The 56308-nt window shown below is 74.1% G+C and carries 51 protein-coding genes (1 of these 51 only partly in view); 29 read left to right on the top strand and 22 right to left on the bottom strand.

Annotation, left to right across the window (positions count from 1 at the left end):
• Positions 1-1186: the 5' portion of a glycoside hydrolase family 3 protein gene (locus tag GA0070564_RS01330; protein WP_091601342.1), read on the bottom strand. 260 nt of this gene lie to the left of the window's left edge; the window shows 1186 of its 1446 coding nt (coding positions 1-1186); the start codon lies at positions 1184-1186; the stop codon falls past the left edge of the window.
• A gap of 166 nt (positions 1187-1352) precedes the next feature.
• On the opposite strand from GA0070564_RS01330, the gene GA0070564_RS01325 reads away from it, so the two are divergent.
• Entirely contained in the window at positions 1353-2528 is a 1176-nt protein-coding gene (locus GA0070564_RS01325; protein WP_091601340.1) for an ROK family transcriptional regulator, read from the top strand.
• Between the two features lie 36 nt (positions 2529-2564).
• Here GA0070564_RS01325 and GA0070564_RS01320 read toward each other — a convergent pair whose 3' ends face one another.
• Positions 2565-3569: an ABC transporter permease subunit gene (locus GA0070564_RS01320; RefSeq protein WP_091601338.1), complete on the bottom strand. Its 1005-nt coding sequence runs from the start codon at positions 3567-3569 to the stop codon at positions 2565-2567.
• Complete coding sequence (locus GA0070564_RS01315) at positions 3566-4591, bottom strand: ATP-binding cassette domain-containing protein (RefSeq protein ID WP_091601336.1); 1026 nt, start codon at positions 4589-4591, stop codon at positions 3566-3568. The genes GA0070564_RS01320 and GA0070564_RS01315 overlap by 4 nt, the downstream gene beginning before the upstream one ends.
• A 130-nt stretch (positions 4592-4721) precedes the next feature.
• Between GA0070564_RS01315 and GA0070564_RS01310 the strand changes: the two genes are divergently transcribed.
• Together GA0070564_RS01310 and GA0070564_RS01305 are read left to right on the top strand one after the other, a co-directional pair.
• A complete protein-coding gene (locus tag GA0070564_RS01310) occupies positions 4722-5516 on the top strand; it encodes an ABC transporter ATP-binding protein (RefSeq protein WP_245669777.1) in 795 nt (264 codons plus the stop codon).
• A gap of 37 nt (positions 5517-5553) precedes the next feature.
• Positions 5554-6450 (top strand): ribokinase, encoded by an 897-nt coding sequence (locus tag GA0070564_RS01305; protein ID WP_091601332.1) that lies wholly within the window; start codon positions 5554-5556, stop codon positions 6448-6450.
• Positions 6451-6475: 25 nt separating this feature from the next.
• Here GA0070564_RS01305 and GA0070564_RS01300 read toward each other — a convergent pair whose 3' ends face one another.
• Entirely contained in the window at positions 6476-7234 is a 759-nt protein-coding gene (locus tag GA0070564_RS01300; RefSeq protein WP_091601330.1) for a hypothetical protein, read from the bottom strand.
• Between the two features lie 90 nt (positions 7235-7324).
• Here GA0070564_RS01300 and GA0070564_RS01295 point away from each other — a divergent pair, with 90 nt between their 5' ends.
• A complete protein-coding gene (locus GA0070564_RS01295) occupies positions 7325-8818 on the top strand; it encodes an alpha/beta fold hydrolase (RefSeq protein ID WP_091601328.1) in 1494 nt (497 codons plus the stop codon).
• Position 8819: 1 nt separating this feature from the next.
• On the opposite strand, the gene GA0070564_RS01290 is transcribed toward GA0070564_RS01295, so the two are convergent.
• Entirely contained in the window at positions 8820-9200 is a 381-nt protein-coding gene (locus tag GA0070564_RS01290) for a DoxX family protein (RefSeq protein ID WP_091601326.1), read from the bottom strand.
• Positions 9197-9679: a DUF6232 family protein gene (locus tag GA0070564_RS01285; protein WP_091601324.1), complete on the bottom strand. Its 483-nt coding sequence runs from the start codon at positions 9677-9679 to the stop codon at positions 9197-9199. Before GA0070564_RS01285 ends, GA0070564_RS01290 begins: the two co-directional genes overlap by 4 nt.
• A gap of 435 nt (positions 9680-10114) precedes the next feature.
• Here GA0070564_RS01285 and GA0070564_RS01275 point away from each other — a divergent pair, with 435 nt between their 5' ends.
• The gene (locus GA0070564_RS01275; protein ID WP_091601320.1) at positions 10115-10522 is read left to right on the top strand and encodes a nuclear transport factor 2 family protein; all 408 of its coding nucleotides are present in this window, start codon (positions 10115-10117) and stop codon (positions 10520-10522) included.
• Here the strand turns inward: GA0070564_RS01275 and GA0070564_RS01270 are convergent.
• On the bottom strand, positions 10468-11007 hold the full coding sequence (locus GA0070564_RS01270) for a DUF6232 family protein (RefSeq protein WP_091601318.1): 540 nt from the start codon (positions 11005-11007) through the stop codon (positions 10468-10470). The genes GA0070564_RS01275 and GA0070564_RS01270 overlap by 55 nt on opposite strands.
• Positions 11008-11105: 98 nt before the next feature.
• On the opposite strand from GA0070564_RS01270, the gene GA0070564_RS01265 reads away from it, so the two are divergent.
• Together GA0070564_RS01265 and GA0070564_RS01260 are read left to right on the top strand one after the other, a co-directional pair.
• Positions 11106-11879: an enoyl-CoA hydratase-related protein gene (locus GA0070564_RS01265; protein ID WP_091601316.1), complete on the top strand. Its 774-nt coding sequence runs from the start codon at positions 11106-11108 to the stop codon at positions 11877-11879.
• A gap of 109 nt (positions 11880-11988) precedes the next feature.
• A complete protein-coding gene (locus GA0070564_RS01260; protein WP_091604336.1) occupies positions 11989-13611 on the top strand; it encodes an acetolactate synthase in 1623 nt (540 codons plus the stop codon).
• Positions 13612-13630: 19 nt separating this feature from the next.
• Here GA0070564_RS01260 and GA0070564_RS01255 read toward each other — a convergent pair whose 3' ends face one another.
• Genes GA0070564_RS01255 through GA0070564_RS01245 form a run of 3 tightly spaced genes read right to left on the bottom strand, consistent with a single transcriptional unit; the run spans position 13631 to position 14758 of the window.
• Positions 13631-14020, bottom strand: a complete 390-nt coding sequence (locus GA0070564_RS01255) for a PLD nuclease N-terminal domain-containing protein (protein WP_091601314.1) — start codon at positions 14018-14020, stop codon at positions 13631-13633.
• 28 nt (positions 14021-14048) lie between these two features.
• A complete protein-coding gene (locus tag GA0070564_RS01250) occupies positions 14049-14372 on the bottom strand; it encodes a DUF202 domain-containing protein (RefSeq protein ID WP_091601312.1) in 324 nt (107 codons plus the stop codon).
• Positions 14369-14758, bottom strand: a complete 390-nt coding sequence (locus tag GA0070564_RS01245) for a YidH family protein (protein ID WP_425412395.1) — start codon at positions 14756-14758, stop codon at positions 14369-14371. The genes GA0070564_RS01250 and GA0070564_RS01245 overlap by 4 nt, the downstream gene beginning before the upstream one ends.
• A 44-nt stretch (positions 14759-14802) precedes the next feature.
• Here GA0070564_RS01245 and GA0070564_RS01240 point away from each other — a divergent pair, with 44 nt between their 5' ends.
• The 4 genes from GA0070564_RS01240 to GA0070564_RS01225 all read left to right on the top strand — a co-directional run bounded on the left by GA0070564_RS01240 (position 14803) and on the right by GA0070564_RS01225 (position 18151).
• Complete coding sequence (locus GA0070564_RS01240) at positions 14803-15600, top strand: GNAT family N-acetyltransferase (RefSeq protein WP_091601308.1); 798 nt, start codon at positions 14803-14805, stop codon at positions 15598-15600.
• Positions 15601-15602: 2 nt separating this feature from the next.
• The gene (locus GA0070564_RS01235) at positions 15603-16010 is read left to right on the top strand and encodes a hypothetical protein (RefSeq protein WP_091601306.1); all 408 of its coding nucleotides are present in this window, start codon (positions 15603-15605) and stop codon (positions 16008-16010) included.
• 390 nt (positions 16011-16400) lie between these two features.
• Positions 16401-17180, top strand: coding sequence for an electron transfer flavoprotein subunit beta/FixA family protein (locus GA0070564_RS01230; protein WP_088970154.1), 780 nt, complete (start codon positions 16401-16403; stop codon positions 17178-17180).
• 11 nt (positions 17181-17191) lie between these two features.
• Positions 17192-18151: an electron transfer flavoprotein subunit alpha/FixB family protein gene (locus GA0070564_RS01225; RefSeq protein WP_091601304.1), complete on the top strand. Its 960-nt coding sequence runs from the start codon at positions 17192-17194 to the stop codon at positions 18149-18151.
• Positions 18152-18302: 151 nt separating this feature from the next.
• Here the strand turns inward: GA0070564_RS01225 and GA0070564_RS01220 are convergent, their stop codons facing one another.
• On the bottom strand, positions 18303-19247 hold the full coding sequence (locus GA0070564_RS01220; RefSeq protein WP_091601302.1) for an anti-sigma factor: 945 nt from the start codon (positions 19245-19247) through the stop codon (positions 18303-18305).
• Positions 19201-19809, bottom strand: a complete 609-nt coding sequence (locus GA0070564_RS01215; RefSeq protein WP_091601299.1) for an RNA polymerase sigma factor — start codon at positions 19807-19809, stop codon at positions 19201-19203. Before GA0070564_RS01215 ends, GA0070564_RS01220 begins: the two co-directional genes overlap by 47 nt.
• A gap of 240 nt (positions 19810-20049) precedes the next feature.
• On the opposite strand from GA0070564_RS01215, the gene GA0070564_RS01210 reads away from it, so the two are divergent.
• The 3 genes from GA0070564_RS01210 (at position 20050) to GA0070564_RS01200 (ending at position 22815) form a co-directional block, all read left to right on the top strand.
• Complete coding sequence (locus GA0070564_RS01210; protein ID WP_091601297.1) at positions 20050-20880, top strand: DUF4397 domain-containing protein; 831 nt, start codon at positions 20050-20052, stop codon at positions 20878-20880.
• Positions 20877-21560: a class F sortase gene (locus tag GA0070564_RS01205; RefSeq protein ID WP_091601295.1), complete on the top strand. Its 684-nt coding sequence runs from the start codon at positions 20877-20879 to the stop codon at positions 21558-21560. Before GA0070564_RS01210 ends, GA0070564_RS01205 begins: the two co-directional genes overlap by 4 nt.
• Positions 21561-21639: 79 nt before the next feature.
• A complete protein-coding gene (locus GA0070564_RS01200) occupies positions 21640-22815 on the top strand; it encodes a cysteine desulfurase family protein (RefSeq protein WP_091601292.1) in 1176 nt (391 codons plus the stop codon).
• 37 nt (positions 22816-22852) lie between these two features.
• Here GA0070564_RS01200 and GA0070564_RS01195 read toward each other — a convergent pair whose 3' ends face one another.
• A complete protein-coding gene (locus tag GA0070564_RS01195; protein ID WP_218104865.1) occupies positions 22853-24313 on the bottom strand; it encodes an amidase in 1461 nt (486 codons plus the stop codon).
• Positions 24314-24344: 31 nt separating this feature from the next.
• Positions 24345-25250: a CDP-diacylglycerol diphosphatase gene (locus GA0070564_RS01190; protein ID WP_091601290.1), complete on the bottom strand. Its 906-nt coding sequence runs from the start codon at positions 25248-25250 to the stop codon at positions 24345-24347.
• A 268-nt stretch (positions 25251-25518) separates the two neighbouring features.
• On the opposite strand from GA0070564_RS01190, the gene mnmA reads away from it, so the two are divergent.
• The 4 genes from mnmA to GA0070564_RS01170 are packed head-to-tail and all read left to right on the top strand — an operon-like array spanning position 25519 to position 29095.
• Positions 25519-26592: a tRNA 2-thiouridine(34) synthase MnmA gene (gene mnmA / locus GA0070564_RS01185; protein ID WP_091604330.1), complete on the top strand. Its 1074-nt coding sequence runs from the start codon at positions 25519-25521 to the stop codon at positions 26590-26592.
• Positions 26593-26624: 32 nt separating this feature from the next.
• Complete coding sequence (locus GA0070564_RS01180; RefSeq protein ID WP_091601288.1) at positions 26625-27629, top strand: methionine synthase; 1005 nt, start codon at positions 26625-26627, stop codon at positions 27627-27629.
• Between the two features lie 43 nt (positions 27630-27672).
• Positions 27673-28041, top strand: coding sequence for a VOC family protein (locus GA0070564_RS01175; RefSeq protein ID WP_176730519.1), 369 nt, complete (start codon positions 27673-27675; stop codon positions 28039-28041).
• 52 nt (positions 28042-28093) lie between these two features.
• Positions 28094-29095, top strand: a complete 1002-nt coding sequence (locus GA0070564_RS01170) for an ADP-ribosylglycohydrolase family protein (RefSeq protein ID WP_091604324.1) — start codon at positions 28094-28096, stop codon at positions 29093-29095.
• 14 nt (positions 29096-29109) lie between these two features.
• Here GA0070564_RS01170 and GA0070564_RS01165 read toward each other — a convergent pair whose 3' ends face one another.
• Positions 29110-29631: a type II toxin-antitoxin system PemK/MazF family toxin gene (locus GA0070564_RS01165; RefSeq protein ID WP_091601286.1), complete on the bottom strand. Its 522-nt coding sequence runs from the start codon at positions 29629-29631 to the stop codon at positions 29110-29112.
• Positions 29632-29787: 156 nt separating this feature from the next.
• On the opposite strand from GA0070564_RS01165, the gene ligA reads away from it, so the two are divergent.
• The 4 genes from ligA to gatA all read left to right on the top strand — a co-directional run bounded on the left by ligA (position 29788) and on the right by gatA (position 36500).
• On the top strand, positions 29788-31923 hold the full coding sequence (ligA, locus tag GA0070564_RS01160) for an NAD-dependent DNA ligase LigA (RefSeq protein WP_091604321.1): 2136 nt from the start codon (positions 29788-29790) through the stop codon (positions 31921-31923).
• A 149-nt stretch (positions 31924-32072) separates the two neighbouring features.
• Positions 32073-34535 (top strand): putative bifunctional diguanylate cyclase/phosphodiesterase, encoded by a 2463-nt coding sequence (locus GA0070564_RS01155; protein ID WP_091601284.1) that lies wholly within the window; start codon positions 32073-32075, stop codon positions 34533-34535.
• 187 nt (positions 34536-34722) lie between these two features.
• Entirely contained in the window at positions 34723-35028 is a 306-nt protein-coding gene (gatC, locus tag GA0070564_RS01150) for an Asp-tRNA(Asn)/Glu-tRNA(Gln) amidotransferase subunit GatC (RefSeq protein WP_088970168.1), read from the top strand.
• Positions 35025-36500, top strand: a complete 1476-nt coding sequence (gatA, locus tag GA0070564_RS01145) for an Asp-tRNA(Asn)/Glu-tRNA(Gln) amidotransferase subunit GatA (RefSeq protein ID WP_091601282.1) — start codon at positions 35025-35027, stop codon at positions 36498-36500. The genes gatC and gatA overlap by 4 nt, the downstream gene beginning before the upstream one ends.
• 86 nt (positions 36501-36586) lie before the next feature.
• On the opposite strand, the gene GA0070564_RS01140 is transcribed toward gatA, so the two are convergent.
• Positions 36587-37162 carry a hypothetical protein gene (locus tag GA0070564_RS01140; RefSeq protein ID WP_091601280.1) on the bottom strand — a complete coding sequence of 192 codons (576 nt, stop codon included), beginning with the start codon at positions 37160-37162 and terminating at the stop codon, positions 36587-36589.
• A 29-nt stretch (positions 37163-37191) separates the two neighbouring features.
• Positions 37192-37764 carry a hypothetical protein gene (locus GA0070564_RS01135; protein WP_141714681.1) on the bottom strand — a complete coding sequence of 191 codons (573 nt, stop codon included), beginning with the start codon at positions 37762-37764 and terminating at the stop codon, positions 37192-37194.
• A 140-nt stretch (positions 37765-37904) separates the two neighbouring features.
• On the opposite strand from GA0070564_RS01135, the gene gatB reads away from it, so the two are divergent.
• On the top strand, positions 37905-39398 hold the full coding sequence (gene gatB / locus GA0070564_RS01130; RefSeq protein ID WP_091601275.1) for an Asp-tRNA(Asn)/Glu-tRNA(Gln) amidotransferase subunit GatB: 1494 nt from the start codon (positions 37905-37907) through the stop codon (positions 39396-39398).
• Between the two features lie 108 nt (positions 39399-39506).
• Entirely contained in the window at positions 39507-41864 is a 2358-nt protein-coding gene (locus GA0070564_RS01125) for a transketolase-like TK C-terminal-containing protein (protein ID WP_091601274.1), read from the top strand.
• Positions 41865-42270: 406 nt separating this feature from the next.
• Here the strand turns inward: GA0070564_RS01125 and GA0070564_RS01120 are convergent, their stop codons facing one another.
• The 3 genes from GA0070564_RS01120 to GA0070564_RS01110 all read right to left on the bottom strand — a co-directional run bounded on the left by GA0070564_RS01120 (position 42271) and on the right by GA0070564_RS01110 (position 47030).
• A complete protein-coding gene (locus GA0070564_RS01120; protein WP_091601272.1) occupies positions 42271-43899 on the bottom strand; it encodes a metallophosphoesterase in 1629 nt (542 codons plus the stop codon).
• 85 nt (positions 43900-43984) lie between these two features.
• A complete protein-coding gene (locus GA0070564_RS01115; RefSeq protein WP_091601270.1) occupies positions 43985-45160 on the bottom strand; it encodes a PQQ-dependent sugar dehydrogenase in 1176 nt (391 codons plus the stop codon).
• 46 nt (positions 45161-45206) lie between these two features.
• On the bottom strand, positions 45207-47030 hold the full coding sequence (locus GA0070564_RS01110; protein WP_091601268.1) for a SpoIIE family protein phosphatase: 1824 nt from the start codon (positions 47028-47030) through the stop codon (positions 45207-45209).
• Between the two features lie 194 nt (positions 47031-47224).
• Here GA0070564_RS01110 and GA0070564_RS01105 point away from each other — a divergent pair, with 194 nt between their 5' ends.
• Positions 47225-48151 (top strand): 2-hydroxyacid dehydrogenase, encoded by a 927-nt coding sequence (locus GA0070564_RS01105; RefSeq protein WP_091604318.1) that lies wholly within the window; start codon positions 47225-47227, stop codon positions 48149-48151.
• A 12-nt stretch (positions 48152-48163) separates the two neighbouring features.
• On the opposite strand, the gene GA0070564_RS01100 is transcribed toward GA0070564_RS01105, so the two are convergent.
• Entirely contained in the window at positions 48164-48541 is a 378-nt protein-coding gene (locus tag GA0070564_RS01100; RefSeq protein ID WP_091601266.1) for a PH domain-containing protein, read from the bottom strand.
• A 267-nt stretch (positions 48542-48808) separates the two neighbouring features.
• Between GA0070564_RS01100 and GA0070564_RS01095 the strand changes: the two genes are divergently transcribed.
• Positions 48809-51469 (top strand): putative bifunctional diguanylate cyclase/phosphodiesterase, encoded by a 2661-nt coding sequence (locus tag GA0070564_RS01095; protein WP_245669776.1) that lies wholly within the window; start codon positions 48809-48811, stop codon positions 51467-51469.
• Between the two features lie 33 nt (positions 51470-51502).
• Here GA0070564_RS01095 and GA0070564_RS01090 read toward each other — a convergent pair whose 3' ends face one another.
• Positions 51503-52522 (bottom strand): LacI family DNA-binding transcriptional regulator, encoded by a 1020-nt coding sequence (locus tag GA0070564_RS01090; protein ID WP_091601265.1) that lies wholly within the window; start codon positions 52520-52522, stop codon positions 51503-51505.
• A 371-nt stretch (positions 52523-52893) separates the two neighbouring features.
• Between GA0070564_RS01090 and GA0070564_RS01085 the strand changes: the two genes are divergently transcribed.
• The 3 genes from GA0070564_RS01085 (at position 52894) to GA0070564_RS01075 (ending at position 56285) form a co-directional block, all read left to right on the top strand.
• Positions 52894-54180 (top strand): ABC transporter substrate-binding protein, encoded by a 1287-nt coding sequence (locus GA0070564_RS01085; RefSeq protein ID WP_091601263.1) that lies wholly within the window; start codon positions 52894-52896, stop codon positions 54178-54180.
• 130 nt (positions 54181-54310) lie between these two features.
• Entirely contained in the window at positions 54311-55327 is a 1017-nt protein-coding gene (locus tag GA0070564_RS01080) for a carbohydrate ABC transporter permease (RefSeq protein ID WP_091601261.1), read from the top strand.
• 115 nt (positions 55328-55442) lie between these two features.
• Positions 55443-56285: a carbohydrate ABC transporter permease gene (locus GA0070564_RS01075; RefSeq protein WP_091601259.1), complete on the top strand. Its 843-nt coding sequence runs from the start codon at positions 55443-55445 to the stop codon at positions 56283-56285.
• Positions 56286-56308 lie beyond the last annotated feature (23 nt).

The raw sequence follows: 56308 nt of genomic DNA, 5'->3' as shown, positions 1-56308 counted from the left end.
CCCGCACCTGCTCGACGTCGGTCAGGTGCGGGCCCAGCCCCCACGGCACCCGACCCTCGGCGATCGTCGAGGCGGCGTACACCTGCACCACCAGCGGCCGGTCCAGGCCGTCGACCGTCCCCTCCACGCGGACCGCCCGCCGGGCGGCCGCGTACCCCAGGTCGGCCGTCGCGGGGACGGCCGTCGCCGCGCGGGTCCGGGCGGCCAGCGCGGCGGTACGCTCCGCCGCCTGCTCCACCCGCACCCGGTCCAGCCCACCGTCGCCGATCGCCGCCACGATCCCGGTGACCACCCGCTCGACCAGCGACGCGTCGACCTTCGCGCCCACGCAGAGCAGGTCCGCCCCGGCGGCCAGCGCGCGCACGGCGGCCGGCCCCACTCCGCCGGCGGTCAGCGCCGCCCCCTGCATCTCCAGCGCGTCGGTGACCACCACACCGGTGAAGCCGTACTCGCCGCGCAGCAGGTCCACCAGGACCGCCCGGCTGAACGTGGCCGGCCCGTCGCCGGTGAGCGCCGGGACCCGGATGTGCGCGGTCATGATCGCCTCCACCCCGGCGTCGATCACCGCGGCGAACGGCGGCAGGTCACGCTCCCTGAGCACCGCCGGAGGCACGTCGACCGTGGGCAGCTCGTGGTGCGAGTCGGCGACCGTCGCGCCGTGACCGGGGAAGTGCTTGGCGCAGGCCGCCACCCCGGCCGCCTGGAGACCGAGCACCGCGGCGGCCGAATGGGCGGCCACCCGGAGCGGGTCGGCGCCGAACGAGCGGGTGCCGATCACCGGGTTCTCGTCGGCGGTGTTCACGTCCACCGTCGGCGCCAGGTCCAGGGTCACGCCGAGCGCCGCCAGCTCCGCGCCGATCGCCGCGTACACCTCGCGGGTCAGGCCCACGTCGTCCACCGCGCCGAGCGCCGCGTTACCCGGGTACGGGCTGCCCGTGGCGTGCGCCAGCCGGGTGACGTCGCCGCCCTCCTCGTCGATGGCCACCAGCACGTCGGCCCGCCCGGCCCGCAGCGCGGCGGTGCTCGCCGCCACCTGCGCCGGGTCGTGCACGTTCGTGCCGAACAGGGTGTGCCCGGCCAGCCCCTCGGCCACCAGGTCGACCGCCCAGTCCGGCGGAACCGGCCCCGGGTACGCGGCCAGCAGCGTGCCCAGCGCCAACCGGCGCAGTCCTGGATCCAGCCCCACCACATTCCTCCTTCGACGCCCGCCGGTACGGGTGACCGACCTGACCGGGCCGGCCGGCGGCGCTGCCCGGTCGCCCGGGTACCGCCGTTCCGGGCGGCCGATACGCTACGGGAACCGCCCCCGGGTCGGTTGGTCAACAAAGTTTACGGAAACCTGAGGACGTAACATGAGTGCGACCCGGCTGCCCGGTACCCCCCGCCTGTTGCGGGCGCTCAACGACCGCGCGGCGCTGGAGCTGCTGCTGGAACGCGGGCCGCTGACCCGGGCCCGGCTGGGCGAGCTGACCGGGCTGTCCAAGGTCACCGCCTCGCAGCTGGTGGAGCGGCTGGAGGAACGCGGCCTGGTCACCCGGGTCGGCGAGCAGGCCGGCGGGCGCGGCCCGAACGCCCAGCTCTACGCCGTACGCCCGGGCAGCGCGCACGTGGTCGGCGTGGACGTCGGCGCCGACCGGGTGGTGGCCGCCTGCGCCGACATCACCGGCGCGGTCAACGGCCGGGTGGAACAGTCCACCCGGGACACCGACGACCCGGTCGGCGTGGTGCACAACGCGGTGGTCCAGGCGGCCCGCAGCGCCGGCGCGGAGTTGTCCACCGTACGGCGGGTGGTGCTGGGCACCCCCGGCCTGGTCGATCCGGCCACCGGCGACATCACCTTCGCGTTCAACCTGCCCCGCTGGCATCGGGGGCTGCTCGCCGCGCTCCGCGAGGACCTGCGCATCCCGGTGGTCTTCGAGAACGACGTCAACCTGGCCGCGGTCGCCGAGGCGCAGTCCGGCGCCGCCGGGGGCGTTCCGGACTTCGTGCTGGTCTGGGTGGGCGCCGGCGTCGGCCTGGCGATCGTGCTCGGCGGCCGGCTGCACCACGGCAGCACCGGCGCGGCCGGCGAGATCGGCTACCTGCCGGTGCCCGGGGTGCCGATCCCGCGCGACGTCTCCCGCCGGGCCAAGCCGGCCTTCCAGCAACTGGCCGGGGCGGACGCGGTCCTCGCGGTGGCCCGCGAGCACGGTTTCCCCGCCCCGGACGCGGCGGCGGCCGTGCGGGCGGCGATCGACGCCGGCACCGCCGGCGGCCCGATGCTCGACGAACTGGCCCGCCGGCTGGCCCTCGGCGTGGCCAGCACCTGCGTGGTGCTGGACCCGCCGCTGGTGGTGCTCGCCGGTGAGGTCGGTCAGGCCGGTGGCGCGGCGCTCGCCGAGCGGGTGCAGCACGAGGTGGCCGCGATCACCCTGGTCCGCCCCCGGGTGGTGGTGACCGGGCTGACCGAGGAGCCGATCCTGCGCGGCGCGCTGCGCACCGCGCTGGACGCGGTCCGCGACGAGGTCTTCGGCTCCACCGTGGGCTGAGCCGGCCGACCCGCGGACGGGCCGGCCGGCGGTCCCTCAGATCAGGTCGCGGCGGCGGAACACCGCGAACGCCGCCACCACCAGCACCGCGGCGACCGTCAGCAGCACCGGCAGCGACTCGGCCGCGGTCAGCGACCACACCCCGGAGCAGTCACTCCGGCCGTAGCAGACCACGTCCGTGGAGAACTGGATGCGGCCGTTGAGCCACGCCCCGACGTAGCTGGAGAGCACCCAGCGCTCCGGGCTGCGGACGTCCAGGATCTCCATCACCACCCGGGCGCCGCCCTCCCAGACCACCACGTACCCGGCCGCCGCGCCGAGCGCCGCCGCGGTGTGCCGGCCCAGCGTGGCGATCGCGAAGCCCACCGCCGTGCCGAGCAGCACCAGCAGCAGCCCCCGCCCGAACAGGCCGCCCAGCGAGCGCCAGAACGCGTCGTCCAACCGCCCCGGCCGGCCCGCCCACTGCCCGATCAGCCAGAACGTCGCCAGGTACGCCGCCGACGCCAGCACCGACAGCAACAGCACGCCGCCGAGCAGGGTGCCCAGCTTCGCGCCCAGCACGGCCAGCCGGCGCGGGCGCCAGAGCAGCAGGTTCACCACCCCGCCGGAGTTCAGGTCCGCCCCGACGTAGGACGCCCCCACCAGGAAGCCGAAGAGCAGCAGGAAGGCGATCAGGAAGAACAGCAGCGGGCGCGCCTCGTCGGCGAAGGTGAACACGTTGTAGAGGAAGTCACCGGCCACCGGCAGCCGCTCCTGCTGCGCCGGATCCAGGAACGAGCAGTCCTCGGGGTATTCGTCGGCCTGCCCCTGCGGGGCGCTGCCCTGGTGGACCGCCACGCAGTTGCGGTAGCTGTCCTCCATGCTCTGCTGCGCCTCGACGGCCTGCCGCTCGGCCGACGCCAGCTCACTGGCGGTGGGCTGGTGCGAGTCGGCCAGCGTGGTCGCCGCGGTGATGCCGAAGGCGAGCACCAGCAGGACCACCATCAACTGCACGAAACGGCGGGCGGCGAGCCGCTCCGCCTCGGCACGGACCAGTCTCACGCCTGCACCTCCCGGTTGTCGCCCACGGTCACGTCCAGGTCGATCGTCGATTCCGACCGGCGCGGCGCCGGCAGCACCGAGTCGTCCACCTGCCGGGGCTCGGCCCGGTCCGGCGCGGTGCCGGTCAGCTCCAGGAAGACGCTCTCCAGGTCGGGTCGGAGCGGGGTCAGCTCGCGAACCCACAGGCCCTGCTCGCCGAGGGTCCGGGAGATCACCTCCGGGTCGGCCAGCCCGGTCGCCACCAGGTGGTCGCCGTCGGCGGTGACCGGAACCCCGGCGGCGGCCAGCAGCTGGGCGGCGTGCCCCGGGTCGGCCACCCCGACCCGCCACTGGTGCTGGTCGAAGCCGGCCAGCACCTCCTCCACCCGACCGGCCGCCACCCGGCGGCCCCGGGAGATGATCGTCACGTGGTCGCAGATCAGCTGGATCTCGCCGAGGATGTGACTGGAGAGCAGCACGGTCACCCCCGCCGCGGCCAGCGACCGGACCAGGTCCCGCATCTCCCGGATGCCCGCCGGGTCCAGCCCGTTCGCCGGCTCGTCGAGGATCAGCAGCTCGGGGTTCTTCAGCAGCGCCGAGGCGACCGCCAGCCGCTGCTTCATGCCCAGCGAATAGCCGCGGACCCGCTCGTGGCCGCGGTCGCGCAGGCCCACCTGCTCCAGCACCTCGTCGACCCGGGTGGTGGGCACTCCGCCGGCGACCGCGAGCAGGCGCAGCGTGCGGTGCGCGGTGAAGTTGCCGAAGAACTGTGGGCTCTCCACGATCGCGCCGACCCGGCCGGCCACCTCGGCCAACCGCTGCGGCGACTCCGCGCCCAGCACCCGCATCCGGCCGCTGTCGGACCGGACCAGGCCGAGCAGCGCCCGCAGGGTGGTCGTCTTGCCCGAGCCGTTCGGGCCGAGGAAGCCGTGCACCTGGCCGGCCTCCACCAACAGGTCGAAGCCGTCCACCGCCACCCGGCGGCCGTGCCGCAGGCTGTGGAACGACTTGCGCAGGCCGTCGATCTCGACGACCGCGCTCATCCGGCGGCCTCGCCGTCGCGTACGGGCATCAGGTGTCCTCTCCCGGGGTGACTCATGACACGGCGCCCCACCCTATGGCCGCCCGGCCGCCCGTGGGGGGCACCCACGCGGTGCGTGGTTGGATGGGCGGGTGACTGTGGATGCGGATCTGGTGGTCAGCCTGGACGGGGTGGCGGTACGCCGGTCCGGCACCGCCCTGCTGGACGGCGTCGACTGGCGCGTCGAACTGGACGAACGGTGGGTGGTGCTCGGGCCGAACGGCGCCGGCAAGACCACCCTGCTGAACCTTGCCGCCGGCCGGCTGCACCCGACCGTGGGCACCGCGCACGTGCTCGGCGAGCGGATCGGGCGTACCGACGTCAACGAGCTGCGGACCCGGATCGGCCTCTCCACCGCCGCGCTCGCCGAGCGGCTGCCGGCCGAGGAGAGGGTCACCGACGTGGTGGTCACCGCCGCCTGGTCGGTGGTGGGCCGCTGGCGGGAGAGCTACGACCCGGGCGACGAGCGGCGGGCCCACGCCCTGCTCGGTCAGCTGGGCATCGGCCACCTCGCCGACCGGGCGTACGGGACGCTGTCGGAGGGGGAGCGCAAGCGGGTGCAGATCGCCCGGGCGCTGATGACCGACCCGGAGCTGCTGCTGCTCGACGAGCCGGCCGCCGGGCTTGACCTGGGCGGCCGCGAGGACCTGGTCGCCCGGCTGGCCGAGCTGGCGTACGACCCGGACGCGCCCGCCCTGGTGCTGGTCACCCACCACGTCGAGGAGATCCCGCCGGGCTTCACCCACGCGCTGCTGCTGCGCGACGGCGGCGTGGTCGCCCAGGGGCTGCTCGGTGACACGCTGACCGCCGACAACCTCTCCAAGACCTTCGGCCTGCCGCTGCTGGTCGAGCGGCGCGGCGACCGGTTCACCGCCCGCGCCGCCTGACCGGCCGGGTTCCCACTCGACCCTCGGAGGAGAGCCGGTGCGACAGACCCGCGTCGTGGTGGTGGGCAGCGCCAACATGGACCTGGTCGCCACCGCGGCCACCCTGCCCCGGCCGGGGGAGACGGTGCTCGGCACCGACTTCGTCACCGTCCCCGGTGGCAAGGGCGCCAACCAGGCCGTGGCAGCGGTACGCGCCGGCGCCGCCTGCACGTTCCTCGGCGCGATCGGCTCCGACTCGTTCGGCGTCACCCTGCGGGCCCGGATCACCGCCGCCGGGGTGGACACCGGCCAGCTGCGGGTGGTCTACGGCACCTCCGGCGTGGCCCTGGTGATGGTGAACGCCGACGGCGAGAACCTGATCACGGTGACGCCCGGCGCGAACGGGTCGTTCACCGGGCTCACCCCCGAGGAGCTGGCCGCCGTACGCGACGCCGACGTGCTGGTCACCCAGCTTGAGGTGCCGGTCGAGACGGTGACCGAGGCGGCGGTGGCGGCCCGGGCGGCCGGCACCCGGGTGATCCTGAACGCGGCGCCGGCCCGGCCGGTGCCGGCGGAGCTGCTCGACGCGGTGGACGTGCTGGTGGTCAACGAGACCGAGGCGCAGGCGCTCACCGGCCACGGCCGGGAGGACCCGCACGCCCTGCTGGCGCTGGTGCCCCGGGCGGTGCTCACCCTCGGCGGTGAGGGCGCCTGGTACGGCGACCGGGACGGCACGGCCGTGCACGTCCCGGCCGTCCGGGTGGAGGTGGTGGACTCCACGGCCGCGGGCGACGCGTTCACCGCCGCGCTCGCGGTGGCCTGGGGCGAGGGGCGGGACCTGCTGGATGCCGTGCGCTGGGCGGCGGCGGCCGGGGCGGCCTGCTGTCGGCGGCTGGGCGCCTCGGTGGCGCTGCCCCGCCGGCACGAGATCGACGAGCTCTACGCGCCGGCCTGACGCGCCGGGCCGTCCGGCCGGACGGTCAGCTCTCCGGTTCGTCGCTGAGCCGCTCGCCGCGGCGGCGCAGCATGCCCAGGCCGGGGATGCCGGCCACGGCGAGTTTCAGGTCCCGGGTGACGTCGAGCAGGTCGTGCAGGTCCGGGCCGACCCGGTCCAGGGTGGCCAGGATCGGCAGCACGTCGGCGGTCAGGTGCTCCTTGAGCTTGGGCAGCTCGTCGACCAGCCGGATCGCGGCGGTGACCTCCTCCTGGCTGAGTTCCGCGACGAACCGGTCGGCCATCGGGGCGCCCCGCCGCAACGCCGGCTCGTACGCGGCCAGCAGCTCCGTCGCGGTGGTGGTGGCCCCGGTGGCGGCGTCGATCGTCCCGGCGGCCCGGCGGGCCACCGCGTCCGCCTCGCCGACCACCCCGCCCGCCGCGACGGCCACCTTCTCGGCGTCGGCGACCACCGTCAGGGCTGCGGCGGAGACCCGCTCGGCCTCACCCACCACGACGGCGGCCGCCGCGGCCACCTCGGTGGCGTTGTCGATGGCGGCGGTGGCGGCGGCGCTGATCACAGCCACCTCGCGGACCGCCGACTCGGCGTCGTCGAGGACCCGGTCGGTGCGGTCGAGCGTCCCCTCGATCCGGTCGACCACCCCGTTGATCCGGGCCAGCAGCGCCTCGACGCCGTCGAGCACCGCGAAGGCGCGGGTGGGCACGGCGGCGAAGGACGCCGCCTGGTCGAGGGCGGAACGGGTGAGACCGACGACCGCGGTGGGCCGGGGGAGGGGAATCGCCATGGTCCCAGTGTGCGTCGGTCCGGCCAGGAGCGCCGGGTGGTGGCCGTCCGGGTGGTGGGGCGCACGCGTCCCGGGCGGTAGGGTGCGGCCATGTCGGCCCGCCCCGCAGGTCGCGTCCCGGCCACCCGCGCGACAATGCTGCTCGCCCTGCTGGCCCTGCTCGCCGTGCTGCTCGGCGGCGTCCGGCTGGCCCAGGCCGACGCCGGGCTGAGCACCCGTCAGGTCACCGTCGACGGCGTGCCGTTGACCGAGGTGCGGGCCGGGTCGTCGCCGGGCCGGCACCCCGGGGTGGTGGTGGCGCACGGCTTCGCCGGCTCGGCCCGGCTGATGCGTCCGCTCGCCGACACGGTGGCCCGGCACGGCGCGGTGGCGCTGCTGCTCGACTTCGCCGGGCACGGCGCGAACCCCGCCCGGCTGCCCGGCGCCGGCCGCGACGGCTCCGCCGCGCGCGCCGTGCTGGAACACGACCTGGACGTGGCCGTGGCGCACCTGCGGGCCCTGCCGGACGTGGACCCGGACCGGATCGTGCTGGTCGGCCACTCGATGGGGGCGGGTGCGGTCACCCGGTACGCCGCGACGCACCCGGAGATCGCGGCGACCGTGGCGGTGTCGTTGCCGGACGCGGGCGCCCTGCCGTACGGGCGGCCCCGGGCGTTGAGCCTGGTCGTCGGGGGCGCCGAGTTCCCCGACTTCCGCCGGGCGGCGCAGGAGGCGGTGCGCGCCGCCCCGGCGGGGGAGCGGAGCCTGACCGTGGTTCCGGGGACCGAGCACATCTCGGTGCTCTTCGCCCGGCGTACCCACGACGCGGTGGTCGCGGCCCTGCCCGGCGGGGCGGCCGGCCCGCCGCCGCGGCCGGGCGCCCGGTTGGTCGGCGCGGGTCTGCTCCTGCTCGGCCTGGGGCTCGGCTTCGTTCCGCTGGTGGCGGCGTTGCGGGGCCGACGTCGGAACGGCGCGGAGGCCGCCGAGGTGCGGCCGGCCGCCGGCTGGTGGCTCCTGCTCGGCGCGGTGACGGTCGCGTCCGGGTTGGCAGCGGTCGCCGCCACGGTCGCGCCGACCGTCCGGTTGCCGCTGGCCGTCGGCGGCTACGTGACCGGATACCTGCTGCTCACCGGGCTGCTGCTGGTCGCGCTGGCCCGCCGGCTCGCCCCGCCGGCCCGGGACGCCGGCTCGCGGTCCGCGCCGCTGGCCGCCCTCACCATCGGGTACGCGCTGCTGTCGGTGGCCGTGCCGATCCACCTCGGCTTCACCGCGGCGTGGCCGGTCGGCGCCCGCTGGTGGCTGCTGCCGGTCGTGGCGGCGGGCTGCCTGGTCTTCCTGTTCGGCGCCGAGCGGGTCGCGGCGGGCCGAAGTGGCCGCTACGCCGCCGTGCTCGCCCTCACCGTGCTGGTCCTCGCCGGTGCGGCGGTGGCCGGGCTGGCGCCCGGGTTCGTGCTGCTGGTGGTGCCGCTCTTCGCGGTGCTGGCGGGGTGGGCGGCGGCCTGGGCGGCGGTGCTGCGCCGGGCCGGCGCGCCGGGCTGGCTGCCGGCCGTGGTGGGCACGGTGCTGCTGGCCTGGCCGATCGCCACCACGCTGCCGCTGGCCTGACTCAGCCCTTTTCGGCGGGGCGTTCGGCCACCCGCAGCGCCCACCAGATCAGCGGCGCCTGCAAGGGCAGCCGGCCGTAGCCGATCGCCCGTTTCGTGGGCCCCCGGTGCCGCCAGTCGGCGGCCATCCGCACGTTGGCGGGGAGCACGGCCACGAAGAGCGCCGCGGCGGCCAGCCCGCCGGCCCGCCGGGTCCGCGGCACGGCCACGGCCGTCGCCACCGCCAGCTCCGCGACCCCGCTGGCGTACGTCCAGAAGCGCGCCGGGCCGGGCAGCCGGCGCGGCACGATCGGGTCGTAGAAGCCGGGTCGCGTCAGATGGGTCACGCCGGCCGCCGCCAGCAGCCCGGCCAGGGCGAGCGCCTCGCCGCGTCGACTCGTCACCGATGGTCTCCCTGCTGCTCGACGGCGCGTTGCACGGCCCGGTAGATCTGCCCGAACCGTAGCGCGTCCGGGGTACGCAGCAACATCACCTCCTGCCCGTGGTGCTGCACCCACAGCTCGTGCACCCGGTTGCCGCGTTCGTAGGAGCGGTCCAGCCAGCCCAGCGGCAGTTCGAGGAAGGGGGTGAGGACCAGCGCGCCGACCGCGCAGGCGGCCAGGATGATCAGGGCCAGCTTCCAGTTGCCCCGGTCCTGCGCCGCCCAGGCCAGCGAGAGCACACAGACCAGCGCGACCAGTGGCGGCAGGGACAGCAGCAGCACCAGGACGCCACGGCCCAGCACCCGGCCCCGGACGGCCAGCGTGGTGACCCCGCGGGCGTGCCAGACGTACGTCACGTCGGCCACCCGGACCGCCCGCCCGCCGACCCGGATCGACTCGGAGGTCACCTGCACGGCGTCGTCGCGGTAATAGAGGGTCATCACCAAGCATTACCACCGGTGTCCAAGCCGGGACACGGGCGACAGGGGCCCTCTTGCTCGCCGGTGGCCGGAGCGGAGATGTCGTCGGCCGTCCTTTCGAGCTGATGTCGTGAACGATTCAGCCCGGTGGCCCGGTGGCCCGGTGGCCCGGTGGCCCGGTGGCCCGGTGGCCCGGTGGTCCGGTGGTCCGGTGGCCCGGTGGTCCGGTGGCCCGGTGGTCCGGTGGTCCGGTGGTCCGGTGGTCCGGTGGCCCGGTGGTCCGGTGGCCTTCGGGTTCGCGCCCCTCGCCCTGCCGACCGCTGCTGAATCGCTGGCGACATCAGCTCGAAAGGAGGCGGTGGAGGTGCCTCGCCGAGGCGTCGACCCGAGCGTAGGGGCCACGCCGACGGCGGTCGCGGGGCGGCGGACTCGGGCGCGGCGTTCTAACGTGGACGGATGGACGGCGACGAGCGGGAGCGCAACGTCGAGGTGGTCCGCCGGTACCTGCGGACCTTCGTCACCAGGGACCTGACGGAGTTGGCCGAGGTGGTCGCCGAGGACGTGCGGATCTACGGCTCCGGCCGGACCGTGCGGGGGCGGGAGTATCCCGAGGGCGCGGTCTCCTCGCCCGGGCTGACCGTGCTGGACCTGGAGGTCGTGGAGATCTTCGCGGCGGAGGACCGGGTGGTGGTGTCGATGGCGTTGACGTACCGGCGGGACGCCACCGGGGCGGTCGCCGTGCAGAGCGCCTGCAAGATGTACCGGTTGGCCGGCGGGCGGATCGTGCAGTTCTGGGGCGAGCAGGATCTCTACGGTCTGCTGCGCGGCCTGGAGCTCCTGCCGGCCGAGCTGCCCGCGTTCTGACCCGCCGGCGCGGCCGGCCGCCGGGGCGCTGGCTGCCCGCTCTCCATCGCCCGCTGCACCGCCCGGTAGATCTGGCCGAAGCGCAGCGCGTCGCCGGTGGCCAGCAGCCGGACCGGCCGCCCCTGCCAGCGGGCCCACATCTCCCACTGTCGACTGCCCCGGGCGTACGACCGGTCCAGGTGTTCGAAGAGGAAGTCGGCGACCGGGCCGACGGCGAGCCCGACCAGCACCGACGCCCCGACGATGGCGATCGTCACGGTGGCGGAACGGTGCAGCCAGAGCGCGAGCGCGACGCCCAGGGCGGCGGCCACCAGCGGGCCGGCCAGAGCGGCCCCGATCGCGCCCCGGCCGGCGAGCACCCGCCACGACCGGCTGCCCCGGCGGTGCCACACCATGCTGATCTCGGCCAGCGGGAAGGTCCGCTCGTCGACCCGGACGGCGGTGGAGGTGACCCGTACCGACCTGTCGTCGTAGAAGGTGATCATGGCTTGACTCCCGGTGGTGGGGCTGACACCACACTACGTACCCAAACGATCCGGGTCGTAAGGTTGGCACGCGACTTCGACGAGGAAGTGAGGGCAGCGTGGGCGAGTTCGTCAGGCTGGAATCCAAGGACGGTATCGGCACCATCAGGCTCGAGCGGCCGCCGATGAACGCGCTGAACAAGCAGGTCCAGGAGGAGTTGCGGGCCGCCGCGGCCGAGGCCACCGCCGACGCCGAGGTCCGGGCGGTCATCGTGTACGGCGGCGAGAAGGTCTTCGCGGCCGGCGCGGACATCAAGGAGATGGCCGACATGTCCTACGTGGACATGGCGGAGCGGGCGGCCGACCTGTCCAGCGCGCTCGGCGCGTTCACCCGGATCCCGAAGCCGGTGGTCGCCGCGATCACCGGTTACGCCCTCGGCGGCGGCTGCGAGCTGGCCCTGGCCTGCGACTGGCGGATCGTGGCCGAGGACGCCAAGCTCGGCCAGCCCGAGATCAAGCTCGGCATCATCCCGGGCGCCGGCGGCACCCAGCGGCTGGCCCGCCTGGTCGGCCCGGCCCGCGCCAAGGACCTGATCATGACCGGCCGGATGATCGACGCCCAGGAGGCGCTGCGGATCGGCCTGGCCGACCAGGTGGTCCCGGCCGCCGACGTCTACGCCGCCGCCGTGGCGTACGTGAAGCCGTTCCTGACCGGGCCGGTGCAGGCGCTGCGGGCGGCGAAGCTGGCCGTCGACGGTGGCCTCGACATGGACCTGAACTCGGGCCTGGCCTGGGAGAGCCAGCTCTTCGCGGGGCTCTTCGCCACCGACGACCGGCGCGAGGGCATGGCCGCCTTCGTCGAGAAGCGCAGGCCGGGCTTCACCGGTCGCTGAGCCGCGTTCCCGGGTCGGCGGCGGCTCGACCGTCGACCCGAGAGCGGTTCACATTCCGTCTACCGGCCAGTAGCGTGTGACTCCGGTCATGGGACGAAGGGGAGTGGCGATGACGGAACGGGTCGAGGGGCACGGCGGCCAGCTGGCGCTGGCGGCGCTGCGGGCGCACGGCGTACGCGAGATGTTCACCCTCTCCGGCGGGCACGTCTTCCCGCTCTACGACGCCGCGCACTCCGCCGGTTTCCCGATCTACGACGTCCGGCACGAGCAGTCCGCCGTCTTCGCCGCCGAGGCGGTCGCCAAGCTCCAGCGCCGGCCCGGCCTGGCCGTGCTCACCGCCGGCCCCGGTGTCACCAACGGCGTCTCCGGGCTGACCAGCGCCTTCTTCAACGCCTCCCCGGTCCTCGTGCTCGGGGGCCGGGCGCCGCAGTTCCGCTGGGGCTCGGGCAGCCTCCAGGAGATGGACCACCTGCCGCTGGTCGCCCCGGTCACCAAGCACGCCGAGACGGTGTTCAGCGCCGACGACATCCCGCGCGCGGTGACCGCCGCGCTCACCGCGGCGCTCACCCCGCACCGCGGCCCGGCGTTCCTCGACTTCCCGCTGGAGGCGGTCTTCTCGGTCGGCGACGCCGAGCTTCCCCCGGTGAACCCGGTCGCCCCGATCGAGCCCGACCTCGACGAGGTCGCCCGGGCCGCCGCGCTGGTCGCCGCCGCGCAGCGTCCGGTGATCATCGCCGGTTCCGACGTGTACGCCGGTGACGCCGTCGACGCGCTCCAGGCCGCCGCCGAGGCGTTGCAGGTGCCGGTCTTCACCAACGGCATGGGCCGCGGCTCGCTGCCGCCGGAGCACCCGCTCGCCTTCGCCAAGGCCCGCCGGGCCGCCCTCTCCGGGGCCGACGTGGTCGTGGTGATCGGCACCCCGCTGGACTTCCGGCTCAGCTTCGGTGACTTCGGCGACGCCCAGGTGGTGCACGTCGTCGACGCCCCGAGCCAGCGCGCCGGGCACGTCCAGCCCGCCGCCAGCCCCGCCGGCGACCTGCGGCTGATCCTCACCGCCTTCGCCGAGCACCCCGGCGACCGGGCCGACCACGCCGACTGGATCGCCGGCCTGCGTACCGCCGAGGACGCCGCCAGGGCGCGCGACGCCGAGGCGATGGCCGCCGAGACCGACCCGATCCGGCCGGCCCGGGTCTACGGCGAGCTGCGCAAGGTGCTCGCCCCGGACGCGATCACCATCGGCGACGGCGGCGACTTCGTCTCGTACGCCGGAAAATACCTCGAACCCGCCCAGCCCGGCACCTGGCTCGACCCCGGCCCGTACGGCTGCCTCGGCACCGGCATGGGCTACGCGATGGGTGCCCGGGTCACCCACCCCGACCGGCAGATCTGCGTGCTGATGGGTGACGGCGCGGCCGGCTTCTCGCTGATGGACGTCGAGTCCCTGGCGCGGCAGAACCTGCCCGTGGTGATCGTGGTCGGCAACAACGGCATCTGGGGTCTGGAGAAGCACCCGATGCGGGCCATGTACGGCTACGACGTGGCCGCCAACCTCCAGCCGGGGCTGCGCTACGACAAGGTGGTCGAGGCGCTGGGCGGCGCGGGCGAGACGGTCGAGAAGTCCGCCGACCTCGGCCCCGCCCTGACCCGCGCCTTCGACTCCGGGGTGCCGTACCTGGTCAACGTGCTGACCGACCCGTCCGACGCGTACCCCCGGTCGTCCAACCTGGCCTGAGCACGGCCGCCGGCCGGGGTCAGACCTCCGGCCGGTCCTGCTCGTCCTCCCGGCGCCGCAGGTCCTTCTCCCGGCGGCGCAGGTCCTCCTCCCAGCGGTTGAAGAGCTCCTCGTCCTGCCGGCGGCCGCGCTCGGCGACGGAGCGCAGGAACTCTGGGTCGTCGTCGGGGGCGACCGGCCGCCGCGCCGAGCCGGTGCCGGTCGGCCGCGCTCCCCGGGCCGGGCCCGCGTCCCGCCCGGCGACGAACCAGGCGATCGGCCCGGCCAGCGGGAGGAGCACGATCACCAGCACCCAGAGGGACCGGGGCAGCCCGCGGACGTCGCGCTTCTCCGCCGAGAGGCAGCTGATCAGCGCGAGGGCGCAGAGGACGACCTGAGCCAGGAAGAGGAGGATCACGAGCCGCACCATGGCTCAACTATGGCGCACCTTCGCCGGATCACCACAGATCACGGGCGACCAGCAGCACACCGAGCGCGGCGTAGCCGGCCGCGGCGAGCGCGCTCGCCGGGAGCGCCCAGCGTCGCACCCGGCGCGGCCCGCTCCCGGTGGCCCGCCGCCAGCCGACGGCCAGCGTGCCGCCCCAGATCAGCACCGCCGCTGCCGCCGCCCACCAGCCGGTGGCGCCCGGGCCGCCGGCCTGCCGCACGGTGAGCACGGCGACCACGGTGACCGTGAGCAGCGTGCGTCGCCAGGCCAGCCGGGTTCGTTCGGGTTGGAGCCCGGGGTCACGTACCCGTTCGGGCGGCCGGTCCGCGCTCACCGGTCCCCGAACCCGCGCAGCAGGACCGCCGCGATCAGCAGCAGCGCGCCGAGCCCGACGGTGAGGGCGAGGACGGCCGGGAAGCGGGAGGCGGGCAGCTCCTCGCCGAGCCGGATCGCCCGCTCGGTACGCGCCCAGTGGTCCACCGCCCGGACCGCCACCGCGCCGCCGAGCAGCAGCAGCGCGACGGCGATCGCCTCGCGCAGGTGGGCCAGGGGCAGCGGGGGCAGGAACTGGGCGGCGGCCAGCCCACCGGCGATCAGCGCCAGGCCGGTCCGCAGCCAGGCCAGGAAGGTCCGTTCGTTGGCCAGCGAGAAGCGGTAGTCCGGGGTGCTGCCCACCGAACGCAGCTCGCGAGGGTCGAACCACCGTCTGATCGCCGTCATCACGCCGACGATTATCCGCTTTGTGCCGCGAATAGCCTGGACGGATGACTGATCTTGACGCCCGTACCCTGCGCGACGCCTACGACAACCAGGTCCGCCCCGAGCTGCCGGACCCGCTGCCCGCCGGGGTGACGGTCGACCGGGACGGCCCGCTGTTCCGGGTCCTCGGCCTGGACCAGCGCGGCTTCCTCACCTACCGGCACCTGGGCGGGCTGGCCGGCGCCGAGCTGGACGCGCTGATCGCCCGGCAGGTGGAGTTCTTCCGGGCCCGCGGCGAGGCGGTCGAGTGGAAGCTCGCCGGTCACGACGAGCCGGCCGACCTGGCCGACCGGCTGCGGGCGGCCGGGTTCGTGCCGGAGGACCGGGAGACCGTCGTGGTCGGCCCGGTCGCCGCCCTGGCCGGCGCCGTCCCGGTCCAGCCCGAGGGGGTACGCCTGCGCGAGGTCACCGCCCGGGAGGACCTGGAGCGGATCGCGGCCATGGAGGAGGCGGTCTGGCAGGAGGACCGCAGTCACCTGGTGTACGCGCTGGCCAAGGAGATCGAGGCCGACCCGCAGTCGATCACGATCGTGGTGGCCGAGGCGGGCGACGAGGTGGTGAGCGCCGGTTGGATCCGCTACCAGCGGGGCACCGGCTTCGCCAGCCTCTGGGGTGGCTCGACCCTGCCGCAGTGGCGCCGAAAGGGCATCTACCGGGCGCTGGTGGCGTACCGGGCGCGGCTGGCCGAGCAGCGGGGGAAGACGCTGGTGCAGGTGGACTGCTCGGAGGACAGCCGGCCGATCCTGGAGCGGCTCGGTCTGGTTGGCGTCACCACGACGACCCCGTACGTCTACACTCCGTGATCATGGAGCAACGGTTGACCGACGAGGAGCGTCTGACCCTGCGGACCGGTGCGTTCGGCGCCGTCTTCCTGGTGTCGAACGCCGACCCGGGGGTGCTCGCCATGGTCAAGGAGAGCTTCGCCGCCTCGGCCGCGTTCGCCGCCTCGGCCGGGCTGGTCAAGGAGGCGCTCACCGCCGGACCGTTGCCCGAGCTGCCGACGGATTCCGCGTCGGAGGTGGAGTCGGTGGTGGTGCCCGCGCTGGAGCGGTCGCTGCGGATCCTGGCCGAGAGGTCGCCGGGGGAGGTGGCGGCCTACCGGGCGGTGGTGCTGGACGCGGCCGACCGGGTGGCGCAGGCGCACCGGGGCGTGGTGCCGGCCGAGGCGGCGGTGATCGACCGGATCAGGACGGCGCTGGCCGAGCCGGCGTGAGCGGCGGCGTGACGGCGGTAGGGCGTTCGGTCCAGAGCGCCCGCACCACCGCCCGTACGCACCGGTCCCGGATCCGGCCGCAGGCGCACCGGTAGTTCCCGGGGTGCGCGCGGTGGCGGTGCCGAGGGTCGTCGCCATCCGGCCCGGTAGAACCGCTTTGTCCCAACATGAGCCGATACCTCCCTTTGTCACCAGCGTACCGGCTCGGTGGGGTGAGGTGAGCTGTGTCACTCTGAGTGCCCGGGGAGGCGATGCTACTGGCAGGTAACATTGCCCTCGTGGGCAACTGCACAGCAGCCCGCGGTTGACCGAGCGTTCAGTCACGCGGGAGGCTGCGCCCGTGACCGGGCGAGTGATCGCTACACCAAACAGGAGGGTCGTCGAAGCGCGATGAACATCGTCGTACTCGTCAAGCAGGTGCCCGATTCGGGCGCGGACCGCAACCTGCGTTCTGACGACAACACCGTCGACCGCGGTTCGGCGAACAACGTCATCAACGAGATGGACGAGTACGCCATCGAAGAGGCGTTGAAGATCAAGGAGGCGCACGGCGGCGAGGTCACCGTCCTGACCATGGGTCCGGACCGGGCGACCGAGTCGATCCGCAAGGCGCTCTCGATGGGCCCGGACAAGGCCGTGCACGTCGTCGACGACGCCCTGCACGGGTCGTGCGCCGTGGCCACCTCGAAGGTGCTCGCCGCCGCCCTCGGTCAGCTCAACGCCGACCTGGTGATCTGTGGCGCCGAGTCGACCGACGGCCGGGTCCAGGTCATGCCGCACATGATCGCCGAGCGGCTGGGCGTGGCCGCCCTGACCGGCGCGCGCAAGCTCACCGTCGACGGCTCCACGCTGACCGTCGAGCGGCAGACCGAGGAGGGCTACGAGGTGGTCACCGCCTCGACCCCGGCCGTGGTCTCCGTCTGGGACACCATCAACGAGCCGCGCTACCCGTCCTTCAAGGGCATCATGGCCGCCAAGAAGAAGCCGGTGCAGACGCTCTCCCTGGGTGACCTGGGCGTCGCCCCGACCGAGGTGGGCCTCGACGGCGCGACCAGCGCCGTGCTGGAGCACACCAAGCGCCCGCCGCGCTCCGGCGGCGCCAAGATCACCGACGAGGGCGAGGGCGGCGTCAAGCTGGTCGAGTTCCTCGCCACCGAGAAGTTCGTGTGAGAGGTCTGGACATGTCTGAGGTTCTCGTCGTCGTCGAAGCCACCCGGGAATTCGGCGTCAAGAAGGTCACCCTGGAGATGCTCACCCTCGCCCGCGAGCTGGGCACGCCGAGCGCGGTCGTGCTCGGTGGCCCCGGCGCCGCCGAGGCGCTGAGCGCCAAGCTGGGCGAGTACGGCGCGGAGAAGATCTACGCCGCCGAGAGCGAGGAGATCGACGGCTACCTGGTGGCCCCGAAGGCCACCGTGCTGGCCGAGCTGGTCAAGCGGGTGCAGCCGGCCGCCGTGCTGCTGGCCTCCGCCCAGGAGGGCAAGGAGATCGCCGCCCGCCTCGCGGTCAAGCTGGACAACGGCATCCTGACCGACATCGTCGGCCTGGCCGCCGACGGCACCGCCACCCAGGTGGCCTTCGCCGGCTCCACCATCGTCAAGTCCAAGGTCACCAAGGGCCTGCCGCTGGTCACCGTCCGGCCCAACTCGGTCAACCCGACCCCGGCCGCCGCCACCCCGGCGGTGGAGCAGCTCACCGTGTCGGTCACCGACACCGACAAGCTGGCCAAGGTCGTCGACCGGGTCGCCGAGCAGAAGGGCTCCCGCCCCGAGCTCACCGAGGCCGGGATCGTCGTCTCCGGCGGTCGCGGTGTCGGCAACGCCGACAACTTCAAGCTGGTCGAGGAGATCGCCGACCTGCTCGGTGGCGCCGTCGGCGCGTCCCGCGCGGCGGTCGACTCCGGCTACTACCCGCACCAGTTCCAGGTGGGCCAGACCGGCAAGACCGTCTCCCCGCAGCTCTACGTGGCGCTGGGCATCTCCGGCGCGATCCAGCACCGGGCCGGCATGCAGACCTCGAAGACGATCGTCGCCGTGAACAAGGACGGCGAGGCGCCGATCTTCGAGCTGGCCGACTTCGGCGTGGTGGGCGACCTGTTCAAGATCGTCCCGCAGGCCGCCGAGGAGATCCGCAAGCGCAAGTGAGCCCGCGTCGGGGCGTCGCCGCGCGGCGACGCCCCGACGAACACGACAGAGCCGCCGTCCGGTGATCCGGGCGGCGGCTCTGTCGTTGCTCGCACGTTGCGGGTGCGAAGGGAGCTGATCGGCGGGCCGGGGAGCTGAGCCGGCCCGCCGATCAGCCCGTCAGGGTGCCCCTCAGCAAACTGTCGCCGGAGTGGGCGGGCTTGTTGTCGTACTGCTCGGCGGAGACGTCGACAACTGAGTATGCCTGAAGATCGACGTTCGGTGGTAACGGGAGCAGGGCGTCGTCGGAGCGGTTGTGCAGCACGCCGACCGGGAACATCTCCATGTTCTTCGGGTTGATCAGCCAGACCTGGTAATACCCCGGAACGGCCGGGAGATTCGCCACGTGCAGGTGCAGCCGGCCGTCGGTGAGGATCCGGGCGTCACCGTTGGCGTCCCTGGGCGTCGTGCCGAACGCGGCCAGCGGGGCGCTGGCCACCACGTCCTGCCGTGACGTCGGCTGCGGGGTCGGGCGGGAGCCGTCGAGCACGGCGACCGTGCCGGCGATCGCGATCGCCGCGGCGGCCACCGAGGTCAGCGCGGTCGTCGCCCAGGCGGGCCGGCGCCGCGACCGGCGGGACCGCCGCGCGGAACCGGGGGCCCGCAGCGGGCTGGCCGACGGGTGCGTGCCCGGCCTGGTGCCCAGGCCGATCCCGCCGCCGGTGGGCTCGTCGGCGCCGGCCGTCCCGGGCCGGGTCGTGCCGACGGTGCCGGCCGTCCCGGTGATCCCGGCCGTGCCGGTGAGGCCGTTCGAGCCCGCCGTGCCGGTCGGGTCGATGGTGCCGTCGAGGGACTCCGGGGACCGGCGCGCCTCGGTCAGCGACGGCAGGCTCCCCGCGGCCTCGATCTCCGCGACGATGTTGCGCCAGAGGTGCTCCGGCGGGTCGGGCAGGTCGGCCAGGCCCTGGGTGTCGGCGCCCAGGCCGGCGACGTGCCGCAGGCCCGCCAGCTCGTCGCGGCACTGCGCGCAGGTGTCCAGGTGGCCGGTCTCGCCGTGGTCCGCGTCGCTCTCACCGAGCGCCAGAAAGACCAGCCGCTCGTGGTCCAGGTGCTGCACCGTCCACCTCCCATCTGCGTTTCAAGCTCGCCATGCCGCGCCGGATGTGACTCTTCACGGTGCCCAGCGGCACCCCGGTCACGGCCGATATCTGTTGGTGTGTCAGGTCGTCGTAGAAGGCCAGCTCCAGCATCCGGCGTTGGTCCTCCGGGAGCCGGGCCAGCTCGTCGGCGACCACCAGGCGGTCGACCACGGCGTCCGGGTCCGGGCCCGTGGAGACCGGCTCGGGCAGCTGCCGGACCGTCTCCACCACCCGGGTCTCCCGGGCCGAGGCGCGGATCCGGTCGATCACCTTGCGCCGGCCGATCCCGAGCAGCCACCCGATCAGGGATCCCTTGTCGGGATCGAAGGTGTCCCGCCCGAGCCAGGCCGCCACGAAGGTGGCCTGGGTGACGTCCTCCGCGTCGCTGCGGTTGACAAGTGTGCTGGTGGCCAGGTGGAGCACCGCGCGGCCGTACCGGTCGTACGCCTCGCGCAGCGCCGTTTCGTCGCCGGCCCGGAACCGCTGGGCCAGATCGTCGTCCGTCGGCGGCGGATCAGGTTCCTGCCGTACCGCCGTCACCGGGCGGCTCGCCTTCCGTGGGGCATGCCCGACTGTAACGCTCACAGCCCCCGCCCCTCTTCCCCGCCCACCGTGTCGACACGTTGCTCACCCTGCTCTTCGTCGCCGGACCCCGATCCGGATGCGGTCGAAGAAAAGAAAAAGAAATCCGTCCGGGGCGCATCCGAGGGTCCACGAGCCGGCGTAACCCGTTCTGCAAGCCAGGCCTGACGAATCAGCAGTTATCACCAGGAGGCACACATGCAGCTCACCAACTTCCGTCGGGTCGCCGCGGGTGGCGCGGCCGCCGCGCTCACCTTCGCCGGTGTCGCCGCGGCCACCGCCACTCCCGCCTTCGCCGCCTCGTCCAAGGTCTCCGTCGTGCACGGCATCCCGGACACCCCGGTCGACGTCTACGTCAACGGCAAGAAGACGCTGAACAACTTCAAGCCCGGCACGGTGGCCGGCCCGCTGACCCTCCCCGAGGGCGAGTACGACATCGCGCTGACCAAGCCGGGCGAGGCGATCGACAAGGCGATCCTCAAGGTCGACGACGCCGAGGTGCCGGGCGGGGCGAACATCAGCCTCGCCGCCCACCTGAGCGCGGACGGCAAGCCGGAGATCACCCCGTTCGTCAACGACACCAGCAAGGTCGGCGCGGGCAAGGCCCGGCTGATCGTCCGGCACACCGCCGCCGCCCCGGCGGTGGACGTGCGGGCCGGCGGCAAGCCCGTCTTCGAGAACCTCACCAACCCGAAGGAGGCCAAGGCCGACGTCGACGCCGGCATGGTCAAGGCGGACGTGGTGCTCGCCGGCACCGACACCGTCGCGATCGGCCCGGCCGACCTCGACCTGAAGGAGGGCACCGCCACCATCGTCTACGCGATCGGCTCCGCCAAGGACAAGAACCTGGGCGTCGTCGCGCAGACCATCACCGGCCTGCACTCGGCCCCGCACGGCGTGCCGAGCGGCACCGGCGGCCAGGCCGGCACCGGTGTGGACGCCTGGTGGTACGCGCTGGCCGGCGCCGGCGTGCTGCTGCTGGTCGGCGGCGGGGCGCGGGTGGCCACCGCCCGCACCGGACGCAAGTGACGATGCGCAACCGCGGGGCGCTGGCGGCGATGGCCGCCGGCGCCGCCGCGCTGACCGTGGCGACCGTCGTGGCCTGCGGGTCGGGCCCGGCGGAGAACGTGGGCGCCGACGAGGTGACCGCCCTGGCCAGCGCCACCGGCACGCCGGCGCCCAGCGCCTCCGCGACGACGTCCGGTGCGGGGACGTCGTCCGTGCCGGTCAGCGAGGGCACCCTGCCCTCGGGCGGTGACACCGTCCCACCGACCCGGCTCGCCATCCCGGCGATCGGTGTCACGGCCACGGTCCGGCCGGTCGGGGTCAACCCGCGGACCAACGAGTTCGAGGTGCCGCCCAGCGTCGACGTCATCGGCTGGTACCGGTACGGCCCCGGGCTGGAGGCCGACGCCGGCTCGGTGGTGATCGCCGGGCACGTGGACAGCGCCGACCAGGGCAAGGGGGCGTTCTTCCGGCTCCGTGAGCTGGACCGCGGGGACACCCTCACCGCCACCGGCGCCGACGGGAAGCCGCGGGCGTACCGGGTGGTGGCCCGGGAGGAGTACGTCAAGTCCAAGATCCCGTTGGACAAGTACTTCGCCCGGGACGGCAAACCGCGGATCACCCTGATCACCTGTGGTGGCCCGTTCGACCCGGCCACCCGGCACTACCGCGACAACATCGTGGTGACGGCGGTGCCGGCCTGAGCCGCCCCGAGGTGACCCCCGGACGCGGATGCCCTCCGGCGTCCGGGGGGTCCCGCCCCGGTCAGTACGCTGAACCCTGATGGCATACCTGGATCACGCGGCGACGACTCCGATGCTCGACGAGGCACTGGAGGCGTACGTCGCCACGTCGCGCGAGGTCGGCAACGCGTCGTCCCTGCACGCGGCCGGCCGGCGGGCCCGCCGGCGGGTGGAGGAGTCCCGCGAGCGGGTGGCCGCCGCGCTGGGCGCCCGCCCCTCCGAGGTGATCTTCACCGGCGGTGGCACGGAGAGCGACAACCTCGCCGTCAAGGGCATCTTCTGGGCCCGGCGGAGCGCCGACCCGGGCCGGCGGCGGGTGGTCTCCAGCGCCGTCGAGCACCACGCCGTCCTCGACGCGGTGGACTGGCTGGTCGGCCACGAGGGCGCCGAGGTGGGCTGGCTGCCGGTGGACGCCGCCGGCCGGCTCGACCCGGAGGCGCTGCGGGCGGAGCTCGCCGCGCACCGCGACGACGTGGCGGTGGTCACCGCGATGTGGGCGAACAACGAGGTCGGCACGGTGCAACCGGTCACCGCGCTGGCGGCGGTCGCCGCCGAGCACGGGGTGCCGTTCCACACCGACGCGATCCAGGCCGTCGGTCAGGTCCCGGTCGACTTCGCCGCCAGCGGCGTGTCGGCGCTCACCGTCACCGGGCACAAGCTCGGCGGGCCGACCGGCGTCGGCGCGCTGCTGCTCGGTCGGGAGGTGGCGGCCACACCGCTGCTGCACGGCGGCGGCCAGGAGCGCGACGTCCGCTCCGGCACGCTGGACACCGCCGGCATCGTGGCCTTCGCCGTGGCGGTGGAGGCGGTGGTCAAGGGCCAACAGGAATACTCCGCCCGGGTGGCCGCCCTCCGCGACGACCTGGTGCGCCGGGTCCGGGAGGCGGTGCCCGAGGTGGTCTTCAACGGCGACCCGGTCGACCGGCTGCCCGGTAACGCCCACTTCTCCTTCCCCGGTTGCGAGGGGGACGCGCTGCTGCTCCTGCTCGACGCCCAGGGGATCGCCTGCTCCACCGGCTCGGCCTGCTCGGCCGGGGTGGCCCAGCCGTCGCACGTGCTGCTGGCCATGGCCGCCGACGACGACCGGGCCCGCTCGTCGCTGCGCTTCTCGCTCGGCCACACCAGCACCCCCGCCGACGTGGACGCCCTCATCGCCGCCCTCCCGGCCGCGGTCGACCGGGCCCGCCGCGCCGCCGCCCTGCGTACCCCCCGCTAGGCCGACCTGCCGCGCCCGCTCCGATCGGCGACCCGGCTCAGCTGCCGGCGGCGCCGTCGCGGGCCGGGCGCCTGTCGTGCCACGGCCGCGCCCGCTCGAACTGCGCGGCCACGTTGAGGACGAGCGCGTCGGCGTGTAGGCCGCCGCCGATCTGGAGCCCCACCGGCAGGCCCGATCCGGTGAACCCGGCCGGCACCGTGATGGCGGGGGTGGCGAGCATGTTGTACGGGTAGGTCAGCAGCCAGCCGAGGATGCGGCGTTGCAGTGACTGCCCCAGCAGGTCGTCGGGGCAGAACTGCCCTACCGGGAAGGGCAGCCGCGCCAGCGTCGGGCTGAGCAGGACGTCGAAGCGCCGCATGAACGTGGCGTACTGGTCCCACATGAGGCCGCGCGCGGCGTCGGCGCGACCGAACTGCGCGACCGGCAGCTCCCCGGCCTGCCGCATGAGTTCGATGAAACCGTCGTCGACCTGGCCGTGGAGCGACTCCCAGTCGGCCAGGTCGACCTCGCACGCGAACCCGGGCACCCAGACGCTCTCCCACATGGCCTGCTCCGGGTCCGCCCAACCCGGGTCGGCCTCCTCGACGACGGCGCCGAGGTCGGTGAACGCCCGCACCGCGCGCTCGCAGACCGCGACGATCTCCGGATCGACGTCGGCGTAGCCGAGGTCGGGGGACCAGGCCACCCGCAGCCCCTCGATCGGTCGATCGAGGGCGTCCACGAACCGGCCCGGGCGGTCGGGCAGGGACAGCGGGTCGCTGGCGTCCTCGCCGGCGATGACGTCCAGCATGAGAGCGGCATCGGTGACCGTCCGGGCGATCGGCCCGTGGAAGCACCAGGTGGCGTATCTCGACGGCAGCAACGTCTGCGGCGCCCGGCCGAGGGACGGCTTGAACCCGACCACCCCGTTGAAGGCCGACGGGATCCGTACCGACCCGGCGCCGTCGGCGCCCTCGGCGATCGGGGTGAGCCCCGACGCCACCGCCGCCGCGGAACCGCCGCTGGACCCGCCCGGCGACAGGCCCTGTCGCCACGCGTTGTGGGTCGGACCGTACAGGTGGTTGTCCGTCCCGCCGTAGTAGCCGCCCTCCGGCGCGTTGGTCTTGCCGAGGAACAGTCCGCCCGCCTGCCGCATCCGGGTGACCACCGCGGCGTCGACCTCGCCCACCCGGTCGCGGAAGGGCGGCATGCCCGAGTTGTACGGCAGTCCCTTCATCGACGTCAGCAGCTTGATCGCGTACGGCACGCCGTGCAGCGGGCCGAGCTGCTCGCCCCGGGCGACCGCGTCGGTGAGCTGCCTCGCGTCCGACCTGATCTGCTCCGGATCGTGGTGCACGAACGCGTTGAGGTCGGGGTCGACCCGGTCGATGCGGTCGATGAACGCCTCGGCGATCTCGCTGGGCGACACGTCCCTGGCCCGTACCATCGCCGACAGCTCCACCGCGGGCTTCCAGCACAGCTCCTCGGCCTCGCCGGCGGCCCTGCTCGCGTTCGTCACCGGGAACCTCCGTCCGAGCGGATCGGGCCGGTCACGCGTACGCGAGCAGGAAGTCGACAGTGGCCGTGCCGATGGGCAGGCCGGCCGGGTTCGGCAGGGCGAGCTGGCTGTTCAGGACGTAGAACCCGCCGCTACCGACCAGCCGGGGGGTCACCGCCAGGATCTGGTCACCCATCGCCGCCCCGGTCGGCCGCACCACCTGGTCGCGCAGGAGCGTGAAGAGGTTCATGTTGAGGGTCGCGACGCGCAGCACCCGGTACGTCCGGTAGGGGGAGACCGCCGGCGAGGCCGACACGCCCAGGATCGGGACGAACTGGTTGCGCCATCGGGACGGGTTGTTGGTGATCGTGCTGTCGTACTGGTTGAGCTGCGTCTGGATGCCCGAGTGGATGCCGGCCAGGTGGATGTGGAGCTGGTCCTGCTGCCGGGCGGCGACCGAGTTGATCCCCAGGCCGATGGTCGGGTACACCACATGTCCCGGTTGCCCTGCCTGAGCGTTGTTCCACGCGTCCAGCCAGTAGTTCGGCGCGGCCGTGGTGGCGATCCACGGGCACTCGATGCCCTTGACCCGGCAGGTGGGGAGCAGCAGGTAGTTGTGGGTGTTGGTGGGAGCGCCGCGCAACACGACGTAGGTGGAGGTCATCGTCAGGCAGTCGACGAACGGCGGTGAGGGCCTGGCGCCCGTGCAGACCTGCACCCGCTCCCACAGTTCGTTCCCGGCTCCGCTGTCGCTCGGATTGCCGCACAGCCCGGAGGGGGTCGGGCAGGACGGTGGACCGCCGGGGGCGCCGAGGTCCGGCGGTGGAACGTCGGGGGCTGGCCCGCCGTCGTCCGGCCCGCCGTCGGCCAGTGCCCGGCCCGCCCCCATCAGGCCCAGGAGTCCGGCGCCGGCCGCCCCGGAGAGCCGAACGAAGTGCCGTCTGTCGACCTTGCTCATCCCGTTGTCGCCCAATCTCCGCAGGTGATCCGATGAGACGCGTTCCAGGTGCCCGAGGGCCGGCAAAACGCGAATGTGAGCCACGAACATGTGCAGACTAGGACAAATCGGCAGACCCGTGACGAGGTGGTCGAAGGCGATCCCCTGATCGTGTCGTCGCCGGGCCCCCCGCCGCCGGGAGGGTGGCTCCCGACGCCCAGGGGTGCGCGGGCAGGGCGTGACCGGCCGGGGTGGATAGGCTTGGGCAGGGCGTGAAGGGGGTGTGGTCGTGAGGGTTCTGGCGGCGATGTCGGGCGGGGTGGACTCCGCGGTGGCTGCGGCGCGTGCGGTGGAGGCCGGGCACGACGTGACCGGCGTGCACCTGGCGCTGGCCCGCAACCCGCAGACCTACCGCACCGGCGCCCGGGGCTGCTGCACCCTGGAGGACTCCCGGGACGCCCGCCGGGCCGCCGACGTGATCGGCATCCCGTTCTACGTCTGGGACATGGCCGACCGGTTCCACTCCGACGTCGTGGACGACTTCGTCGCCGAGTACGCGGCCGGTCGTACGCCCAATCCCTGCCTGCGCTGCAACGAGAAGATCAAGTTCGCCGCGGTGCTGGACCGGGCGGTCGCCCTGGGCTTCGACGCCGTGGTCACCGGCCACCACGCCCGGCTCGGCGCCGACGGCCTGCTGCGGCGCAGCGTCGACCTGCCCAAGGACCAGTCCTACGTGCTGGCGGTGCTGACCCGCGGGCAGCTGGACCGGTCGATCTTCCCGCTCGGCGACTCCACCAAGGCCGAGGTCCGCGCGGAGGCCGCCCGGCGCGGCCTGGCCGTGGCCGACAAGCCCGACTCGCACGACATCTGCTTCATCGCCGACGGGGACACCCGGGGCTTCCTCGCCCAGCGGCTCGGCGAGGCGCCCGGCGACGTGGTCGACGCGCTCACCGGCGCCGTCGTCGGCAGCCACGCCGGCGCCTACGCCTACACCGTCGGCCAGCGGCGCGGTCTGCACCTGGACCGGCCCGCCCCGGACGGCCGGCCCCGCTACGTGCTCTCCATCACCCCGAAGACCAACACCGTGACCGTCGGCCCCGCCGAGGCGCTGGAGGTCTCCTCGGTACGCGCGCAGCGCCCGGTCTGGACCGGCGGCGAGCGCCCGACCGCGCCGGTCGAGTGCGAGGTGCAGCTGCGGGCGCACGGCGACGTGGTCCCGGCGACCGTGGAGCTCTCCGCGGACGGGCTCGGCGCGCGGCTGCGCCGACCGGTGCGCGGGGTGGCGGCCGGCCAGGCGATCGTGGCGTACCGGCCCGACCCGGCCGGTGACGTGGTCCTCGGCTCCGCCACCATCACCGGCTGACCGGCCCGCCCCGGGGCGGCTACCCTTCGGCCGTGACTGATCACTCCTGGCCCTGGCCCACCGGCGCGGCGACCGGCATCGGTTCGCTGCCCGGCACCGACATCGCCGAGGCGCAGCGGATCGTCCTCGGCGAACTGCCCGCCCTGCCGCACCTGCCCGAGCTGCCCGCCCGAGGTCCCGGCGCCGACATGATCGGCCGCACCGGCGGGCTGCTGGTGGAGCTGCCGGTCGAGCTGTACGCGGCCCGCTGGCGGATCGCCCCCCGCCCCGGCCGGGACCTCCGCCGGGCCCGGGACCTGCTGGAACGCGACCTGGACCAGCTCGCCGAGCAGGCCGAGGAGTACACCGGACCGGTGAAGATCCAGGCCGCCGGGCCGTTCACCATGGCCGCGGCGGTCGAGCTGCCGATCGGCGGCCGGCTGTTGCGCGACCCCGGGGCGGTGCGGGACCTGGCCGGCTCGCTCGCCGACGGGCTGCGCGCCCACGTCGAGGCGGTCACCCGCCGGCTGCCCCGCGCGTCGGTGCTGCTCCAGCTGGACGAGCCGGCGCTGCCGACGGTGCTCGCCGGCCGGGTGCCCACCGAGAGCGGACTCGGCACCTACCGGCCCGTCGACGCGGAGGTGGCCCGCGCCCTGATCGGCTCCGTGATCACCGCCGCCGGGGTGCCGACCGTGGTGCACTGCTGCGCGCCGGACGTGCCGCTGGAGCTGCTCCGCTCCGCCGGGGCGGTGGGCGTCGCACTCGACCTGAGCCTGGTCAGGGACCTCGATCCGCTCGGCGAGGCGCTGGACGCCGGGCTCGGGCTGCTCGCCGGGGCTGTGCCCACGCTCACCCCGCCGCCGGCTCGCCCGCCCACCTCGGCCGAGGTCGCCGACCGGGTACGCCGGGTCTGGGACCGCCTCGGCTTCCCGCGCCGCCGCCTGCCCGAGCAGGTGGTGGTCACCCCCGCCTGCGGCCTGGCCGGGGTCACCCCGGCGTACGCCCGGGCGGTGCTGGCCGCCTGTCGGGACGCCGGCCGGCGGCTCGCCGAGCAGTGATCGACCGGTTTTCCTGTCGTACCTTGTGGGCACGATGGCGGGCATGGTGGGAAAACTGCGTTCAGTGGTGATCGACACTCCGGATCCGCGCGGCCTGGCGGCCTTCTACGGCCAGCTGCTCGGGCTGCCGTTGGTCGAGGACAACTCCGACGGTGACGACTGGGTGGTGCTCGGCGGCCCGCCCGGGCACCTGCCGCGGATCGCCTTCCAGAAGGCGCTCGACCTGCGACCGCCGGCCTGGCCGGACCCGCAGCGGCCGCAACAGTTCCACATCGACGTCACCGTCGACGACATCGAGGCCGCCGAGAAGCAGGCGCTGGAGCTGGGCGCGCGGCGGCTGCCCGGCGAGGGGGAGGGCTTCCGGGTCTACGCCGACCCGTCGGGGCACCCGTTCTGTCTCTGCTGGGACTGACCGGCGCCGGCGGTCGGGCGGGGAGTTGACCGCGCCGGGCATCATCACGGGCGTGATCGACTCCTCGCCGCGCCGGGCCGCCGGCTCGCTCTTCGGGCTCGCCTACGGAGACGCGCTGGGCAAGCCCACCGAGTTCCTGACCGTCGCCGAGATCGTCCGCCGGTACGGCCCGACGGGTCCCCGGGAGCTGGTCGGGCAGCCCGCCCTGGTCACCGACGACACCCAGATGGCGCTGGCGGTTGCCTGGGCGCTGCACGACGCGCCGGAGCACACGCCGGAGGCCGTCGAGCCGCTGCTGCGGCGGCGCTTCCTGGACTGGTCGGTCAGCCCGGACAACAACCGCGCGCCGGGCATGACCTGCCTGCGGGCCTGCGCGGAGCTGGACCGCGGGCTGCCCTGGCAGGAGGCGACGGTGGCCGGTTCCAAGGGCTGCGGGGCCAACATGCGGGTCACCCCGGTCGGCCTGCTCGACGTCGACCTGGACACGCTGGCCGGGCTGGCCCAGCTCCAGGCCGGGCTGACCCACGGCCACCCGACCGGGCTGGCGGCCAGCGAGCTGACCGCGTACGCGGTGCGGCTGCTGCGCGACGGCGCGGCACCGGCCGACCTGCCCGCCGCCCTCGCCGACCGGGCGCGGGAGCAGCGCCGGGTCTACCGGGGTGAGTGGCTCGGCGACCTGTGGCAGCGGCCCGGCGGGTCGACGCCGCAGGAGTTCATCGCCCGGGGCTGGGACGAGTGCCTCGACGCGTTGGCCCGGCTCGACGTCGCCCTGGCCGCCCCGGACGACGGCGGCGACCCGTGCCGGCTCACCGGGGAGGGGTGGATCGCGGAGGAGGCGCTGGCCACCGCGCTGCTCTGCGCCCTGCGCCACCCGGACGACCCGGTGGGCGCGCTGGCCCGGGGCGCCACCACGGCCGGCGACTCGGACTCGATCGCCGCACTGGCCGGCGCCTTCGTCGGCGCCGCCCACGGCATGTCGGCCTGGCCCGCCGGGTGGGCCACCCGGATCGAGTACGCCGACCAGCTCGCCACCCTGGCCGCCGCCCGGGACTGACCGGGCGCGGTGGGTCAGGAGGCCAGGTGGGGCAGCTTGCGGACCTGACGCCAGAGCGTCGGGTCGCAGGTGCCGGCCCGGTCGGCGAAGGCGGCGGCGTTCACCCGGATGGGTTCGCTCACGTCCAGGAAGCTGTCGTGGTCGGCGCCGGCGTCCCAGCTCCGGGTGGGGATCCGGACGTGGTCGTCGCGGTCGCTCTTGTCCTGGCTGGTGATCTTGAGAACGTCGGCGCCGCTCCGGTCCGCCCGCAGCACCAGACACGGCCGCACCTTGGAGCCGGTGCCGTCCTCGTACGGCACGTCGGCCCACCAGATCTCGCCCGCCCGCGGGGTCTGACCGGTGCGTTCCGCCGGCTCGGCGTCCCGGGGGCGCGGCGGTGTGCCCTGACGACCCGGCCCGCGCGACGGCCGGTCCGGCCGGCGGGTGGTCGCGGGGCCCGTGCCGCCCCGCCCGGCCCGGTGCCGCCAGCTGTTCCACGCCCAACCGGCGGCGACCGCCAGAACGATCGCCAGCGCCCAGGGCAGCCACTCGGGCATGCGTACTCCCCGCCTGTCGTGGGTGGCACGGGCCGCCACCGCCCGGCGATCCTCGCACGCCCGCGGCCCGGTCGCCCGGCGGGCGCGGCGGGTGGGCCCGCCGGTTGTCCCACCCGACCGATACGGTGCTCCGGTAGCGTGATCACGGAGGTTGCGGTGTCCGAAGAAGCCATCCCCCAGCAGGTCAGCCCCGCGCAGGAGGCGGCGGCGGGCGCCGAGCCGACCCCGCAGGCGCGGGAGCGGCACGCCTCCCTCAGCCAGGAGCTGACCGAACACCAGTACCGCTACTACGTCCTCGACGCGCCGACCATCGCCGACGCCGAGTTCGACAGGCTGCTGCGCGAGCTGGAGGCGCTGGAGACGGAGTTCCCGGCGCTGCGCACCCCGGACTCACCGACCCAGCGGGTCGGCGGCACCTTCTCCACCGACTTCACCCCGGTCACCCACGCCGAGCGGATGCTCTCGCTGGACAACGCCTTCGCCGACGAGGAGCTGGCCGCCTGGGCCGAGCGGGTCGAGCGGGACGCCGGGGGCCCGGTGCCCTACCTGTGCGAGCTCAAGGTCGACGGGCTGGCGATCAACCTCACCTACGACAAGGGCCGGCTGGTCCGGGCCGCGACCCGGGGTGACGGCCGCACCGGCGAGGACGTCACCGCCAACGTCCGCAGCATCCGGGACGTGCCGGCGAAGCTGACCGGCACCGCCGAGTTCCCCGACGTGCCGGAGCTCCTCGAGGTGCGCGGCGAGATCTACTTCCCGGTGGCCGCCTTCGCCGACCTCAACGCCGGCCTGGTCGAGCAGGGCAGGGCGCCCTTCGCCAACCCGCGCAACGCCGCCGCCGGCAGCCTGCGGCAGAAGGACCCGCGGGTCACCGCCTCCCGGCCGTTGCGCCTGGTGGTGCACGGCATCGGTGCCCGCCGCGGCTTCCAGCCCAAGGCCCAGTCGCAGTCGTACGCGGCGCTGCAGGCGTGGGGGCTGCCGACCAGCGACCGGGTGCGGGTGGTGCCCGACCTGGCCGGGGTCGCCGACTACATCGCCTACTACGCCCAGCACCGGCACGACGTCGAGCACGAGATCGACGGTGTGGTGGTCAAGGTCGACCCGGTCGCCATCCAGGGCCGGCTCGGCTCGACCAGCCGGGCGCCCCGCTGGGCGATCGCCTTCAAATACCCCCCGGAGGAGGTGACCACCAAGCTGCTCGACATCGACGTCAACGTCGGGCGGACCGGCCGGGTCACCCCGTTCGCCGTCCTCGAACCGGTCCGGGTGGCCGGCTCCACGGTCGCCCTGGCCACCCTGCACAACGCCCGTGAGGTCGAGCGCAAGGGGGTGCTGATCGGCGACACGGTGGTGCTGCGCAAGGCCGGCGACGTGATCCCCGAGGTGCTCGGCCCGGTGGTCGACCTGCGGCCCGCCGACGCCCGCCCGTTCGTCATGCCGACCACCTGCCCGGCCTGCGGCACCCCGCTCGCCCCGGCCAAGTCCGGCGACATCGACATCCGCTGCCCCAACTCGCGCAGCTGTCCCGCGCAGCTGCGCGAGCGGGTGTTCCACCTGGCCGGCCGGGGCGCCTTCGACATCGAGGTGCTGGGCTACAAGGGCGCCGCGGCGCTGCTCGACGCCCAGATCATCCAGGACGAGGGTGACCTGTTCGGCCTCACCGCCGAGCAGCTCGCCGCCTCGCCGTTCTTCGTCAACAAGGACGGCACGCTGGGCAGCAACGCCACCAAGCTGCTGGACAACCTGGCCGTGGCCCGGGAACGCGACCTGTGGCGGGTGCTGGTGGCGCTCTCCGTCCGGCACGTCGGCCCGACCGCCGCGCAGGCGCTCGCCCGACACTTCCGCTCGATGGACGCGATCGAGGCGGCCGGCGAGGAGGAGCTCTCCTCGGTGGACGGTGTCGGCCCGACCATCGCCGCCAGCATCAAGGAGTGGTTCGCCGTCGACTGGCACCGCGAGGTGGTCGAGAAGTGGCGGCGGGCCGGCGTACGGATGGCCGAGGAGGCGGTCGACGAGGGGCCCCGGCCTTTGGAGGGGGTGACGGTCGTGGTGACCGGCACGCTCGCCGGCTTCTCCCGGGACCAGGCCGCCGAGGCGATCCAGAGCCGGGGCGGCAAGGTCAGCGGCTCGGTCTCCAAGAAGACCGGCTTCGTGGTGGTGGGGGACAACCCGGGTTCCAAGGCCGAGAAGGCGGCCACCCTCAAGGTGCCGGTGCTCGACGAGGACGGCTTCCGGGTGCTCCTCGACGCCGGTCCCGACGCGGCCCGCGAGGTGGCCACCGTCGAGGGTTGACCGTCCCGGGCGGACCGGCCGCGTATACCAACTTAATTACGACTACGACCGATTCGTGACTGTCGCATCGGAAAATCACCCGCACAGGGCGTTTCATTGGGGCACGGCGGGTGACCATCCCGCCGGGGCCCCGTGGAGCGGGAGGTGCGATGGAGGCCGGCGACCCCCGAAACTTCGTGCCGCCCGGTCGGGCCCGGCCGTTCTTCGGGTTCGTGACCGGGGTCCTCGCGCTGGCCGTGCTGGTCTCCGCCGGTCCGCTGGCCGGCCTGCCCGGCCGCCTCGACGACCTGCCCGCGGCGTTCTGGACGATGGCGGCGCTCGCCGTCGCCTGTGACGCCCGTCCGTTCGTGCCGCCCGGCCGGCGGGAGTCCTCGGCGGTCTTCCCGTCCACCTGCTTCACCTTCGCCATCCTGCTCGGCTGGGGGCTTGGTCCCGCGGTGGCGGTGCAGGCCGTGGCCGTCGCCGTCTCCGGTTGGCGGATGCGGCACGCCGCCTGGCGCACGATCTTCAACGGCGCCCAGTACGCCGTCGCGCTCGGCGCGGCGTACGCGGTCACCCGGCTCGGTTCCGGCGGCCTCTTCGACGGCGGCCGCCTGCACTGGACGGACGTCGCGGTGGTCGGCGGCGCCACCCTCGCCTGGTTCGCCGCCAACTACGGCCTGGTCAGCACCGCGGTGCGGCTGCGCTTCGGCGAGCGGTGGTGGCCCGGAGTCCGGCAGGGCCTGCCCTACGAGCTGCTCTCCACCGGCTCGCTGCTGCTGCTCGCCCCGGTGCTGGTGACCGCCGCCCGGGCCAGCGCGGTGCTGATCCCGCTGGTGCTGGTGCCGCTCTTCGCCGTCTACCGGATGGCCCGGCTCTCCGCCGAGCAGGAGGAGCTGGCGTCGCTGGACCCGCTCACCGGCCTGCCGAACCGCAAGGCGCTGCTGGCCGAGGTGGCCGAGCAGGTGCACCTGCACGCCGAGCGGGAGGCGCGCGGCGACCCCGACGGGCACCTGGCGCTGCTGCTGATCGACCTGGACCGGTTCAAGCACGTCAACGACGCCCTCGGGCACGCCGTCGGGGACCGGCTGCTGGTCGAGGTGAGCGCCCGGTTGGCCGCCGTGGTGGGCCCCGGCGACCTGGTGGCCCGGCTCGGCGGCGACGAGTTCGCCATCGTCGGCACCCGGCTCTCCGGCGCCGACCAGGCCCGCGAGCTGGCCGAGCGGGCGGTCCGGGCGCTGGTCGAGCCGGTGGAGCTGGACGGCCTCCCGCTGGACGTCGGCGGGTCGATCGGGATCGCGGTCTTCCCCGAGCACGGCGAGGACTACGCCACCCTCATGCGCCACGCCGACGTGGCGATGTACGACGCCAAGCACCGCAACGACACCGTCGCCGTCTACGCCGCCGAGTCCGACCACAACTCGGCGGAGCGGCTGGCGCTCCTGGCCGACCTGCGCCGGGTGCTGGAGGCCGGCCCGCTGGCCGGCGGCTCGGCGCACGGTGACCTGACCCACCCGGTCGCCGGTGCGCAGCCGCCGGCCGGGGTGCGCGGCTCGGACGGCGCGGCCCTGCCCGCCGGCCCGGCCCCGTTGCCGGCCGCCCGCCGACCGGTGGGCCGGCGGTGGGGCCGCCGCCGCCGGGACCCGGCCGAGCTGGCCGGCTCCGACGAACTGATCAACCGGATCGTCACCGGGGCCGACCCGATCCGCCGCCGGGCACAGTCGCCGGCGGACCCGGCCGAGCCGGGCGGACCGGGCCGGCCGGCGGACCCTCCGCCCGCCGCCGACGGTCAACCGCCGCATCCCGGCCCGGCCTGGACCGGCGAGCCCGAACGGCAGCCGGACCCGACGGGCGCGGGCGTGATCACGATGTACTACCAGCCGCAGATCGCCATCGCCACCGGCGAGGTGGTCGGGGTGGAGGCGCTGCTGCGCTGGCGGCACCCCAAGCGGGGCATGGTCGACCCCGGCGAGCTGATCCAGGTCGCCGAGCAGAGCGCGGTGATGCGCCTGCTCACCCGCCGGGTGGTCGACGACGTGGTCGAGCAGTTGGCCAAGTGGCAGGCCGCCGGCACCGACCTGCGGGCCGCGCTCAACGTCAGCGTCCGGGACCTGCACACCGGCGAGGTGGCCGAGCAGATCGCCGACCGGCTGACCCGCTTCGGCGTACGCCCGGACCGGCTCCAGGTGGAGATCACCGAGGGCGCGCTGATGGCCGACCCGCGCCGGGTGCTGGCCACCATCTCCCAGCTGCACCGGATCGGGGTGGGCATCGCCCTGGACGACTTCGGCACCGGATATTCCTCCCTCCAGCACCTGCGCCGGCTGCCGCTGTCGGAGGTGAAGGTGGACCGCTCGTTCGTGCTGGGCATGACCGAGGACGCCGACGACGCGGCGATCGTCCGGTCGATGATCGAGCTGGCCGGCGCGCTGGGGCTGCGGGTGGTCGCCGAGGGCGTGGAGGACGAACGCACCTGGCGGCTGCTGCACGCCGCCGGCTGCGACGTGGCGCAGGGCTGGTTCTACGCCCGGCCGATGCCGGCGCAGGAGCTGACCGGGTGGCTGGCCCGCTACCGCCCGGTGCGCCCCACGGTGACCGCCGACGGCGACCGGCAGCGCCGCCCCGCCCGCTGACGCCCCGACGGGCCCCACCTGCCCGGGCGGACGGGGGGAGTCGGAGGCGTCGGCGTGAGCGCAGGACAATAGACTCGCTCCGGTCACCGCGCGTCATCGCCCGACCCGCCGCGCCGGTGCTCCCGGGCGGCCGGTCGCCGACCGGGGTGACCGAGGACCCAGCAGGACAGCCACGAAGGGGGCACCGATGGCCGCCATCTCCCGCGAGGAGGTCGCGCACCTCGCGCGACTGTCGCGGCTCGCCGTCACCGAGGAGGAGCTGGACACCTTCGCCGGCCAGCTCGACGTGATCCTCCAGGCGGTCGCGCAGGTCGGCGAGGTCGCCGCGGCGGACATCCCGCCGACCTCCCACTCCGTACCGCTGACCAACGTGCTGCGGGAGGACGTGGTGGTGCCGGGGCTGACCCCGCAGGAGGCCCTGTCGGGTGCGCCCGACGCCGAGGAGCAGCGGTTCCGCGTCCCGCGGATCCTGGACGAGGATGTGGCGTCATGAGTGAGCTGATCAGGAAGACCGCGACCGAGATCGCCGGTCTCGTCGCCAGTGGCGAGACCTCCGCGGTCGAGGTCACCCGGGCCCACCTGGACCGGATCACCGAGGTCGACGACCGGGTGCGGGCGTTCCTGCACGTCGACACCGAGGGGGCGCTGGCCGCCGCCCGGGCCGTCGACGAGCGCCGGGCCGCCGGTGAGCCGCTCGGCCCGCTGGCCGGCGTGCCGGTCGCGGTCAAGGACGTGCTCACCACCAGGGGCGTGCCGACCACCGTCGGGTCGAAGATCCTCGAGGGCTGGCGCCCGCCGTACGACGCGACGATCGTGTCTCGGTTGCGCGAGGCCGGCACGGTGATGCTCGGCAAGACCAACATGGACGAGTTCGCGATGGGCTCCTCCACCGAATACTCCGCGTACGGCGCCACCCACAACCCGTGGGACCTGGGCCGGATCCCGGGTGGCTCGGGCGGTGGCAGCGCGGCGGCGCTGGCCGCGTACGAGGCGCCGCTGGCGATCGGTTCGGACACCGGCGGCTCGATCCGCCAGCCCGGCGCGGTGACCGGCACCGTCGGCGCGAAGCCCACCTACGGCGGCACCTCCCGGTACGGCCTGGTGGCGTTCTCCTCGTCGCTGGACACCCCCGGTCCGTGCGCGCGTACGGTGCTCGACGCCGCGCTGCTGCACCAGGTGATCGGCGGGCACGACCCGCGCGACTCCACCTCCATCCCGGCGCCGGTGCCGGACGTGGTGGCCGCGGCGAAGCTGGGCGCCACCGGCGACCTGACCGGTGTGCGGCTGGGCGTGGTCAAGGAGTTCTCCGGCGAGGGCGCCGAGCCGGGCGTGCTGGCCGCGTTCCGCGAGGCGGTGGAGACGCTGACCAAGCTGGGCGCCGAGATCGTCGAGGTCTCCTGCCCGAACTTCTCCTACGCGCTGCCGGCGTACTACCTCATCGCCCCGAGCGAGTGCTCGTCCAACCTGGCCCGCTTCGACGGGGTGCGGTTCGGCCTGCGCGAGGGCGACGACGGGAACCGGTCGCTGGAGGAGGTCATGTCGCTGACCCGCGACGTGGGCTTCGGCCCCGAGGTCAAGCGGCGGATCATGCTCGGCACGTACGCGCTCTCCTCGGGCTACTACGACGCCTACTACGGGCAGGCGCAGAAGGTCCGGACCCTGATCACCCGGGACTTCACCGCCGCGTTCGAGCGGGTCGACGCGCTGATCTCGCCGACCACCCCGTTCGTGGCGTTCGAGATGGGCGCGCGCACCTCGGACCCGTACCAGATGTATCTGGCGGACCTGTTCACCATCCCCACCAACCTGTACGGCGGCCCGGGCATCTCGGTGCCGTGCGGGCTGGCCGACGGGCTGCCGGTGGGGCTGCAGGTGATGGCCCCGACGATGGCCGACGACCGGATGTACCGGGTGGCGGCCGCGCTGGAGTCGGCGGTGGGCACGCTCACCCCGCCCGCGCTGTAACCCCCGCGAGCCGGCGCCGACGGAGACCTCCGTCGGCGCCGGCTGCCTTTCCGGCTACGGGAGCCGCCGGGAGGCAACGGCCGGCGTCAGCCGTCGCGTCGCCCGGCGAGGTAGGTGCGGGCGCGTCGCCGGCCGTGGAGGTGCACCCAGATGAGGAACAGCGCGGCCAGCGCGCCGACCGCCCCGGTCACCCGGACGAAGAGGTCGTCGTCGAGGGCCAACCGCGAGCCCTGGGTGAGCAGGAGCAGCACGCCGACCCAGAGCAGCCAGCCCTGGGCGAGGATTCGGGTCGCCATGTCGCGGGCCAGCGCGTCGACCCTCGGGTCGTCGGTGTGCCCGTCGCGTAGCGCCCGCTTCGCCCGGCGCATGGTCGCCGGGTCGGCCCCGGTCTGAGGCGGCAGCCGCCTGGTGATCCGGCGGCCGAAGACGAGGGCGACCACCACGCCTACCAGCGGCGGGACCAGCATCACCAGGAACACCGGCCAGAGCTCGTCCCGGTCGACGGTGCCGTCCCCGGCGAGCAGCGCGGTGGCTCCGGCCGCGACTCCGAGCACCAGCAGGGCGGAGAGCACGTACAGGTCGAGCCGGCGCTGCCGGCGGTGACCGTCGGCGAGCAGCGCGGCCCGGTCCGGCTCGGAAAAGTGGTCCCCCGCGTTCGTCACGGTCGATCCGTACCCGATCGGTGGTGGCGCTACGCGCGGTGCTCGGCCTCGGGGGCGGACTCCACCGGCGGGGTGGCCGCCACACCCTGCGCCGGGGCGGCGAGGTAGGCGCGGGCCTCCCGCAGCCCCCGCCACCGCCGCCAACCCGCGGCGCCCCAGAACGCGGCGAGCAGCACAGCGACCACCCGGCTGGACGGGCGGGTGGCACCCACGACCAGCAGCACCTCCAGCAGCACACCGGCGCCGAGCAACCAGAGGATCCACCGTTCGCCCAGCCGGCGCTCCGCCTCCTTGCGGGCCAGTGCGTCGACCCGCGGATCGTCGCTGTGCCCGGCGCCCAGTGCCTGCCGCACCTCCGGGGCGTCGCCCGGCTTCGGCGGTCGACCGAGCCGGCCGGGGCGGCGGCGGCCGTACTCCAGGGCGATCGCCGTGCCGAGTGCCGCCGGCATCAGGGTGAGCAGGAAGGTGGTCAGCAGGCCCGGGCCGCCGACCTCGCGCCCGTCGAGCGCCATGAGGGCCACCACCGCGGCGGGCAGGCCGACCGCCAGCCCCACGGCGACCAGCACGGTGCGTCGGTCGAGCCGGCGCCGGGGCTTCGTCATGGCCGCACGGTAGCGGGGCGACGCCACCGGCAGGGCCCCGCGCGGCGCCACGCGGGCGGGACCGGCAAACCCGGGGGAAGCGGGGGCCGGCAACCCCATTAGGCTGGACAGGTTCTGTCCGGATCGCGCCTGGAGCTCAGATGACGACGACACTGCCCGCGTACGACGAGGTCGTCGCGCGCTACGAACCGGTGATCGGCCTGGAGACCCACGTCGAGCTGGGCACGAACACGAAGATGTGGTGCGGTTGCCCGACCGACTTCGGCGGCGAGCCGAACACCCGGGTCTGCCCGGTCTGCCTCGGCCTGCCCGGCTCGCTGCCGGTGGCGAACAAGGCGGCCATCGAGGCGACCATCCGGATCGGCCTGGCGCTGAACTGCTCCATCGCCGAATGGTGCCGGTTCGCCCGGAAGAACTACTTCTACCCGGACATGCCGAAGAACTTCCAGATCAGCCAGTACGACGAGCCGCTCTGCTTCGACGGCTACCTGGACGTCGAGGTCAACGGCGAGCTGGTCCGGATCGGCATCGAGCGGGTGCACCTGGAGGAGGACACCGGCAAGACGCTGCACGTCGGTGGCGCCACCGGCCGCATCCACGGCGCGACCGAGTCGCTGGTCGACTACAACCGGGCCGGCATCCCGCTGGTGGAGATCGTCACCAAGCCGGTCCCCGGCACCGGCGCGCTCGCGCCGGAGGTGGCCCGGGCGTACGTCACCGAGCTGCGGGACGTGATCCGCTCGCTGGGCGTCTCCGACGTCCGGATGGAGGAGGGCTCGCTGCGCTGCGACGTCAACACGTCGCTGAACCTGCCGGGCGAGGAGTGGGGCACCCGCACCGAGACCAAGAACGTCAACTCGCTGCGGTCGGTCGAGCGGGCGGTCCGCTCGGAGATGCTGCGCCAGGCGTCGGTGCTCGACGCCGGCGGCCGGATCACCCAGGAGACCCGGCACTTCCAGGAGGACACCGGGGACACCCGGCCGGGCCGGTCCAAGGAGACCGCCACCGACTACCGCTACTTCCCGGAGCCGGACCTGGTCCCGCTCGCCCCGGACGCCGCCTGGGTGGCCGAGCTGAAGGCCGCCCTGCCGGAGCTGCCGCGGCTGCACCGCCGCCGCCTCCAGCAGGAGTGGGGCCTGTCCGAGCTGGACATGCAGTCGGTGCTCAACGCCGGCGCCGTCGAGCTGATCGAGGCCACGGTGGCCGCCGGCGCCACCCCGGCCGCGGCCCGCAAGTGGTGGCTCGGTGAGCTGTCCCGCCGGGCCAACGAGACCGGCGTGGAGCTGGCCGACGTCGGCGCCACCCCGGCCCAGGTCGCCGAGCTCCAGGGGCTGGTGGACGCGGGCAAGCTCAACGACAAGCTGGCCCGTTCCGTCCTGGAGGGCGTGGTGGCCGGCGAGGGTTCGCCGACCGAGATCATGACCAGCCGGGGCCTGGAGGTGGTCTCCGACACCGGCGCGCTCACCGCCGCCGTGGACGAGGCGATCGCCGCCAACCCGGGCGTCGCCGACAAGGTCCGCAGCGGCAAGGTCGCGGCGGCCGGCGCCCTGGTCGGCGCGGTCATGAAGACCACCCGCGGCCAGGCCGACGCCAAGACCGTCCGCGACCTGATCCTGGAGCGCCTCGGCGCCTGACGTGAAAGGAAGGGCCCCTTCTTAACGCCTCGTGCATAGGAAGGGGCCCTTCCTAACGCCCCACCCCCGCGCACAGGGCGTCAACGGCGACGCCCGGATGGAGTCACCGTGAACCAGCACGACCTCGACGTCCTCGACGAGATCCAGCGCCGCGTGCTCTGGCTCGCCACCCGCATCGTCGACGCGGCCAACCACGACCGGGACACCGGTGACGGGGTGAAGGTCGGCGGCCACCAGGCGTCCAGCGCCTCGCTGGTCACCGCGATGACGGCGCTCTGGTTCGAGCACCTGGACGCCGAGGACCGGGTCGCGGTCAAGCCGCACGCCTCGCCGGTCTTCCACGCGATTCAATACCTGCTGGGCAACCTGGACCGGTCGTACCTGCCGAAGCTGCGGGCGCGCGGCGGGCTCCAGTCGTACCCGTCGCGGACCAAGGACCCCGACGAGGTGGACTTCTCCACCGGTTCGGTCGGCCTGGGCGCCGCCGCGCCGCTCTTCGCCGCGGTCACCCGCCGCTACGTCGACGCGCACTTCGGCGAGCGTCCGCACTCGCGCTTCGTCGCCCTGATCGGCGACGCCGAGCTGGACGAGGGGAACATCTGGGAGGCGGTCGCCGACCCGGCCACCACCGGGCTGGGCAACGTGATGTGGCTGGTCGACTTCAACCGCCAGTCGCTGGACCGGGTGGTCCCGGGCATCCGGATCAACCAGTGGCGCGGCCAGTTCGAGGCCGCCGGCTGGCACGTGGTGGAGGTCAAGTACGGCCGCAAGCTCGCGCAGGCGTACGCCCGGCCGGGTGGCGACGTGCTGCGCGACTGGATCGACCGGATGCCCAACGAGCAGTACCAGTCGCTGTTCGGGCTGGCCGGGCCGGCCCTGCGCAAGCAGTTCCTGGACGGTGCGCCGGCCGAGGTGGGCGCCTTCGTGGAGGGCATCGGCGACGACGAGCTGGGCCCGCTCGTCACCGACCTGGGCGGGCACGACCCGCAGGCGATGCTCGACGCGTACGCCCAGTGCGACGCGGTCACCGACCGGCCCAGCGTGGTCTTCGCGTACACGGTCAAGGGTTGGGGTCTGCCGATCGCCGGCAATCCACGCAACCACTCGGCGCTGCTCACCACCGAGCAGGTCGACGCGTTCCGCGCGGAGCTGGGCCTGACCCCGGAGACCGAGTGGGACCGGCTCGACCCGGCGTCGGAGGCCGGCATCCGGGCCGGCGCCCGCCGGGAGGCGCTGTCCCGCGCGCCCCGCGAGCGGGCGCTGGGGGTCACCGTCCCGGAGACCACGAAGGTACGCGCCAACAAGCCGGTCTCCACCCAGGAGGTCTTCGGGCGGGTGCTGGTCGACCTGGCCCGAGACCCGAAGGTCGCCCCCTACCTGGTGACCACCGCGCCGGACGTGGCCACCTCCACCAACCTGGCCGGGTTCATCAACAAGACCGGGGTGTTCGCCCCCACCGAGCGGCGGTCCTGGACCGAGGACCGGATGCTGCGCTGGACGGAGAGCCCCGCCGGGCAGCACATCGAGCTGGGCATCTCCGAGATGAACCTGTTCCTGCTGCTCGGCCAGCTCGGCCTGTCGTGGGACCTGTCCGGGCAGCCGCTGCTGCCGGTGGGCACCGTCTACGACCCGTTCGTGCTGCGTGGCCTGGACGCGTTCCTGTACGGCACCTACTCCGGCTCCCGGTTCGTGGTGGCCGGCACCCCGTCGGGCATCACCCTGGCCCCGGAGGGCGGCGCCCACCAGTCGACGATCACCGCGTCGGTCGGGTTGGAGCTGCCCGGGGTGACCTTCGTCGAGCCCGCGTACGCCGGCAGCCTGGACTGGCTGCTCTGCGACGCGCTCGGCCAGATCGCGCAGGGGTCGGCCCCGGCGACGACCGCCGCGCCGGCCGAGGACGGGGCGTACTACTTCCGGCTCAGCACCCGCCCGATCGACCAGGCGCCGTTCGAGGCGGCCCGGGCCCGGATCGGTGACGCGGTGCTGCGCCGGCAGGTGGTGGCGGGGGCCTACCGGCTGGTCGACGCGCACGAGGCGTACCCGCACCTCGCGGACGCCCCGGTCGTGCAGCTCGCCGCCTCCGGCGCGGTGCTGCCGGAGGTCCTGGCGGCCGCCGCGGAGCTGGCGGAGGAGGGCGTCGCCGCGCACGTGGTCGACGTGACCAGCCTGGACCGGCTCTACCGGGCCTGGCAGCGGACGCTGCGCCAGGGGGTGCGGACGGCGACCGTGCCGAGCGTGCCGGGCGCGCTGCGGTCGGCCTTCGCCGACCGGGTGCCGGTGGTGTCGGTGCACGACGCCGCGTCGCACGCGATGGCCTGGCTCGGGTCGGCGGTGGGAGCTCCGGCGGTGCCGCTGGGGGTGGACGAGTTCGGCCAGTCCGGCAGCGTGCAGGAGCTCTACGAGCTGCACGACCTGCTTCCCGGCAGCATCGTCAACGCGGCCCTGGCCGCGCTCGCGCTGCGCTGAACCGAATCCCGTGGTCGTCCGGCGGGTGACGCCGGACGACCAGCAGGATGACGATGGCTCCACGCCGTGTTGAGCGCCCCCGTGTGACCTACGGTGATTGCCATTCCAGGACCGCCGTCACCCCGGCCCGCCTTTGCTCTGCTGCAACCCACGCAACACCGCGCTGAGCTGTGGCTCTGCCCGGTCGCTCCCGGTGGGTCGACCGCCGTGAAAGGTGACGCTATGTGCCTGTTGCGCATGGTTAAGCAGAGCAAAGGCGGGAGGGGACCTGCCTTGAGGGAGAGTCTTCGTCGCTGAAGGTGACTGCCGGCGGCGCTCCCGTGGCCGTCGTCCGGCGCGCAGATGTCGGTGCCGACCGGCCGCGCCGGGGGCGGCGGTCGCCCGATCCGGTCGCCCGGTCGCCCGGTCAGCCGGTGCTGGTGGGGCTGGCGGAGGTCGGGGTCGGGGACTCCGGGCCGCCGCGGGTCGGGGTCGGGGTGACCGGCACCTGGTCGCCCTTCGCCGGGTCCCGGATCACGTGCCGTTCCAGGTTGACCTGGGACTGCCCGGTGCCGCCCACGGTGATGTCGTCGTACGCCTGGAGCAGCTTCTGCTGGTCGAAGTAGAGCACCGTCATCGACAGCGGGGTGGGCTTCTCGCCCTCCAGGCCGCGCAGGCCGGCCCCGCCGGTGGAGCCCTCCACCATCAGCGTGGTCGGCTCCTTGCCGGGCAGTTGGGGCAGCTTGGAGACCTGCCGGGCGTGGGTGTGCCCGGAGAGCACCAGCGGGCAGGTGCCGGAGAGCGGGCCGGCCGAGGCCGGGTCGTGCACCAGCGCGATGTTCACCGGGTTCGGTGACCTGCTCACCGTGGCGGCGAGCTGCTCACCCACGCCGATCACCTGGTCGGCGACCGCCTTGGTCAGGCCGCTGCCGGCCGGCGAGGTGTTCTTGTCTGGGGTGAACCGGGGGTCGCCGATGCCGGCGATGGTCAGCCCGTCGATGGTGGTGGTCGAGTTGTTCAGCACGATCGCGTTCGGCTGCTGGGCCACCGCCGCGGCCGTCCGGGGCGAGTCGTGGTTGCCGCGGATGTAGACGTACGGCTTCTTGAGCAGGCCGATGGAGCCGACGAAGGACGCCTCCGGCTCGCTGCCCCAGTCGGTGATGTCCCCGGTGTCGATCACCACGTTGATGCCGAACTGCTCCACCACCGTCCGGATCAGCTGCCAGCCGGTGGGGTTCAGGTGCATGTCGGAGACGTGCAGCACCCGGGTGGTGCCGGGGGCCGGCTCGTAGACCGGCAACGCGGAGACGGTGGTGTAGAGCTGGCTGACGTTGCCGACCAGCCGCTGGAGCTGCTCGGAGTACTTGGTGTAGTCGTTGGCGATCCGCCGGGCGTCGCCGACGATCGCGGGCGCGTTGACCAGCAGGCCCTCGTACCGGGGCTCCTCGATCGCCTGCGGCCGGATGGTGCCGGCGGCCAGGCCGAGGGTGCCGGCGGTGACCGCCAGGGCCACCCCGCCCGCCCAGGCGGTCCGCCGGACGTTGCGGAAGACCAGCGCCGCGAGGACCAGCGTCGCCAGCACCGACCAGCCGAGGGTACGCAGCCCCAGCCGCATCACCCCGGCCCGGACGTCCTGGACGGCGGACTGGCTGGCCCGGCTGATGCTGGCCGGGTCGTCGATCAGCGCCTCGGTGCGGCGCTGGTCCAGCGCGCCCAGCTCCACGGTGAGGTGGGTCGGCCCGTCGTGGCTGTTCAGGATCAGCGCGCCGAGCGGCGGGATGTCGACTGTCGTCCCGCCGGTGAGGGCGGGCCGCAGGCTCAGCTCGGCCCGGAACGGCCCGATGTCGGTGCCGACGTGCCCGCCGGCGTACGTGCCGCCGACCACCCCGATGAGGGCGACCGCCAGGACGGCCAGGGCCAGCCCGATCCGCCGGAGGCGGGGGTTTTCCCTCAGCCGTCCGGTACGTCCCGGCAGGCGGGGTCGGCGCCGGTCGTTCCCGGTCGCCGGGGCGTCCTCGCCGCCGGTGCTGTGCCGCTCGTTCTCCTGACCGTCCATGCTGAGATTCTGACCTGCCCGGCGAAGGATCTTGGCAAACCTGAGGGATGTTGACCGTTCGCCCGGGTGGTGGCGGTGGTTCGGGTCAGCTGCGCCCGGCGCCACCGCCGCCGAAGACCAGCCGCAGGAGCCGGTCGTCCTCCGGCGCCGGCTCGCCCCGCCCGTCGTGGTTCGAGGTGCTCACCCAGACCGAGCCGTCCGGGGCGGTCGCCGCCGCCCGCAGCCGGCCGTACCTGTTGGTCAGCAGCTCCCGGGGCTGGCCGAGCACCGTACCGGTGTCGGTCAGCTCGACCAGCCAGAGCCGCTGCCCGCGCAGGCAGGCGGTGACCAGCAGCCGCTGCGCGGCGGCCAGCCCCGAGCAGGACGCCTCCGAGGTGCGCCACTGCACCACCGGGTCGCGGTAGCGGCGGTCACCGGCCTGCCCCTCGACCTGCGGCCAGCCGTAGTTGCCGCCCTTGACGATCTGGTTGATCTCGTCCCAGGTGTTCTGCCCGAACTCCACGGCGTACATCCGCTTACCGGCGTCCCACGCGAAGCCCTGCACGTTGCGGTGGCCCAGCGACCAGACGGGTGAGCCGGGGAACGGGTTGCCCGGCGCCGGCCGGCCCTGCGCGGTGATCCGCAGGATCTTGCCGGACAGCGCCTTCGGGTCCTGCGCGGAGGCGCGCTCGCCCGCGTCGCCGGTGCTGGCGTAGAGGTAGCCGTCGGGGCCGAAGCCGAGTCCACCGCCGTTGTGGTTGCCCGCCTTCGGGATGCCGGTGAGCACCGGCGTCGGTCTGCCGCCGAGCGTGAACTTCACGATCCGGTTGTCGTCCCGGCCGGTCAGGTAGGCGAAGACCGCGCGGTCCTTGGCGTACGTCGGTGAGACGGCGATGCCGAGCAACCCACCCTCGCCGGCCGGCGTCACCTCCGGCAGGGTCTGCGCCACGGTGATCTTCAGCCCGTCGGGCCCGGAGTCGGGCCCCACCTTGAGCACCCGGCCGCCGTCCCGCTCGGTGACCAGGGCGCCGCCGTCGGGCAGGAAGGCGATCCCCCAGGGCACCCGCAGCCCCTTGGCCAGCACGGTGGTGACGACCTCCTGCCCGGCGCCGCCAGGAGCGGCCGAGACGGACGGGGTGGGGAAGGAGGGCGGCTCGCCGGCCGGGTCCGGCCCGGGTGGACCGAAGCTGCATCCGGTGGTCGCCAGCAGCAGCGTCGCGCACGACGCCGCCAGCGCCGCGCGGCGGCGGCCGGTGCGGGGGTACGGGGGACGGGCGCTCACCCGGCCCAGCCTAGCCCGCCGCGGCGCCGCGACGGGTCGAGCGGAGTCAGTGGGCGCGGACGGCGAGCAACGCGATGTCGTCCTCCCGGTTGTGCACCGCGGTGACCAGCCGGTCACAGAGCTCGTCGACGGTGAGCCGGTCGCCGCCGGTGAGCCGGTCGACCAGCTCCTCCAGCCCCTCGTCCAGCGGTCGGTCCCGCCGTTCGACCAGCCCGTCGGTGTAGAGCAGCAGCGTGTCGCCGGACGCCAGCGACGTCTCCCGGCCGGTGCGGCGGGTCGGGCGGGCGAGGCCGAGCAGCGGCTCCCGCGGTCCGTCGAGGACCTCCACCGCACCGCCGACCCGCACCAGCAGCGGCGGCGGGTGCCCGGCGTTGCACCAGTCGAGGGTCAGGCCCCCCGGGTCGGCGCGACGCAGCCGGGCCAGCACGGCGGTGGCGACCGTCGGGATCCGCAGCCCCCGGATCGCCTCGTCCAGGTGGGTCAGCAGCCCGGCCACCGGGTCGGGCCGGCCGAAGGCGTTGCCCCGGACCATGTTGCGCAGCTGACCCATGGTCGCCGCGGCCTCGATGTCGTGCCCGGCGACGTCGCCGATCGCGACGATCAGGTCGCCGTCGGGCTGGACGAAGGCGTCGTACCAGTCACCGCCGACCTCCACCCGGTCGGCGACCGGCTGATAACGGGCCGCCAGCTCCACGCCCGGTGGCCGGGGCAGGGTGGGCAGCATGCTGTGCTGGAGCACCTCGGCGACGTGCCGCTGCTCGCCGTACATCCAGCTGTTGCCGACGGCCTGCCCGGCGCGGCGGCCGATGTCCAGCGCGGTGTGCAGGTCGCCGTCGTCGAACGGCCGCCGGTCGGGCCCGTTCACCAGGGTGATGCAGCCGATCACCGCGCCTCGGCCGGCGGCGGTGATGGGGACGCTCAGGTGCGAGGCGATGCCGAGCCGGTCGGCCAGCACCGGCATCTCGGGTGTGGTGCTGCCCTCCTCGATGTCGGCGACGGTGCCCTTGACGACCAGCACCGGCTGCCCGGTGCGCAGCACCGACCGGGTGATCGAACGGGGCCCGAGGTGCCTGGTCATCAGGTCGGCGAACCGGGCGGCGTCGGCGGCCCGGGCCGGGTCCCGGTGCACGGCCGAGACGGTGCGCGGCTCCCCGGCCCGGTCGACCAGCGTCACCAGGCACCAGTCGGCCAGCAGCGGCACCATCGCGTGACCCAGCCGGTCCACCGAGGTGTTCACGTCCAGCGTCCCGCCGAGGGTCTCGCTCATCCCGGCGAGCATGGTCAGCCGCCCGTGCGCCTCCTCGGTCTGCCGGCGGGCGTCCTGCGCGCCGTCGAGGGCGATCCGCAGCCGCAGCTCCGAGGAACAGGCGGCGGCCAGGTCGGCCAGCGTCCGCAGCTGCCGGGCCGTCCAGGCCCGGGGCTTGCTGTCGATCGCGCAGAGCGAACCGAGGACCCGTCCGGCGAGGTCGGTCAGGGGCATGCCCGCGTACGCCACGACGCCGAGGTCGGCGATGGCGAGATTGTCCCGGACCCGGGGGTGGAGCCGGGAGTCCGGCAGCACCATCGGCACCTCGATGTCGACGACGTGCTGGCAGAAGGAGTGGCTGAGCGGGGTCTGCCGCCGCCCCGCCCACGGCTCGGGCAACCCGATCGCGCCCGGGAAGAACTGCCGGTCCCGGTCGACCAGCGACACCAGCGCGACGGGCACCTCCAGCAGGTCGCTGACCAGCCGGGCGAACCGCTCGAACGCCTCGTCGGCCCGATTGTCCAGCCCGGTCTCCGCGAGGGACCGTAACCGCGCCGGGTCGGACAGCGCCGCCGACACGATCCGGGGTGATCCGGCCGCGCGGTCGGGAGAGCCGCCGTTCATTGACCACCTGTCCGCGCGCCGGGGAGCCCCCGGACGGCGCTCCGATTCTTCGTTATACCCGCCGACCGCCCGCCACGCCCGAGGCGTGACGCCGTAACGACGATCACCGCCCGCGCCGGCCGGGCGGCCGATCGGCGTACGCCGCGGGGATGCCGTCGGGCGGCCGGGGCCGCCTGCCGCTATCGTCGGCGATCGTGAAGGTGTGGATCCCGCACGAGACCGGCCGTGACCTGTTGGGCGAGCTGCCCACCGACGTCGTCGTGGAGTGCCTCGCCGACCCGGCCCGGCTCCCGTCCGACCCGGCGGGGGTGCGGTTCTGGGTTCCGCCGTTCCTGTCCGCCGGTGACGTGACCGGGCTGCTGGACCGGCTGCCGGCCCTGGAGGTCGTGCAGCTGCTCTCGGCCGGCGCCGACGCCTGGGTCGACCGGGTGCCGGCGGGGGCCACGCTCTGCGACGCGCGAGGCGTGCACGACTCCGCCACGGCCGAGTGGGTGGTCACCGCGATCCTCGCCCACCTGCGCGGGTTCCCCGCGATGGCCCGGGCGCAGGCCCGCCGCGACTGGGCGTACGACGAGGTCGCCCCCACCGACGAGCTGGCCGGCAAGCGGGTGCTCATCCTCGGCGCCGGGTCGATCGGCCGGGCGGTCCAGGCCCGGCTCACCCCGTTCGAGGTCGACTTCACCCTGGTCGCCCGGACCGCCCGGCCGGGCGTGGGGGTGCACGGGGTCGACGAGTTGCCCCGGCTGTTGCCCGACGCGGACGTGGTGGTGCTGCTCGTGCCGCTGACCGACCGGACCCGGGGTCTCGTCGACGAGGCGTTCCTCGCCGCGATGCCGGACGGCGCGCTGCTGGTGAACGCCGCCCGAGGTCCGGTGGCCCGGACGGAGGCGCTGGTGGCCGAGGCCCGCACCGGTCGGCTGCACGCCGCCCTGGATGTCACCGACCCGGAGCCGCTGCCGGCCGACCACCCCCTGTGGGAGCTGCCGAACGTGCTGCTCACCCCGCACGTGGCGGGTTCGGTGCGGGGACTGCTGCCGCGGGCGTACCGGCTGGTGGGCGCCCAGCTGCGCCGCTTCGTCGCGGGCGAGCCGCTGGAGAACGTGGTCACCGACGGCTACTGACCCGCGTCCCGGTCAGCGGGTCGTGTCGGGCAGCGGCTGGCCGGTCACCGCGACCAGCCGGGGCAGGTCGCTGCCGCGTACCGCCGGCAGCACGAGCCGTTCTCCGTCGTCGAGCCGTACCACCGCCCGGCCGCGGGGGTCGGCGGCCAGCTCGGCGACCCGCTCCCAGGCGATCCGGCGCTGCCCGGTGAGGGCTCGCAGCCGCAGCTCCCGGGGGTCGGCGTCGGTCCCGGCCCGCCAGGCCCAGACCGCCACGGCCACCGGGACCAGGAGTACGGGCAGCAGGTACGACCGGGCGGTGGCCAGCGGCAGCGCGCCGATGAAGGCGACGATCGCCGCGACCAGGATCGCCTGGTTGTGCCGGAAGCGGAGGGTGTCGACGCGACTCACCCCCGAATGATCCCACCTGCGGCGACGGGCATCCGGCCCGGGCCGGTAACCGGGCCGTGGGAGCCTGGTCCGCCCGATCACAGAGTGATCTGGATCACGCCACTGGGGGCGTCACCGGTCGGCGACTCGCTCGTTCTGGGAGTTGGGCGTCCAGGGTAGGCATCCCGGAGGCGCCACCGCACCGTCGCACCGCCCCCGTGCCCCCTCGCGAAGGCGACCGCCGTGCCCCTTGCGTACCCCTGCCGTGGTCACCGCCCCCGAACGCCGTTGCCCGAGGCGGTCGTGCTGGCGGCGGCGGCCCTGTTGCTGTTCCTGGCCGTGGTCGGCGCGATGCCGCCGTCCGCCGCCGTGGCGCTCGCCGCCGCGGCCGGTACGGTCCTGGCCGGCGTCCGGCTGTCCCGACTGGCCGCCACCGGTGGCCCGCCAACCGCCGCGGCCGGTGCCCGGCCCCCGACCGCCACGGCCGCCGGTCGGCCGTCGGACCCGCCGGCCGGGACGGTGGCGGCGCAACCTCGGCACGGCCGGTGGAGCCGGCGCGCGGCGCTGCGACGGCGCGTCGTCGGGCTGCTCGACGCGGCGGTGGCGACGGCCGGTCTCACCGCGGCCGTGCCCCCGATCGTGGCGCCCGCGCACCGGTCGGCGGTGGTCGCCGCGGGCGTGGCGCTGACCGGTGTGCTGCTGGGCGGTGCCCTGTTCCTGCTGCCGGGCCGGTCCCGGCTGGACCGCCCGGTGCGGCTGCGCCGGGTGGTGGAGGTGGTCAGCTTCGGCGTCAGCCTGGTCTTCGCGACCTGGGTGCTGCTGCCCCCCGGTGAGCTGCCGCCGGCCGTACGCGAGCTGACCGTGGTCGGCGCGGGGCTGTTGGCCGGGCTCGCCGGGACCGGTCTGGCCGACCGGCGACGCCGGCCGGGCGCCGCGCTCTGCTGGACCGGGGCGGCGGCCGTCCTGCTCGGACTGGGCCTGCTGCTCGTCCTGCCGGTGGCCGGCGCGTCGGACCGGGCGGCCCTGCTGGCCGTGCCGCCGCTGCTGGGCGGGATGCTGGCCACCGCGACCGGCGCCGCGAGGTTGGCCGGTGGCGACCCGCCACGGCCGGCGGGGCCGGTCTGGCCGACGGTGACCGCTCCGGCGGCGATCGCCACGGTGGCCGCCGCCTGCCACCTGCTGGTCGTCGGCGAGTTCGACGTGACCGGGATGCTGCTCGGCCTCGCGGTCATCCCACCGATGGTGGTACGCGAGCTGCTCTCCGCCGCCGACAACCGCCGGTACGCCGACCGGCTGGGCGCGCAGGAGGCGCACTTCCGGGCCCTGGTCTCCGGCGGGCACGATCTGGTGCTGCTGCTCGACGAGGCGCTGCGGGTGCGCTGGCAGTCCCCGGCGGCGGCCCGGCTGTTCGGGCTGACCGACGCCGACGTCCGCGACCGGCCGCTGCCCGAACTGCTGCACCCGCAGGACGCGCCGTGCGCCGCCGGGCTGCTGACCGGCGTGCTCGACGGCGCGGAGCCGACGCTGCTCTCCGCCCGGCTGCGGGACGGGCAGGGCAACTGGCGGGAGACCGAGTCGACGGTCAGTGACCAACGCGGCGTGGTCGAGGTGGGGGCGCTGGTGCTGCACGTGCGGGACGTCGGTGACCGGCGCCGGCTGGAGCGGACGGTGCACCGGCTCGCCGCCACCGACCAGCTCACCGGCCTGGCCAACCGGGTGGAGCTGCTGCGCGCGTTGGGCTCCCGCCGGCAGCTGCGCCACCCGTCCGGCGCGCTGCTGGTGGTCGACCTGCACGGCCTCGGCGGGGTGAACGACGCCTACGGGCGGGCCGCCGGGGACGTGGTCCTGGTCGAGGTGGCCCGGCGGTTGCGCGGGACGGTCGGGCCGGACGAGCTGGTCGCCCGGCTGACCGGGGACGAGTTCGCGGTGGTCACCACGGAGGGGCCGGTGCTGGCGTTCGGGCTGGGCGACCGGTTGGTGGCGGCCCTGAGCGAGCCGTACCCGCTGCCCGACGCCGGGCCGGTGCGGCTCGCCGCCAGCGTCGGGCTGGCCGAGATCACCGACGCCGGCGCGGAGGACGTGCTGCGCCAGGCGGACCTGGCCCGGCGGCGGGCCGTCCAGCTCGGCCGCAACCGGGTGGAGTGGTACGACGGCTACCTGGAGGAGCAGCTGGTCCGCCGGCTCGACCTGGAGCGGGAGCTGCCCGGGGCGGTGGCCCGGGGCGAGCTGGATCTGGTCTACCAGCCGGTGCTGGGGTTGATCGACCGCTGCCCGGTGGGCACCGAGGCGCTGCTGCGCTGGCGCAGCCCGGTGCTGGGGACGGTGCTGCCGGCGGAGCTGCTGCCCGTCGCCGGTGACCTGGACCTGCTGGGGGAGTTGGGGCGTTGGGTGCTGGCCCGGGCCTGCCGGCAGCTCGCCGACTGGTCGGCGGGCAGCCCGCAGCTGTGGATGGCGGTGAACGTGACCCCCCGGGAGCTGGCCGGAACCGACTTCGTGGAGCGGGCCGCGACGCTGCTGGCCGAGCACGGGGTGCCGGGGGAGCGGCTGGTGATCGAGGTGTCCGAGCCGCTGGTGACCGAGGATGCCGGCACGGTCGCCGCCCGGCTGGCCGGGTTGCGGTCGCTGGGCGTACGGATCGCCCTGGACGACTTCCGGCCCGAGCACGCCTCGCTGGCGCAGCTCCGCCGGCTCCCGATCGATCTGCTGAAGGTCGGCCCGGAGCTGGTGGGCGCGGCGGACGACCCGCAGCGCCCGCTGCTGGACGTGGTGGTGAGCCTGGCCGACCGGTTGGGCGTGGCGGTGGTGGCCGAACAGCTCGAGTCGATCGGCCAGGTGGATCGGGCCCACCGGGCCGGCTGCCGGTACGGGCAGGGCTTCGTGCTGGCCCGTCCGGCGACCGCGGAGCGGGTGGAGGCGTACTTCGAGGAGTTCCCCTCGGCGTCCCGGTGAGCGGTCAGCCGTTCAGCTGTTTACTTAACCGGTTCACCTGATGCGCGGCGGCGCGGTGCTGCCCCGCGGGGTGAGGTGGGCGGTCTCGTCCTGCAACCCGCTGACCGGTTCGCCGGCGATCGCCGCGAGCAGCTGCCGGGCGGCGTGCGCGCCGTACGCGGGGATGTCCCGGCCCAGCGCGGTCAGCGGTGGGTGCACCAGCTGGCAGAGCGGCGAGTCGTCCCAGGCCACGATCGACAGGTCGCCGGGGACCTGGAGCCCCATCTCCTGGGCCACGGAGAGGCCGGCGATCGCCATCACGTCGTTGTCGTAGATCACCGCGGTGGGGCGGGCGGCCGAGCTGAGCAGTCGCCGGGTGGCCCGGGCGCCCTCCTCGCCGGTGTAGTCGGACCAGACGGTGCTCGCCTCGTCCAGCCCGAGCCGGGCGCAGACCTCGGTGAACGCGTCCGAGCGGATCTCGGTGTGCAGCAGCGAGGGCAGGCCGCCGACCCGGGCGATCCGCCGGTGCCCGAGCGCGACCAGGTATTCCACGGTCTCCACCAGGGCGGCCGCGTCGTCGGACCAGACGCTGGCCAGGGTGCCGGTGTGCCCGGGGCCGCCGATCACCACGGCCGGCAGTTGCAGTTCCTCCAGGGCCGGCACCCGGCGGTCGTCGGTGCGCAGGTCGCAGACGAAGACGCCGTCCACCCGGCGCTCGGCCCACCAGCGCCGGTAGACCGCGATCTCGGCGTCCTGGTCGGCCACCACCTGGAGGGTGAGCGCGTACGACCGGGCGGACAGCTCCGCCTCGACGCCGCTGATCAGCTCCATGAAGAACGGCTCGATGCCCAGTATCCGGGCGGGCCGGCACAGGGCCAGGCCGACGGCCTTGGCGGTGGCGCCGGAGAGCGCCCGGGCGGCGCTGCTCGGACTGAACCCGATCTCGGCGGCGATGGCGAGGATCCGCTGCCGGGTGGCCTCGGAGACCCCGGGCTGGCCGTTCAGCGCGTAGGACACCGCGCCCTTCGAGACCCCGGCGCGCCGGGCGACGTCGGCGATGGTCGGCCGCTTCACCGGCGCGCTCCTCCACTGTCCGGCCCCTCGGGGCGGGCTTGCCTGGCGCCGGGTTCACCGGCGACCACTCACGCTAACCCAACCGATCGACGGATGATCACCGCCGCGCCGGGCCAACTGAACGGCTGCTTGTTCGGTTAAGCGTACGGGGTGGCCCCCGGGGCAGCGCCAGACCCTGTCGTTCACAACTGCGCGGTATAGCGCTCAACCACGCATGGTCGCGCTCCCACGGCGTCGAGATGATTACGGGACGGCCACGGCGTTAACCGCCCGTTGACACTGCCGGGGCTGAACCGTACGGTGGCCCCACTTATCCGGTTCAGTCAACGTCTCTCGATCCCGGGAGCGTTCCCATTTGCTCGGAGGATGACATGAAACGGTCCTGGACGCGGTGGGCCCGCGCGCTCGCCGCGGGCACCGTCGGCCTGAGCCTGATCGCCGCCTGCAGCGGCCAGGGCACCAAGGGTGGCGACTCGGACTCCGCCAGCGGCCCGGTCACCCTGAAGATCAACTTCTGGGGCGACTTCGGCCTGACCGACCTCAAGACCAAGTACGAGGCCGAGCACCCGAACGTCAAGATCCAGCTGAACTCGGGCGAGTACAACGCCCAGCACGAGGACCTGCAGAAGAAGCTCGTCGCCGGCAACGGCGCGGCGGACATCGCGGCGATCGACGAGGGCTTCATGGTCCAGTTCCGCGGCCAGTCCGACAAGTTCGTCAACCTGCTCGACAAGGGCGCCGCGGACTACGAGAGCAAGTACCTGCCCTGGAAGTGGAAGCAGTCGCTGTCGGCCGACGGCAAGACCCAGATCGGCCTCGGCACCGACGTCGGTGGCCTGGCCATGTGCTACCGCACCGACCTGTTCAAGGCCGCCGGCCTGCCCACCGAGCGGGACCAGGTCTCCGCCCTCTGGCCCACCTGGGACAAGTTCATCGAGGTCGGCCAGCAGTACACGGCCAAGACCAAGAAGAAGTTCGTCGACGCCGGCACCAACCTGTTCAACCCGATCCTCGGCCAGCAGCCGGTCGGCTTCTACAACGACCAGGAGCAGCTCCAGATGGAGCAGGGCCCCAAGGTCGCCTTCGACTACACCGTCAAGGCGGTCGACGCCGGCCTCTCGGCCAACCTGGTCAGCTTCCAGGCCGACTGGGACAAGGGCTTCACCAGCGGCGCCTTCGCCGTGCTGGCCTGCCCGGCGTGGATGCTCGGCCACATCAAGGACACCGCGCCCGGCACCCAGGGCAAGTGGGACATCGCCGCGGTCCCCGGTGGCGGTGGCAACTGGGGTGGCTCGTTCCTGACCATCCCCAAGCAGGGCAAGCACGTCGACGAGGCGTACAAGCTGCTCACCTGGCTGGTCGCCCCCGAGCAGCAGATCGAGATCTTCAAGAAGGTCGGCAACCTGCCCTCGCAGCCGGCGCTCTACTCGGACCCGGCGATCGCCGACTTCAAGAACCCGTTCTTCAACAACGCCCCGGTGGGCCAGATCTTCCCCAAGATGGCGCAGGGTCTCACCCCGCAGTACCTGGGCAAGAAGAACGGCCCGACCCGGGTCGAGGTGGAGAACGTCATCCGCCGGGTGGAGAACAAGACCCTGAAGCCGGACGCCGCCTGGGCGGAGGCGGTCAAGGCTGCCGAGAAGGTCAAGAGTTCCTGACCTGACCGGCGCGGCGGCGGGGCGGGTCCGGCACCCGCTCCGCCGCCGCACCACCCCCGGCGTACGCCCGACCGCAACGGCGTCGCCCCGCCCGAAGCCCGTGTCACCTCTTCCGCCCTGGAGTGATCCCATGTCCACCACGCGTGCCGCGCCCACGCCGCCCGCCCACCGGTCCGCGCCCAGGCGCGCCGGCGGCTCCGGGGCGGACGAGCGGCGACTGAACTGGCGCAACCGGCTGTACCGCTTCGACATGCGCTACATGCCGTACCTGATGATCGCGCCGTTCTTCCTGCTCTTCGCCGTCTTCGGGCTGTTCCCGCTGCTGTTCAACGCCGTGGTCTCGCTGCGCAACTACCGGCTCGACGACCCGACGCTGCCGTACTGGGCCGGCTTCGCGAACTTCACCAAGCTCTTCGGCGACGAGTACTTCTGGAACGCCCTCTACAACACCTTCGGCATCTTCCTGCTGTCGTCGGTGCCGCAGCTGCTGCTCGCCCTGGTGGTCGCCTCGCTGCTCAACCGCAAGCTGCGGGCGCAGACCTGGTGGCGGGTGGGGGTGCTGCTGCCCTACATCACCCCGATCGTCGCCTCGACGATGGTGTTCAGCGTCTTCTTCTCCCGCGAGTTCGGCATGGCCAACTGGGTGCTCGGCCTGCTGGGCATCGGCGGCCCGGATGACCCGATCGACTGGCGGGCCGACAAGCTGCACTCCTGGATCGCCATCGCCACGATGGTCAACTGGAAGTGGATCGGCTACAACGCGCTGCTCTACCTGGCCGCCATGCAGTCCATCCCGCGCGACGTCTACGAGGCGGCGGCGATCGACGGCGCCGGCCCGTGGAAGCAGCTCTGGCGGATCACGGTGCCGATGATCCAGCCCGTGGTCGTCTTCACGGTCATCCTCTCCACCATCGGCGGACTCCAGCTCTTCACCGAGCCGATGCTCTTCGACCAGAACGCCCAGAACGCCACCGGCGGGCCGAACCGCGAGTGGCAGACCATCGCCCAGCTGATCTACAAGGTCGGCTGGAAGGACCTGAACCTCGGCTACGCCGCCGCGATGTCGTGGGCCCTCTTCCTCATCATCCTGATCGTCGCCGGCATCAACTTCTGGGCGACCAACCGACTGTCCGGAGGTCGTCGGTGAGCGCGAGGAACGCAGCGAAGCGGAGTACCGCAGTCGCGAACGAAAGGAGCCTCAGTTGACGGCCGTTGCGCCCCCGCGTACCCCCGTCGCCGCCGCGCGGCGCCGGCCCGGGGCGATGGCCCGGGCCCCCCAGGACTCCCCGGCGGGTGTCTGGACGTACGTCTTCCTCGCGCTGACCATGCTCTTCGCGGCGTTCCCGCTCTACTGGATGTTCGTCATCGCCACCAGCAACGACGAGGCGCTGGCCAAGCTGCCCCCGGCGGTGATCCCCGGCGATCGGTTCATGACCAACGTCAACGAGGTCTTCAGCCTCCAGGACGTCTACTTCGCCGCCTCGCTGGTCAACAGCGTGATCGTCTCGTCCGTGGTGACCGCCTCGGTGCTCTTCTTCTGCTCGCTGGCCGGCTTCGCCTTCGCCAAGCTGCGCTTCAAGGGCAGCAACGCGCTGATGGTCTTCGTGGTGCTCACCCTGACCGTGCCCAACCAGCTCGGCATCGTCGCGCTCTACATCGTGATGGGCAAGCTCGGCTGGAACGGCACCCTGCTCGCCGTCATCGCGCCCGGCCTGGTCACCGCGTTCGGCGTGTTCTACATGCGGCAGTTCATCGTCAACACGGTGCCCGACGAGCTGATCGAGTCGGCCCGGGTGGACGGCGCCACCACCATGCGGGTGTACGCCAACATCGTGCTCCCGGCGATCCGCCCGGCTCTGGCCGTGCTGGGCCTGCTCAGCTTCGTGGCCACCTGGAACGAGTTCCAGTGGCCGCTGATCACCCTGTCCGGCACCGACTTCCCGACCTCGATGGTCGCGATCTCGGACCTGGCCAGCGGCAACTACGTCATCTACCGGCGGGTGCTGGCCGGCGCGTTCCTCGCCACCATCCCCCTGCTGGTGATGCTCTTCATCGGTGGACGGCAGATCGTCCGCGGAATCATGGAAGGCGCGGTGAAGTCGTGAGCGCGAGGAGTGAGCCGGTTTTG

Source organism: Micromonospora mirobrigensis (genome assembly GCF_900091555.1).
Taxonomy (GTDB): Bacteria; Actinomycetota; Actinomycetes; order Mycobacteriales; family Micromonosporaceae; genus Micromonospora; species Micromonospora mirobrigensis.
This window is presented reverse-complemented; position numbering and strand designations above follow the sequence as displayed.

Excerpts from the sequence above, each read along its gene's own strand:
- GA0070564_RS01240 (WP_091601308.1), top strand. The coding sequence starts at position 14,803 with ATGACTGATCTTGACGCCCGTACCCTGCGCGACGCCTACGACAACCAG.
- GA0070564_RS01315 (WP_091601336.1), bottom strand. The coding sequence starts at position 4,591 with ATGAGCGCGGTCGTCGAGATCGACGGCCTGCGCAAGTCGTTCCACAGC.
- gatB (WP_091601275.1), top strand. The coding sequence starts at position 37,905 with ATGACGACGACACTGCCCGCGTACGACGAGGTCGTCGCGCGCTACGAA.
- GA0070564_RS01230 (WP_088970154.1), top strand. The coding sequence starts at position 16,401 with ATGAACATCGTCGTACTCGTCAAGCAGGTGCCCGATTCGGGCGCGGAC.
- GA0070564_RS01295 (WP_091601328.1), top strand. The coding sequence starts at position 7,325 with ATGTCGGCCCGCCCCGCAGGTCGCGTCCCGGCCACCCGCGCGACAATG.
- GA0070564_RS01080 (WP_091601261.1), top strand. The coding sequence starts at position 54,311 with ATGTCCACCACGCGTGCCGCGCCCACGCCGCCCGCCCACCGGTCCGCG.
- GA0070564_RS01260 (WP_091604336.1), top strand. The coding sequence starts at position 11,989 with ATGACGGAACGGGTCGAGGGGCACGGCGGCCAGCTGGCGCTGGCGGCG.
- GA0070564_RS01325 (WP_091601340.1), top strand. The coding sequence starts at position 1,353 with ATGAGTGCGACCCGGCTGCCCGGTACCCCCCGCCTGTTGCGGGCGCTC.
- GA0070564_RS01190 (WP_091601290.1), bottom strand. The coding sequence starts at position 25,250 with ATGAGCAAGGTCGACAGACGGCACTTCGTTCGGCTCTCCGGGGCGGCC.
- GA0070564_RS01165 (WP_091601286.1), bottom strand. The coding sequence starts at position 29,631 with ATGCCCGAGTGGCTGCCCTGGGCGCTGGCGATCGTTCTGGCGGTCGCC.
- GA0070564_RS01235 (WP_091601306.1), top strand. The coding sequence starts at position 15,603 with ATGGAGCAACGGTTGACCGACGAGGAGCGTCTGACCCTGCGGACCGGT.
- GA0070564_RS01285 (WP_091601324.1), bottom strand. The coding sequence starts at position 9,679 with ATGACCCTCTATTACCGCGACGACGCCGTGCAGGTGACCTCCGAGTCG.
- GA0070564_RS01075 (WP_091601259.1), top strand. The coding sequence starts at position 55,443 with ATGGCCCGGGCCCCCCAGGACTCCCCGGCGGGTGTCTGGACGTACGTC.
- GA0070564_RS01085 (WP_091601263.1), top strand. The coding sequence starts at position 52,894 with ATGAAACGGTCCTGGACGCGGTGGGCCCGCGCGCTCGCCGCGGGCACC.
- gatC (WP_088970168.1), top strand. The coding sequence starts at position 34,723 with ATGGCCGCCATCTCCCGCGAGGAGGTCGCGCACCTCGCGCGACTGTCG.
- GA0070564_RS01300 (WP_091601330.1), bottom strand. The coding sequence starts at position 7,234 with ATGGCGATTCCCCTCCCCCGGCCCACCGCGGTCGTCGGTCTCACCCGT.
- GA0070564_RS01110 (WP_091601268.1), bottom strand. The coding sequence starts at position 47,030 with ATGAACGGCGGCTCTCCCGACCGCGCGGCCGGATCACCCCGGATCGTG.
- GA0070564_RS01210 (WP_091601297.1), top strand. The coding sequence starts at position 20,050 with ATGCAGCTCACCAACTTCCGTCGGGTCGCCGCGGGTGGCGCGGCCGCC.
- GA0070564_RS01255 (WP_091601314.1), bottom strand. The coding sequence starts at position 14,020 with ATGGTGCGGCTCGTGATCCTCCTCTTCCTGGCTCAGGTCGTCCTCTGC.
- GA0070564_RS01225 (WP_091601304.1), top strand. The coding sequence starts at position 17,192 with ATGTCTGAGGTTCTCGTCGTCGTCGAAGCCACCCGGGAATTCGGCGTC.
- GA0070564_RS01270 (WP_091601318.1), bottom strand. The coding sequence starts at position 11,007 with ATGATCACCTTCTACGACGACAGGTCGGTACGGGTCACCTCCACCGCC.
- gatA (WP_091601282.1), top strand. The coding sequence starts at position 35,025 with ATGAGTGAGCTGATCAGGAAGACCGCGACCGAGATCGCCGGTCTCGTC.
- GA0070564_RS01155 (WP_091601284.1), top strand. The coding sequence starts at position 32,073 with ATGGAGGCCGGCGACCCCCGAAACTTCGTGCCGCCCGGTCGGGCCCGG.
- GA0070564_RS01200 (WP_091601292.1), top strand. The coding sequence starts at position 21,640 with ATGGCATACCTGGATCACGCGGCGACGACTCCGATGCTCGACGAGGCA.
- GA0070564_RS01275 (WP_091601320.1), top strand. The coding sequence starts at position 10,115 with ATGGACGGCGACGAGCGGGAGCGCAACGTCGAGGTGGTCCGCCGGTAC.
- GA0070564_RS01120 (WP_091601272.1), bottom strand. The coding sequence starts at position 43,899 with ATGGACGGTCAGGAGAACGAGCGGCACAGCACCGGCGGCGAGGACGCC.
- GA0070564_RS01245 (WP_425412395.1), bottom strand. The coding sequence starts at position 14,758 with ATGACGGCGATCAGACGGTGGTTCGACCCTCGCGAGCTGCGTTCGGTG.
- GA0070564_RS01135 (WP_141714681.1), bottom strand. The coding sequence starts at position 37,764 with ATGACGAAGCCCCGGCGCCGGCTCGACCGACGCACCGTGCTGGTCGCC.
- GA0070564_RS01175 (WP_176730519.1), top strand. The coding sequence starts at position 27,673 with ATGGTGGGAAAACTGCGTTCAGTGGTGATCGACACTCCGGATCCGCGC.